This window comes from Arthrobacter sp. Y3221159 (assembly GCF_059089885.1).
This window is the reverse complement of the sequence record NZ_JBNHFC010000013.1, coordinates 56,967-113,775: the sequence shown is the minus strand read 5'-3', so window position 1 is coordinate 113,775 and position 56,809 is coordinate 56,967. Positions and strand designations below refer to the sequence as shown.

50 protein-coding genes (2 of these 50 only partly in view) are annotated in these 56,809 nt (G+C 66.3%); 15 read left to right on the top strand and 35 right to left on the bottom strand.

The features are described 5' to 3' along the window. The 8 genes from AC5RT3_RS14520 to AC5RT3_RS14485 form a co-directional block, all read right to left on the bottom strand. Window positions 1-739, bottom strand: partial view of an IniB N-terminal domain-containing protein gene (locus AC5RT3_RS14520; protein WP_494051655.1) — the 5' portion only. It extends 425 nt beyond the left edge of the window; the window shows 739 of its 1,164 coding nt (coding positions 1-739); the start codon lies at window positions 737-739; its stop codon lies beyond the left edge, outside the window. 164 nt (window positions 740-903) lie between these two features. Next, the gene (locus AC5RT3_RS14515) at window positions 904-2,967 is read right to left on the bottom strand and encodes a LuxR C-terminal-related transcriptional regulator (protein ID WP_494051656.1); all 2,064 of its coding nucleotides are present in this window, start codon (window positions 2,965-2,967) and stop codon (window positions 904-906) included. A gap of 1 nt (window position 2,968) precedes the next feature. Next, a complete protein-coding gene (locus tag AC5RT3_RS14510) occupies window positions 2,969-4,978 on the bottom strand; it encodes an Hsp70 family protein (protein WP_494051657.1) in 2,010 nt (669 codons plus the stop codon). A gap of 153 nt (window positions 4,979-5,131) precedes the next feature. Beyond that, window positions 5,132-6,235: a c-type cytochrome biogenesis protein CcsB gene (gene ccsB / locus AC5RT3_RS14505; protein ID WP_494124516.1), complete on the bottom strand. Its 1,104-nt coding sequence runs from the start codon at window positions 6,233-6,235 to the stop codon at window positions 5,132-5,134. Beyond that, a complete protein-coding gene (gene resB, locus AC5RT3_RS14500) occupies window positions 6,235-7,956 on the bottom strand; it encodes a cytochrome c biogenesis protein ResB (protein WP_494124515.1) in 1,722 nt (573 codons plus the stop codon). The genes ccsB and resB overlap by 1 nt, the downstream gene beginning before the upstream one ends. Then, window positions 7,956-8,711, bottom strand: coding sequence for a cytochrome c biogenesis CcdA family protein (locus tag AC5RT3_RS14495; protein WP_009356672.1), 756 nt, complete (start codon window positions 8,709-8,711; stop codon window positions 7,956-7,958). Before AC5RT3_RS14495 ends, resB begins: the two co-directional genes overlap by 1 nt. A 7-nt stretch (window positions 8,712-8,718) precedes the next feature. Continuing rightward, window positions 8,719-9,258 (bottom strand): TlpA family protein disulfide reductase, encoded by a 540-nt coding sequence (locus AC5RT3_RS14490; RefSeq protein WP_494124536.1) that lies wholly within the window; start codon window positions 9,256-9,258, stop codon window positions 8,719-8,721. Between the two features lie 104 nt (window positions 9,259-9,362). Continuing rightward, entirely contained in the window at window positions 9,363-10,043 is a 681-nt protein-coding gene (locus AC5RT3_RS14485) for a histidine phosphatase family protein (RefSeq protein WP_494124514.1), read from the bottom strand. A 214-nt stretch (window positions 10,044-10,257) separates the two neighbouring features. Here AC5RT3_RS14485 and AC5RT3_RS14480 point away from each other — a divergent pair, with 214 nt between their 5' ends. From AC5RT3_RS14480 to AC5RT3_RS14470, 3 genes are all read left to right on the top strand, one after another. Next, window positions 10,258-10,806, top strand: coding sequence for a YceI family protein (locus AC5RT3_RS14480; protein ID WP_494124513.1), 549 nt, complete (start codon window positions 10,258-10,260; stop codon window positions 10,804-10,806). A 171-nt stretch (window positions 10,807-10,977) separates the two neighbouring features. Next, window positions 10,978-11,445 (top strand): hypothetical protein, encoded by a 468-nt coding sequence (locus tag AC5RT3_RS14475; RefSeq protein ID WP_494124512.1) that lies wholly within the window; start codon window positions 10,978-10,980, stop codon window positions 11,443-11,445. A gap of 108 nt (window positions 11,446-11,553) precedes the next feature. Further along, window positions 11,554-12,327 (top strand): hypothetical protein, encoded by a 774-nt coding sequence (locus AC5RT3_RS14470; RefSeq protein WP_494124511.1) that lies wholly within the window; start codon window positions 11,554-11,556, stop codon window positions 12,325-12,327. Window positions 12,328-12,384: 57 nt separating this feature from the next. On the opposite strand, the gene AC5RT3_RS14465 is transcribed toward AC5RT3_RS14470, so the two are convergent. Both AC5RT3_RS14465 and AC5RT3_RS14460 read right to left on the bottom strand, forming a co-directional pair. Continuing rightward, on the bottom strand, window positions 12,385-13,089 hold the full coding sequence (locus tag AC5RT3_RS14465; RefSeq protein WP_494124510.1) for a redox-sensing transcriptional repressor Rex: 705 nt from the start codon (window positions 13,087-13,089) through the stop codon (window positions 12,385-12,387). A gap of 93 nt (window positions 13,090-13,182) precedes the next feature. Further along, window positions 13,183-13,437, bottom strand: a complete 255-nt coding sequence (locus AC5RT3_RS14460) for a glutaredoxin family protein (RefSeq protein ID WP_494124509.1) — start codon at window positions 13,435-13,437, stop codon at window positions 13,183-13,185. A gap of 76 nt (window positions 13,438-13,513) precedes the next feature. On the opposite strand from AC5RT3_RS14460, the gene AC5RT3_RS14455 reads away from it, so the two are divergent. After that, on the top strand, window positions 13,514-14,332 hold the full coding sequence (locus AC5RT3_RS14455; protein ID WP_494009994.1) for an HAD family hydrolase: 819 nt from the start codon (window positions 13,514-13,516) through the stop codon (window positions 14,330-14,332). A gap of 67 nt (window positions 14,333-14,399) precedes the next feature. Here the strand turns inward: AC5RT3_RS14455 and AC5RT3_RS14450 are convergent, their stop codons facing one another. The 8 genes from AC5RT3_RS14450 to AC5RT3_RS14415 form a co-directional block, all read right to left on the bottom strand. Next, window positions 14,400-14,498, bottom strand: coding sequence for a 30S ribosomal protein bS22 (locus AC5RT3_RS14450; protein ID WP_003792170.1), 99 nt, complete (start codon window positions 14,496-14,498; stop codon window positions 14,400-14,402). 151 nt (window positions 14,499-14,649) lie between these two features. Continuing rightward, complete coding sequence (locus AC5RT3_RS14445) at window positions 14,650-14,859, bottom strand: helix-turn-helix domain-containing protein (protein WP_009356681.1); 210 nt, start codon at window positions 14,857-14,859, stop codon at window positions 14,650-14,652. A 141-nt stretch (window positions 14,860-15,000) separates the two neighbouring features. Then, entirely contained in the window at window positions 15,001-16,110 is a 1,110-nt protein-coding gene (locus AC5RT3_RS14440; RefSeq protein ID WP_494124508.1) for a 3-deoxy-7-phosphoheptulonate synthase, read from the bottom strand. Window positions 16,111-16,345: 235 nt separating this feature from the next. Then, window positions 16,346-17,671: a glycoside-pentoside-hexuronide (GPH):cation symporter gene (locus AC5RT3_RS14435; protein WP_494124507.1), complete on the bottom strand. Its 1,326-nt coding sequence runs from the start codon at window positions 17,669-17,671 to the stop codon at window positions 16,346-16,348. 114 nt (window positions 17,672-17,785) lie between these two features. Next, window positions 17,786-19,243: a rhamnulokinase gene (locus AC5RT3_RS14430; protein WP_494009991.1), complete on the bottom strand. Its 1,458-nt coding sequence runs from the start codon at window positions 19,241-19,243 to the stop codon at window positions 17,786-17,788. Further along, window positions 19,240-21,273 (bottom strand): bifunctional aldolase/short-chain dehydrogenase, encoded by a 2,034-nt coding sequence (locus AC5RT3_RS14425; protein WP_494124506.1) that lies wholly within the window; start codon window positions 21,271-21,273, stop codon window positions 19,240-19,242. Before AC5RT3_RS14425 ends, AC5RT3_RS14430 begins: the two co-directional genes overlap by 4 nt. 5 nt (window positions 21,274-21,278) lie before the next feature. Next, window positions 21,279-22,445, bottom strand: a complete 1,167-nt coding sequence (gene rhaI, locus AC5RT3_RS14420; protein WP_494124505.1) for an L-rhamnose isomerase — start codon at window positions 22,443-22,445, stop codon at window positions 21,279-21,281. A 75-nt stretch (window positions 22,446-22,520) separates the two neighbouring features. After that, the gene (locus tag AC5RT3_RS14415) at window positions 22,521-22,868 is read right to left on the bottom strand and encodes an L-rhamnose mutarotase (RefSeq protein ID WP_494124504.1); all 348 of its coding nucleotides are present in this window, start codon (window positions 22,866-22,868) and stop codon (window positions 22,521-22,523) included. A gap of 148 nt (window positions 22,869-23,016) precedes the next feature. On the opposite strand from AC5RT3_RS14415, the gene AC5RT3_RS14410 reads away from it, so the two are divergent. Both AC5RT3_RS14410 and AC5RT3_RS14405 read left to right on the top strand, forming a co-directional pair. Next, entirely contained in the window at window positions 23,017-24,039 is a 1,023-nt protein-coding gene (locus tag AC5RT3_RS14410; RefSeq protein WP_494051666.1) for a LacI family DNA-binding transcriptional regulator, read from the top strand. Window positions 24,040-24,353: 314 nt separating this feature from the next. Beyond that, window positions 24,354-25,541, top strand: coding sequence for a Gfo/Idh/MocA family protein (locus AC5RT3_RS14405; RefSeq protein WP_494051667.1), 1,188 nt, complete (start codon window positions 24,354-24,356; stop codon window positions 25,539-25,541). 23 nt (window positions 25,542-25,564) lie between these two features. Here AC5RT3_RS14405 and AC5RT3_RS14400 read toward each other — a convergent pair whose 3' ends face one another. The 5 genes from AC5RT3_RS14400 to AC5RT3_RS14380 form a co-directional block, all read right to left on the bottom strand. Next, the gene (locus AC5RT3_RS14400) at window positions 25,565-26,827 is read right to left on the bottom strand and encodes an MFS transporter (RefSeq protein ID WP_494124503.1); all 1,263 of its coding nucleotides are present in this window, start codon (window positions 26,825-26,827) and stop codon (window positions 25,565-25,567) included. Between the two features lie 91 nt (window positions 26,828-26,918). Next, complete coding sequence (locus AC5RT3_RS14395; protein WP_494124502.1) at window positions 26,919-27,548, bottom strand: Poxvirus protein I5; 630 nt, start codon at window positions 27,546-27,548, stop codon at window positions 26,919-26,921. Window positions 27,549-27,559: 11 nt separating this feature from the next. Continuing rightward, a complete protein-coding gene (locus tag AC5RT3_RS14390; RefSeq protein WP_494124501.1) occupies window positions 27,560-28,477 on the bottom strand; it encodes a carbohydrate ABC transporter permease in 918 nt (305 codons plus the stop codon). Beyond that, a complete protein-coding gene (locus AC5RT3_RS14385) occupies window positions 28,474-29,427 on the bottom strand; it encodes a carbohydrate ABC transporter permease (protein WP_494124500.1) in 954 nt (317 codons plus the stop codon). The genes AC5RT3_RS14390 and AC5RT3_RS14385 overlap by 4 nt, the downstream gene beginning before the upstream one ends. Window positions 29,428-29,475: 48 nt before the next feature. Further along, a complete protein-coding gene (locus AC5RT3_RS14380) occupies window positions 29,476-30,765 on the bottom strand; it encodes an ABC transporter substrate-binding protein (protein ID WP_494124499.1) in 1,290 nt (429 codons plus the stop codon). Window positions 30,766-30,940: 175 nt separating this feature from the next. Here AC5RT3_RS14380 and AC5RT3_RS14375 point away from each other — a divergent pair, with 175 nt between their 5' ends. Beyond that, entirely contained in the window at window positions 30,941-32,959 is a 2,019-nt protein-coding gene (locus AC5RT3_RS14375) for a beta-galactosidase (RefSeq protein ID WP_494124498.1), read from the top strand. A 162-nt stretch (window positions 32,960-33,121) separates the two neighbouring features. Here the strand turns inward: AC5RT3_RS14375 and AC5RT3_RS14370 are convergent, their stop codons facing one another. The 3 genes from AC5RT3_RS14370 to AC5RT3_RS14360 form a co-directional block, all read right to left on the bottom strand. After that, on the bottom strand, window positions 33,122-34,477 hold the full coding sequence (locus tag AC5RT3_RS14370; protein ID WP_494051672.1) for an ABC transporter substrate-binding protein: 1,356 nt from the start codon (window positions 34,475-34,477) through the stop codon (window positions 33,122-33,124). A 268-nt stretch (window positions 34,478-34,745) separates the two neighbouring features. Beyond that, window positions 34,746-35,687, bottom strand: coding sequence for a carbohydrate ABC transporter permease (locus AC5RT3_RS14365; protein WP_009358525.1), 942 nt, complete (start codon window positions 35,685-35,687; stop codon window positions 34,746-34,748). After that, window positions 35,677-36,621: a carbohydrate ABC transporter permease gene (locus AC5RT3_RS14360; protein WP_494124497.1), complete on the bottom strand. Its 945-nt coding sequence runs from the start codon at window positions 36,619-36,621 to the stop codon at window positions 35,677-35,679. The genes AC5RT3_RS14365 and AC5RT3_RS14360 overlap by 11 nt, the downstream gene beginning before the upstream one ends. A gap of 362 nt (window positions 36,622-36,983) precedes the next feature. On the opposite strand from AC5RT3_RS14360, the gene AC5RT3_RS14355 reads away from it, so the two are divergent. Genes AC5RT3_RS14355 through AC5RT3_RS14340 form a run of 4 tightly spaced genes read left to right on the top strand, consistent with a single transcriptional unit; the run spans window position 36,984 to window position 42,734 of the window. Continuing rightward, window positions 36,984-38,279: an ABC transporter substrate-binding protein gene (locus AC5RT3_RS14355; RefSeq protein WP_494051674.1), complete on the top strand. Its 1,296-nt coding sequence runs from the start codon at window positions 36,984-36,986 to the stop codon at window positions 38,277-38,279. 41 nt (window positions 38,280-38,320) lie between these two features. Continuing rightward, window positions 38,321-39,463: an acetylxylan esterase gene (locus AC5RT3_RS14350; protein WP_494051675.1), complete on the top strand. Its 1,143-nt coding sequence runs from the start codon at window positions 38,321-38,323 to the stop codon at window positions 39,461-39,463. Window positions 39,464-39,495: 32 nt separating this feature from the next. Beyond that, window positions 39,496-41,568, top strand: a complete 2,073-nt coding sequence (locus AC5RT3_RS14345) for a DUF6807 family protein (protein ID WP_494051676.1) — start codon at window positions 39,496-39,498, stop codon at window positions 41,566-41,568. Beyond that, the gene (locus AC5RT3_RS14340) at window positions 41,565-42,734 is read left to right on the top strand and encodes a M24 family metallopeptidase (protein ID WP_494124496.1); all 1,170 of its coding nucleotides are present in this window, start codon (window positions 41,565-41,567) and stop codon (window positions 42,732-42,734) included. The genes AC5RT3_RS14345 and AC5RT3_RS14340 overlap by 4 nt, the downstream gene beginning before the upstream one ends. A gap of 362 nt (window positions 42,735-43,096) precedes the next feature. On the opposite strand, the gene AC5RT3_RS14335 is transcribed toward AC5RT3_RS14340, so the two are convergent. The 5 genes from AC5RT3_RS14335 to AC5RT3_RS14315 are packed head-to-tail and all read right to left on the bottom strand — an operon-like array spanning window position 43,097 to window position 49,036. Continuing rightward, entirely contained in the window at window positions 43,097-44,548 is a 1,452-nt protein-coding gene (locus AC5RT3_RS14335) for an aldehyde dehydrogenase (NADP(+)) (protein ID WP_494051678.1), read from the bottom strand. 34 nt (window positions 44,549-44,582) lie between these two features. After that, the gene (locus tag AC5RT3_RS14330) at window positions 44,583-45,686 is read right to left on the bottom strand and encodes a mandelate racemase/muconate lactonizing enzyme family protein (RefSeq protein WP_494051679.1); all 1,104 of its coding nucleotides are present in this window, start codon (window positions 45,684-45,686) and stop codon (window positions 44,583-44,585) included. Continuing rightward, window positions 45,686-46,591 (bottom strand): 5-dehydro-4-deoxyglucarate dehydratase, encoded by a 906-nt coding sequence (locus AC5RT3_RS14325; protein WP_494124495.1) that lies wholly within the window; start codon window positions 46,589-46,591, stop codon window positions 45,686-45,688. Before AC5RT3_RS14325 ends, AC5RT3_RS14330 begins: the two co-directional genes overlap by 1 nt. Beyond that, window positions 46,588-47,553, bottom strand: coding sequence for an NAD-dependent epimerase/dehydratase family protein (locus AC5RT3_RS14320; RefSeq protein ID WP_494124494.1), 966 nt, complete (start codon window positions 47,551-47,553; stop codon window positions 46,588-46,590). Before AC5RT3_RS14320 ends, AC5RT3_RS14325 begins: the two co-directional genes overlap by 4 nt. Before the next feature lie 28 nt (window positions 47,554-47,581). Beyond that, window positions 47,582-49,036 carry a Gfo/Idh/MocA family oxidoreductase gene (locus tag AC5RT3_RS14315; protein WP_494124493.1) on the bottom strand — a complete coding sequence of 485 codons (1,455 nt, stop codon included), beginning with the start codon at window positions 49,034-49,036 and terminating at the stop codon, window positions 47,582-47,584. A gap of 365 nt (window positions 49,037-49,401) precedes the next feature. Between AC5RT3_RS14315 and AC5RT3_RS14310 the strand changes: the two genes are divergently transcribed. Next, the gene (locus tag AC5RT3_RS14310; protein ID WP_494124492.1) at window positions 49,402-50,436 is read left to right on the top strand and encodes a LacI family DNA-binding transcriptional regulator; all 1,035 of its coding nucleotides are present in this window, start codon (window positions 49,402-49,404) and stop codon (window positions 50,434-50,436) included. Between the two features lie 6 nt (window positions 50,437-50,442). Here AC5RT3_RS14310 and AC5RT3_RS14305 read toward each other — a convergent pair whose 3' ends face one another. Beyond that, window positions 50,443-51,129, bottom strand: coding sequence for a FadR/GntR family transcriptional regulator (locus tag AC5RT3_RS14305; RefSeq protein WP_494124491.1), 687 nt, complete (start codon window positions 51,127-51,129; stop codon window positions 50,443-50,445). Window positions 51,130-51,228: 99 nt separating this feature from the next. On the opposite strand from AC5RT3_RS14305, the gene AC5RT3_RS14300 reads away from it, so the two are divergent. Beyond that, entirely contained in the window at window positions 51,229-52,566 is a 1,338-nt protein-coding gene (locus AC5RT3_RS14300; RefSeq protein WP_494124490.1) for an alpha-hydroxy acid oxidase, read from the top strand. A gap of 4 nt (window positions 52,567-52,570) precedes the next feature. Here AC5RT3_RS14300 and AC5RT3_RS14295 read toward each other — a convergent pair whose 3' ends face one another. Continuing rightward, window positions 52,571-53,125, bottom strand: coding sequence for an ArsR/SmtB family transcription factor (locus tag AC5RT3_RS14295; protein WP_494124489.1), 555 nt, complete (start codon window positions 53,123-53,125; stop codon window positions 52,571-52,573). Window positions 53,126-53,283: 158 nt separating this feature from the next. After that, on the bottom strand, window positions 53,284-54,495 hold the full coding sequence (locus tag AC5RT3_RS14290) for an acetoin utilization protein AcuC (protein WP_494124488.1): 1,212 nt from the start codon (window positions 54,493-54,495) through the stop codon (window positions 53,284-53,286). Window positions 54,496-54,599: 104 nt separating this feature from the next. Between AC5RT3_RS14290 and AC5RT3_RS14285 the strand changes: the two genes are divergently transcribed. Together AC5RT3_RS14285 and AC5RT3_RS14280 are read left to right on the top strand one after the other, a co-directional pair. Beyond that, the gene (locus AC5RT3_RS14285) at window positions 54,600-56,033 is read left to right on the top strand and encodes a TrkH family potassium uptake protein (RefSeq protein WP_494124487.1); all 1,434 of its coding nucleotides are present in this window, start codon (window positions 54,600-54,602) and stop codon (window positions 56,031-56,033) included. 40 nt (window positions 56,034-56,073) lie between these two features. Then, entirely contained in the window at window positions 56,074-56,712 is a 639-nt protein-coding gene (locus AC5RT3_RS14280; RefSeq protein ID WP_494010357.1) for a potassium channel family protein, read from the top strand. A gap of 77 nt (window positions 56,713-56,789) precedes the next feature. Here the strand turns inward: AC5RT3_RS14280 and proC are convergent, their stop codons facing one another. After that, window positions 56,790-56,809: the final stretch of a pyrroline-5-carboxylate reductase gene (gene proC / locus AC5RT3_RS14275; protein WP_494124486.1), read on the bottom strand. Its footprint extends 814 nt past the window's final position; the window shows 20 of its 834 coding nt (coding positions 815-834); its start codon lies off the right edge, out of view — the gene reads right to left on this strand; it ends in the stop codon at window positions 56,790-56,792.

The window sequence follows — 56,809 nt, the reverse complement described above, 5'->3', positions numbered from 1 at the left end:
TGGAGTTGTCCGAGTTGTCCGAGTTGTCGTTGAACGAGTCGTCGATGTCGGCGTCCACGTCCACGTCGGTGTTGAAGGAGTCGTCGATGTCGGTTTCCTCGTTGCCGATGTTAACGTCGCCGCCGGCCTTAATGGAGTTGTCGGTGGAGTTGTCCGTCGAGTTGTCGGTGTTGTAGGAGTCCTCGATGTTGTTGGAGTCCTTGACGTAGGCGTCGTCGCCGGCAGCAACGGCACGGTCGCCGGAGGCGATCACGGAATCGTTGTCGAACCACTGCTTGACGTCGCCGTCGGCCCAGATGTTCTGGTTGACCGACTGGTCAACGATGTTGTCGCGGTCATCGACCGTTGAGGTGTAGGAGTAGTTGTTCACCACGTGGTGCAGCTGCTGGACAGCATGGGCGTGGTCGTCGCCACCGTGGTTGCCGCCGCCACCATGTCCGCCGCCGCCGTGTCCGCCACCGCCGCCATGGTTGCCGCCACCGCCGTGGTTGCCGCCGTCGTTATCCCGGGTCCAGGAGGTGTTGCCACCGGTGTTGTAGTCGCGGTCGAACCGGGAGTTGACCGTGATGGGTGCGTAGTCCAGGACAACCGGCATTGCGGCGTCAACATCCGCCGAGCAAACGTGGCCCAGGCCGTGGTCTTCCAGGACCTTCTCCGGATCATCCAGGAAGTCCTGCGCGGCCTGGCGGTCGCCGAAGAGGTGCATCAGGAACTGTACGAGGTCGTTTGCGAGTGTCATTTGATGGTCCCCTGGTTTCTCTGAGTTGAATTTCGCCAAGCTTCGTTGCCGGGCTTGGATCAAACGTATGGTCCGGGTGCAGAACCGGGCATCGGGCCGATTCCCCCTTCCAGCAGTCCCCCTGCTGGGGAACTGCCGCACCCCCTGTTAGGGGCATTAGGGGTTCACTCGAGAGGAGGATTCTCCGAGTTCAGGGCTACGCGCAGCCGGGCCAGCAGGTCCGATCGGTTCTCCGCTCCGAGGCGCCGGCGCATGCGGGCAATGTGGTGTTCGGCCGTTCGTGGGGAGATGTAGATGGCTTCGCCGATCTCCCGGTAGGTCTTGCCCTCAAGCACCAGCCGGGCCACTTCCTTTTCCCGCTCGCTGAGCCCCGTCCCGTCGGGATGCATGCCGTTTCCCGTCTCGGAAGGGGCGGTACCGGATTCGACCGAGCCGGAGCTTCCCCCGCCCGCGGAGCTGCCCTGCGGATGGAGGTCGCGGGCACAGGACAGCAGACGCACCATGTCTTTGCGATCCTCCGCCTTCGCGGCAGCGTGGCCAGCCAGCCGGGCACCCTCCCAGGGCATTCCCACCCTGCCCAGGCTTCGTGCTGCCGCTTCAACCTCGGCGGGACTGAACCTGTTGGCCAGGACGGAAACCCATGCTTTGCCGGCGGTGGCGAGCACCGCCGCGAGGTGGCTGTGGTTCGCCGCGCGGGCCAGTGCTGCGGCATGGGGTGCGAGGTCCGACGGGCTCTCGCTGAGCATGGCTGCCTGGACTGCCGCCCAGTGGAACGGCACAGCCCACAGAGGCGGATCACCGAGGCGGCCGAGCAGCCGGTTCGCCTCGTCGAAATAGTGCACAACCCGGCGGGTTTCCCGGAGCCGGGCTGCAGCGATCATCAGTTCGCCCCACGGCAGGAGGCTGTAAAGATCGACGGCGGTGTGCAGCATCGCCTCGCGGGCCCGTTCCCAGGCCTTGAGTAGTTCGGGAACGTCGCCGTTGCGGCGTGCGAGGCCAACTTCCAGTGCCGAGCACAGGAATTCGTCCCGCGGCACCAGCGGCCAGTGGTTCGTTTTGGACGCCTCGTTGATGGCGAGCCGGGCATCCTCGAGTTTGTCCTGCATCATCGCCGACCATGCCTGCAAGAGGAAGAGCCGGGGCTTGGCCCCGTTGCCGCCCTGGCCCGCCGCAGCCGCGGAACGGCAGACGGTTTCGGCCAGATGCGGCTCCCCGCTGTGCAGGGCCACCAGTGCGGCCAGCGCGGCGGGTGTCTCCGGCATGGGAAGCGCCGTGCCGGCGGCGTTGAGCATATCCGAGGCGTGGATCAGGAGGGGGAGGCCCTGGTGCGGATCAGCCGCAAGGGACTCCAGGAGGCCCTTGCCGGTCTGGGCGAGCGTGGTGGCCAGGAGCGTGGGCGAGGCCGGCGGCGCGTCCGCACGGAACAGTGCTTCGGCGCCGGCACGGTTGCCGCAGCCAAGCAGGGCGACGGCGGCGAGGGGCGCCGATTGCCCCACCCGCGAGGACCCCAGCCAGCTGTAGATGTCGGCGCCGCGTGCCAGCATCCCGCGCTGGGCCCAGACGGCGGCTGCGACATCGGCACCACGGCGCACGTCCGGCGGGTCCTCCTCAACCAGGAGGGTGTCGATAATGCGCGTGGCGGTGTCCAGGTCGCCGTCGCCCGCCGCGGCCTGGGCACGCCGCGCGGCGGTGGCAATCTCGTCGGCACCGGCCAGCAGTGCTTCACCGTACAGCTGGTAGGCCAGCCCTGGATCGTGGTTCAAGGCCTTGTTGGCAGCGTGCTCCAGCTCCAGGGCCACCCGTGGATCGGCAAGGCCGCCACGGGCCAATTCCCGTGCCACATCACCCAGCGGCTGGCCGGCAGCGGCGTAGGCGGCCACCAGTTCGCGCTGGAGCGCATGGACTTTCGCGGTGGGAGCAACGGTCAGCAACGCATGCTGTGCCTGTCCCACAACCGTGCCATCGGTGGTCAGCAGGCCTGCGGACTCTGCGCGTTGCACCAGGACATCCAGGCTGTCCACCTCGCCGCCGTCGATCCTGCGCTGCAGGCCGGCAGGCAGCGGTCCCGGAAGGGTAAAGCCAACGGACAACGCCAGCAGCAGCTCCCGTACGGCCGCGTTCTCGCCCTTGAGCTGCCTGGCCATGTGTTCGGCGGCGTGGGCCGGCTGCCCCTGGTGGTTCGGCTCCGCATGTGCCGGTTCCTCGGCTCCGGTGTAATCGCCCAACATGCTAAGCCCCCGGTTCCGTCGGAGCGGCAGTTTCCACTGCCGGCGCTTCTGTTGTGGTCTGTACCGGTTCCGTCACCGGGGCCGGATCCTCGGTTGCCGTTGGCTGCGGATCTTCCGTAACCGGCGGTTCCGAGGTGACGGGCGGTGGTGGATCCGAAGTTTCAGGTGGTGGAGGATCGGAGGTTACAGGCGCGGGTTCCTCCGTCGCCGGCGGAGTACTTGTGCCGGGATCAGTCGGCGCGGGGTCAGTCGTGCCAGGCGTCGTCGGATCCACCGTTCCCGGCGCCGTCGTGGGGGTGCCGGTAGAATCAGTAGTGCCGGGCGTCGTCGTACCTTCGGTACCGGACACTGTGTCCGGGGAGGTGCCCGGCGCCGCAGCACCCGTTACGGAGTCGGACCCCGACGTGCTGTCCGCCGAAGGCTCACCAGCTGGACTCTTCTCAGCGGAGGCCGACGGCTTGCTGGTAGGCGACGCCTCGACCTCGAGGCCGGCGCTCTGCGACGATGCCGGCTTCTCCACTCCGGCCTCGATGCCTGCCAGCGGCGCCGCCCCATCGCCAGCGGCCCCGACCGCGGCTCCCCCGGTTCCGTCACCGGCGCCGGATCCGCCGTCGGATTTCGCCCCCGGTGCGGCTTCTGCACCCGGCTGGAAGATGGATGCGAGGTTGTTGAAACCCTCCGGGCTTTGGGCAGCGGTGGCCGTGAAGACGGTGAGCATGGCGGCGGCGGCTGCGATGGCGGTCAGCCGTACTGTCGGCTTCGGAGCATGCGCCCCGCCGTGGTGTCCGTGTCCGGGACCGTGGGCGGCAGTGGCACCCGCCGGGCCCTTCCGGGACCAGCTGGCCGGCCGGACCGGCAGATGAGCGCCCTCTGCGGCGGAATCCGCGGCAGCGGCTTCCGGCTCCGCGGCCGCCGCGGGAGCAACCTCCGGCAGTGCCAGTACCGCGGACACGGCGGCCCCGAGGCAGATGGAGGATTTGGGATCGGCATCGACGGCGATGGGCCGGTCCAGCTGTTCGGAGACCAGCTGGGCCACCAGCGGGATCCGGGAGGAACCGCCGATGAGCAGGACCGCGGTGAGGTCTGCAGGTTCCAGCTCCAGCTGCGCCAGCGACTGTTCCAAGGCGTCAACGGTATCGCGGACCGGCTCCTCGATCAGTGCCTCGAACTCGAACCGGACCAGGCGGACCTGCTGCTGGAGGCCAGGCAGGAGCACGGAGATGCTGGCCTCGCTGTCCGAGGACAGGGCTTCCTTGGCTTCCACGCATTCCCGCCGCAGCCGGGCCAGCGCCGCGAGCACATTCGGGTCTTCGGCGTCCAGGCCGGCCATGGCTTCGCCGGTGTTTCCGGCCACGAAGCGGAATACTGCGGCATCAAAGTCGGCGCCGCCGAGGTCCTCAATACCTTCCGGCCGTCCCAGCACCTCGAACCGGTTACTGCCGGTTTTGCGGAGGACAGCGGTATCGAAGGTCCCGCCACCGAGGTCGTAGACGGCCACCGTGCTGCCGTCCTCCACCCGGACCTGCGATGCGTAGTGCAGCGCAGCCGCTTCGGGCTCAGTCAGCAGCGTGACGTTTGGCAGGCCGTGGGCGGCCAGGGCGTCCCGGACCACGGACGTGCGGTGGCTGCCCCAGGCGGCGGGGTGGGTCAGGATGACTTCCGACGGCGGCTCCCCCTCCCGTTCCGCTGCCCGGTCCGCCACCCAGCGGGCCATGGTGGCGAAGACGTCTTCAGGCGGAAGGGACAACGTGCCCACGGAAATCGGCACGGAATCGCCAATCCGGCGCTTGAACTCCCGCACCACGCGGCCGGGGGAATCGAGGCCGCGGCGCTCTGCCGCCTCCCCCACCAGGATGGGGCCCTCCTCCGGGTAGTACACCACGGATGGCACGGCAGACCCGCGAAGACCCAGCGGAAGGCACTCCGGAATGGGTTTGATCCCCTGCTGAAAACGGACAACGGCGGCTGCCGTGAAACTGGTCCCGACATCAATGGCGAGAACGTAGCTCATGGGGTACCTCAGGCAAACTTGCGTTTCGCCTGCAAACTTCATCACGGGCGAACGTCACCAACGTAGCATCACCGGCGGACCGGGAACACCCCCATTGCTACATCGATTTGTTATTTGCCCGGGCCACCCCGGGCTTTCCCGAGAATCCCCTGCTCAGAGGCCCGAGTAGGAGTGGAGGCCGTTGAAGAACTGGTTCACGATGGTGAAGTTGAAGATCACGCAGAGGTAGCCCACGATCGAGAGCCAGGCCGCCCTGTTGCCGGTCCAGCCGCGGGTGGCCCGTGCGTGCAGGTAGCCGGCGTAGACCACCCAGATGACGAACGTCCAGACTTCCTTGGTGTCCCAGCCCCAGAAGCGTCCCCAGGCCTTCTCCGCCCAGATGGCGCCGAACATCAGCGTGAAGGTCCAGCCGATGAACGCGATGGCGTTGATCCGGTACGACAGGTTCTCCAGGCTGAGCGCGGAGGGCACCAGGCGCATGAAGCCGAGCTTGTCCGCGCCGCCCGCAGCCACCGTCTTCTGCCGGTGCGACTGGACCAGCTGCAGGGCGGACATGGCGAAGGTCAGCGTGAACAGCGCTGATGAGAGCACGGCGATGGAGACGTGGATGATCAGCCAGTAGCTCTGCAGGGCGGGCACCAGGTGCCCGACCGGTGTCCAGTAGGCCACAGAGGCAGCCACTAGCATGATGATGGCCAGGCCCACCACGAACGTTCCCAGGAACCGGAGGTCCCGCCGGACCAGGACCAGGAGGAACACGGCAATCGCCACGAACGCGCCGGTGGTCAGGAACTCGTACATGTTGCCCCACGGCACGCGCCCGGCGCCGAGCGCCCGGGTCACCACGCCCGCCCCGTGGATCAGCGCACCGAGGACGGTCAGGGCCACCGCTACCCGCGCGGGAGCGCGGCGCTCGGCCGCGTACTTCATGTCGGCGTCGGCCGTTACCACTCCCCCGGCACCGGCCGCTTTGGCCGTGGACGACGACGGCCGCTCGGCCCGGCCTGCCGGCCCGCCAAGGCGAGCCTCATCAGGACGGGATCCGGCAGTTGAGGACTCTGCCCCTGCCCCGGCTGCTACCGGAACTTTGACTGCTTCTTCAGCTTGCGCGGCCTTGAGGTCGATGGCCCGCAGCGCCTTGCTGCTCTTGGCGAGGTCCCAGGCGAAGGCGAGGAAGGCAACCGTGTAGGTGCCCGCCGCAAGCAGCATGAAGAGCTCGCTGTACTGGCCCATGGTCTCGTTGATTCCGAACGGCATTACTGGTCCTTTTCGGGCCCGGAGGGGCCTGCTGGGGTGGATACGGAGGAAGGTTCGGCGGGCGCGTCCCCTGGCAGCCGCCATTCAGTGGAGAACAGCTTGCGGAGGGTGGCAGCCTCGGCGGCCAGGCGGTGGTCCTCGCCGCGGGCCAGGAGCCCGTACTCCACCATGGTCCGGCCGTCTTCGTGGGTGCCGGTGCGCACCCAGGCCCGGCGGCGGTTGACGTACAGGGAGAGGATCAGGCCGGCAACAGCGAGCAGCGCAAAGATCAGGGCGTACAGCTGGCCGGGATTGTGGTGGATGTCCACGCCGATGTAGCGCTTCACGCCGTCGAAGCTGATGCTGCCCTTGCCGTCGGGCAGGGTGTAGGAGGTTCCGGGTGCCAGGGTGATGCCGCCGGCGTCAAGGTTGCGGGCGTTCAGCGGCGTCAGGTCCTCCACGTCCAGCTCGAAGACGTTCTGCGGAGCGCCGTCGTCCAGGCCAAGGTCTCCGAAGTAGGAGTTCAGGGTCAGCTGCGGGTTGAAGAGCTCGGGGTCCCCGCTGAAGGACACGCCCTCATCCGTGACGAACGCGGTGGGGAGGAAGAAGCCTGCGAAGCCCAGCTGGTCCGGCTTGGCATCGGGGACCTTGATGACCACGGACGAGTAGTAGTTATCCCCCTGCAGCTTGGCCACCACGGGCCCCTGCATGGCGATGTTGCCCTCCCCGTCCCGGATGGTCACCACGGGCGCGTACCCGTTGCCGGTGAGGTAGATGCTGGTGCCGCCCAGGGTGACGGGATCGTTCACCTTCAGGACTTCCTGCTTGGCGGGCGCGTCCGGGTTTTCCCGGGTGGTCACGGCGGCGGCGAAGTCGATGGGCTGGCCGAACTTGCCCTGGGACTCGCGGTCGAAGGTGATGTCGAACTTGTCCAGCTGGATCGAGTACGGCTGCAGCTGGCTGGACTGGAAGTTGATGCCCGGGTTGAACTGGTCGTAGCCCACCAGGGTGTTGACGAAGGTGTCGCCTTCCACGAGGATCCGCTGGCCGCTGTAGCCGAACAGTCCCCCAATTGCCACCGAAACCAGCACGCCGATCAGGGAGGTATGGAAGACGAGGTTGCCCACTTCCTTCAGGAAGCCGCGTTCGGCACCCAAAGACGGCCGCGCGCCGTCGTCGTCCCTCACTTCAACGCGGTAGCCGCGCTTCCGCAGTAGCCCGGCGGCACCATGGATGGCGTCCGACGCCGGGATTCCCGCGGAAGCGGGAATGACCAGTGTGCCGTACTCGGGCAGGCGGGACAGTCGCTTGGGGGTGCGCGGCGGCTGGGAGCGCATCGCCCTGTAATGGGCGATGGCGCGGGGCACCACGCAGCCGATGAGGGAGATGAACAGCAGCAGGTAGATGGCAGAGAACCATGCCGAGGAATACACGTCGTAGAGCTGGAGGGAGTCCAGCAGCTTGCCGTAGTCCGGGTTGTCCTTGATGTACTGGGTCACCACGGCCGGGTTGGCCGGGCGCTGCGGGAAGAGCGAGCCCGGGACCGCAGCGACAGCCAGGAGCAGCAGCAGGAACAGGGCCGTCCGCATGCTGGTCAGCTGGGTCCACGCCCAGCGCAGCATTTCCTTGGGACCCAGGGCGGGCAGCGCGGCGCCGGCCTTGGCCTCCAGCACTTTGGCGCCGGGCTCGTTGTCGCCTGCCTCGGCTGCGGACTTCTTCTCTACGTTCACACGCTCGCTCATCAGATTGGCAACTTCACGTCGGTTTGGAACCAGTACTGCAGCTCGGTCACCCAAGCTCCCCACACCCCGGTGGCCATCAGCAGGCCCAGGACCACCAGGATGCCGCCGCCGATGCGCTGGATGGCCAGGCGGTGCTTGCGGAAGAACGCCATCACGCCCATGCCGCGGCGCAGGGCGAGGGCGATCAGCAGGAACGGGATGCCCAGCCCCAGGCTGTAGACGAAGGCAAGGAACGCACCCTTGGCGGCGGAGGAACCGCCGGAGAGGCTCAGCAGCTGCACGGCGGAGTAGGTGGGGCCGATGCAGGGCGCCCACCCCAGCCCGAAGGTCAGGCCCAGCAGCGGCGCGCCCCACAGGCCTGCCGGCGGCTTGGCATGGATTTTTGCATCGCGCTGCAGCCAGCTGAAACCGCCCATGAACACCACGCCCATGACGATCACCAGGAGGCCAAGCAGCTGGGTGATCCAGGCATTCTGGGAGCCCGTAATGAGGGTTCCCAACTGGCCGAAGGCACCGCCCAGGAGCACGAAGATCACAGAGAAGCCAAGGACGAACAGCCCGATGCCCACCAGCATGCGGCCACGCTTCTGCTTCTGCAGGTCTACGCCGCTGAGGCCCGTGACGTAGCCCAGGTAGCCCGGGACCAGGGGCAGGACGCAGGGCGAAAGGAAGGAAACCAGTCCCGCGAGCAGGGCCACGGGAATGGCCAGGAGCAGCGAGCCGCTCAGGATGGCTTCGGCGAAGGGACTGTTCACGGGTCCGCTACTCTGCCACGGCTGCGGTGATGAGGGCCTTGAGGGTGCCCTTTTGGATCTCCCCCAGGACGCGGGACGCCACGCGCCCCTCCTTGTCCAGCACCAGCGTGGTTGGTACGGCCCCCGGCGGGACCAGTCCGGACACGGCGAGCAGGACTCCGCCGTCCTTGTCGTCGAAGCTGGGATAGGTCAGGTTGAACGTCTTGTCGAACGCCTCGGCGGTGGCCTTCTCGTCGCGGAGGTTGACGCCGAAGAACTGCACGCCCTGGTCCTTGAACTCCTGGTGGAGCTCCTCCAGGATGGGCGCTTCAACCCGGCACGGGGCGCACGCGGCGAACCAGAAGTTCAATACCGTCACCTTGCCCTGGAAATCAGCCGGTGCCACTGCCGTGCCGTTGAAGAGCGTGCCGTTGATCTGGACGGCCGATTTGCGGTCCGCCGCGGCGAATTCCGTGACGGAACCGTCCCCAGCCACATAGTTCTTGTTGTCCCCGGCCTTCGCCTGCTGTGCCAGGGCGTCCTCCTGGGCGCAACCGGACAGGCCCATGGTCAGGGCGGTCAGGGCCAGGCCACCGGCAGCGAGGACGCTGCGGCGGGAACTGACGGGCCCTTTGCCTGCCGGGGTGTTCCTGAAATTGCTGTCAGTCACTACTAGGCTCCAGGGGTGCTGGCGGCACCGGGAAGAAGGGACGCCGCTGGTTCGCTGTACTGGACGCGCAGGAGCGTGCCGTCGTCGTCGAACACCAGCGACGTGATGGATGTCAGGGTGCATTCGCGCTTCCGCGGGTCATGCCACAGCGGCTTGCCCTCGGCGTTGAGGCGGGTTGCCCAGATGGGAAGCTGATGGCTGACCATGATTGCCTCCGGGCCGGCCGCGCCGAAATCGCCGTCCGCAAGTTCGATGGCGCGAAGACGGGCTTCCTGGACTGCGGCCATCACCCGCGAGGCCTGCTGCTTGTACGGCTCGCCCCAGGACGGGCGCAGGGGGTTGACCAGCCGGGGCCAGTGCTTGGGCCGGCGCAACTCGGCCTTGCTGACCTTCATGCCCTCGAAATAGTTTTCGGCCTCGATGATCCGCTCATCGGTGTGGATTTGTAGGCGCAGCGCCTCCGCGGTGGGAGCCGCCGTTTCCTGGGCCCGGTCCAGCGGCGAAGCGGCAAGGTAGGTGATCCGGGCACCGTTTTCCACACGCTGCCGAAAGTGCTCGGCGAGCATGCGGGCCATCTCCCGCCCGAGTTCGGACAGGTGGAATTCGGGCAGCCTTCCATACAGGACGCCGTCCGGATTGTGGACCTCGCCATGGCGGAGCAGATGGACAGTGGCTTGGGGCATGTTTACCAGTTTCTCAAAGATGGCGTGCGATCCGAAATCTTCCGCACATGCTTTCTACAAAGAGTAGAACTGAAGTTTTTGAAGAAATGTTCCGAGGGTGGGAACAAAAGATGCAAATGCATGTTTATACTGGATGCAGCAAGATAGTTGAGTCTTCAACAGATGAAGGTTCAACCCAACCGTCCCCGGCACGCAAGAATCAAGGAGCATCACCATGGCACTTCCCGCAGACATCACCACCGGCACCTGGACCCTCGACAACTCCCACAGCGAGATCGGCTTCACCGTCCGCCACGCAGGCATCAGCAAGGTCCGCGGCCAGTTCACCGAAGCCGCCGCAACCCTGCAGCTCGCGGAGGATGTGGCCGATGCCAGGATCGAGGCCACCATCAACACCGCCAGCTTCGACTCCGGCGACGCCAACCGCGACGGCCACGTCAAGGGCGAGGACTTCTTCGACGTGGAGAAGTTCCCGGAAATCTCCTTCGTCTCCAACGGCCTGGTCGCCAAGGGCAACAGCTACGAACTGAACGGCGACCTCACCATCAAGGGCGTCACCCGCCCGGTGACACTGGAGACCGAATTCAACGGCGTGGCCGTTGACCCGTTCGGCAACACCCGCGCCGGTGTTTCCGCCGAGACCACCATCAGCCGCAAGGACTTCGGCCTCACCTGGAACGCAGTCCTGGAAACCGGCGGTGTCCTGGTCAGCGACAAGGTTGCCATCAACCTGGAACTGGCCTTCATCGCTCCCGCCGCGTAAGCAGCCCCCCGGAACAACCTCCGGCACCGGCCAATGGGCCGGCGCCGGAGGTTTCCGTCTTAATGGCGTTCGTCGTCCGGGCCTGCGCAGTGACGTCGCCCCTTGCACGCGAGCAGTCCCTGCCCACCGAGCCTCGCCCTGACACCGCCGGGCGGGACTACAGTGAACGCCATGACCAACTCTTCCCGCCTGCCGCAGGGCGGCTTGGGCGCGCTGTTTTCCGTCGCCGGCCGGCCCGTCGAAATCAAGATCTCATTCTGGATCTGGTTTGTGGGCGGGGTCCTTGCCGTGATGGGCGGGCTCCTGGGGATGCTGGCATCCCTGGTGCTCTTTGCCGCCGCGCCTGCGGCCGCTGCAGCCGTCGTCGCCCTGATGCTGCTGGCCGCCGCCGTTGGGGCCGCGCAGATGGTCTTCGCGGTCAAGATGAAAGCCGGCCGGAACTGGGCGCGGGTGGCCCTGACGGTGCTTGCCGGGATCACCCTGGTCCTGGCCGGAGTTAATACGGCATCGGGCATGGGGCAGGGTGCAGGAAACTGGACAGCCTTCCTGGTCAGCCTGGCGGCATCAGTACTGATGTGGCTGCCGAATGCGCAGGTCTGGTTCGCCGCCGCCACCGGGCGGAATACCTCGCCAGAATGACCCACAAGGCGGCAGCCCGGGGGTACGGTGGACTTAAGCCTTGCTGGGGGTCGGCGCAGGACCGCTCCCGGCAGCCTCCCTGGAATCCGACCTGCAGAAGGACCGCTCATGAGCACTCCTCCAGTCCCGCCGCCCGTACCCAACGATGACCAGTCCGGAAACCAGCCCGGCAGCCAGCCCCGCTACGGCGAAAACGCTCCACAGTACGGCCAGCCGTACGGGCAAAACCCGCCGCAGTACGGACAGAACGCGCCGCAGTATGGTTCCCAGCCGCCGTCGGCGCCGCAGTACGGACAAAACGCACCGCAGTACGGGCAGAACCCGCCGCAGGCTCCCGGCTACGGCCAGCAGCCGTTCGGCCAGTCCCCGTACGCCCAGTACCCGTCGGAGCAGCCGCAGCCTTCCGGCGCCAATGGCGTGCCCCAGCTCGTCAACATCTCCTTCTGGCTGTTGATTGCGTCCGCGGTAATCTTCGTGGTCTCCCTGCTGACGGGCCTTACCCAGCTGGATGACCCGCTGTTCCGCCAGACCTTCGAGGACCAGATGGAAGCCGGCGGCGCCACCGGAGTCACGTACGAGGACATCAAGGGCATCATCGCCGGCACCCTGGTGGTGTTCGCCATCATCGGCGCAGGCCTGTACCTGCTGGTGGCCTTCTTCGTCCGCAAGGGCAAGAACTGGGCCCGCATCCTGGGCACGGTGTTCGCGGCCCTATCCATCATCGGGCTGTTCGGTCCGCCCACCATCGGAACCCTGGGCACCCTGCTGGGGATCGCCGCCGTCGTGCTGCTGTACCTGCCCGCTGCTGCTCCCTATTTCCGGAAGCAGCAGCCGTTCACCAACCCGTACGGCGGCGGCTTTGGAAACCCGTACGGCCGGTAATACCTGCTAACGAAAGCGGCCCGGGAAGCGCAATGCATCCCGGGCCGTTTTCCGTACCTAGGCAGTCTGCCCCGGAGCCTGCGCCCGCTGCGCGTGGTAGGCCAGGATCTGCAGTTCGGTGGCCATATCCACCTTGCGCAGATTGACCCCTTCGGGAACCTGCAGCATGACAGGGGCAAAGCTCAGCACGCTGTGCACGCCGGCGGCCACCACCCTGTCGCAGACGTCCTGGGCCACGGCCGCCGGGAGCGCCAGCACCACCATGTTGGCTCCGGTGCGGTGCAGGACCTTTTCCAGGTCCGCCACATCGCTGACGCGCAGCCATCCCACTTCGTTGCCCACCACCATCGGGTCCGCGTCAAAAATGGCCACGACGTCGAACCCGCGGGATTCGAAGCCACCGTAGCGTGCCAGGGCCTTGCCCAGGTTGCCGGCGCCGACTATCGCCACTTTCCAGTCGTGGGTGAGGCCAAGGGCAGCCGCGATATGACGGCTGAGGTACTGCACCTCGTAACCCACTCCGCGGGTGCCGTAGGAGCCCACATGGGACAGGTCCTTGCGCAGTGTGGAGGAGCTGACACCTGAGGCTTCGGCGAGGGACTCGGAGGAGACGCGCTCCACTCCGTCGGCAAGCAGGGTGTTCAGGGCGCGCAGGTAGAGCGTCAGCCGGGCCACGGCTGCGGGCGGAATCTGTTTGGCCGGGGTGCCCGCGGCGCCCGGAAGATCCGGGACAGCCTGGGGAGTCGAGTCCAGCGAAGTCACCAGCCCCTCCCTTGAGTCGCGTTGTGAGTCCACTCTAGAGCCCTCCCGCCGGTGCCCACAAAGCAGGTGCAATCAACCGCAACGCTCCCCCGTCTACTGTGCCATGGCGCGCTGGAGGACGCGTTCCAAGCGGACTTCGTCGATCTTCCAGAAGTCGCGCTGCACCCCGTCCACCAGCACCACCGGTATCTCCTCCGCGTAGCGTTCCCGCAGCTCCGGCTGCTGGTCCACCAACTCTTCCGTCCACTCAAGGCCCAGCGAGGCAGTGACCCGCGCAACGGCGTCGCGCGCTTCCTCACAAAGGTGGCAGTTGGCTTTGGTAAGGAGGACGACGCGGGGGATGGCCATGGCTTAACCGTAGCCCCGTTCGCGGTGCCGGGCACGCCGACGGCTTCGTCCTATTGGATTGACTAGACTCGAGTCCATGCCCGAGGAGAAGTACGTTGCCGTAGTCACCAAGCCGGTTGCTGCGCCACAACCGGGCGAGGCGGCCTTCTTCGACGTGGACAACACGCTCATGCGCGGGGCCAGCCTGTTCCACGTGGCACGCAAGATGCACCAGCGCGGCGCCTTCACCATGGCCCAGGCTGCCGGGTTCGCGTGGAAGCAGTTGAAGTTCATGGCGCGGGGCGAGAATATCGACGACGTCCATGCCGTCCGGGATTCCGCCCTGACCCTGGCAGCCGGCATCACCGTCGATGACATCAAGGCATTGGGCGAGGAAGTCTACGACGAGATGATCGCGTCACGGATCTGGCCCGGAGCCAAGGCGCTGGCAGAGCAGCACCTGCGGGTGGGCCGCCGTGTCTGGCTGGTCACGGCCACCCCCATCGAAGTGGCAACGGTCATTTCCACCCGCCTGGGTCTCACGGGCGCGCTTGGCACCGTGGGCGAAATTTCGGAGGGCATGTACACCGGCCGCCTGGTGGGCGACATCCTGCACGGGTCCGCCAAGGCCGTGGCCGTCCGGGCCATCGCCGACGCCGAGGACCTGGACCTCAAGCGCTGCTGGGCCTACAGCGATTCCTACAACGACATTCCACTGCTCTCGCTGGTGGGCCATCCCGTTGCGATTAATCCGGACGTCCGGCTCCGCCGCCACGCCCGCGACAACAACTGGCCCGTCTATGACTTCCGGGCGGGACGGCGCGCCGCAACGTTCGGCCTCAAGGCAGCCACCGCCGGCGGGGCGGTCTACGGTCTGTGGAAGGGCTTCGCCCGCATCCGCGGCCCGCGCATCTAGGTAGCCGAGAACAAAGAAATGCCCGCCGCCTGGAAGGCGACGGGCATTCACGCTGTTCGAAGTATTGCTACTTCTTGTTGCGGCGCTGGTGACGGGTCTTGCGAAGCAGCTTGCGGTGCTTCTTCTTGGCCATACGCTTGCGACGCTTCTTAATTACTGAACCCACGAAAGTTCCTTACAAACTAGATGCAGTACCTGCCTGCTGGAACGGGTCCGTGGACGAAGCTACGAACTGAACAACTGACAGATTCTTACAATGACGTAAATCGTTCCTTAACAGGGTACCGCCTATCCGGAGCGGCCTTTGACAGGCCTCCTCAGGCGGTCTCGGTGTGGCCCTCCACCACAGCACCCTTGAGGTACTGCTCGACGGCGTTCTCGGGGACCCGGTAGGAGCGGCCAAAGCGCACCGCGGGCATTTCACCGGAGTGCACCAGGCGGTACACCGTCATTTTGGAGACGCGCATGACCTGGGCTACTTCAGCCACGGTGAGGAACTTCGCGTTGGAGAAGTTCTGTTCCGACATTTCCCTATTCCTTTGCTGACGGATGGACAACAGTGACCCCAGGTACATGCCAATGCGGTGTTCCGATGCTGAGCCATCCACCAACCACCTACCTAGATACTCTAGATGTTCCTGTGGCAGATGTGAAAGTAGTGCGCTCCCCTATTTCACCGCCCGGCGCTGCCGTGCAGACGCCGCCAACTGGTCCAGGACCGATGCGGTCACGTCCCACTCCATGCAGGCGTCGGTGACGCTCTGGCCGTACACCAGCTCGTCCCGGGCCGCCGCGTGATCGGCAACATCCAGGTTCTGGGCCCCGCCCACCAGGAAGCTCTCCAGCATGACGCCGGCAATGGCCTGGGCGGAGGTGCCGCCGTCCTCAAGCTGTGCGCCGATTTCGAGCGCCACCTCTGCCTGCCGGTGGTGGCTCTTGCCGCTGTTGGCGTGGCTGGCGTCCACGATCAGCCGCGGATTCAGCTGCTTCCCGGCCAGCTTCGCCGAGGCGGCTTCGACGTCGGCTGAAGAGTAGTTGGGGCCCTTCCGCCCGCCGCGCAGAATTACATGGGTGTCCGGGTTGCCGGCAGTGGCCACCAGCGCCGCCCGGCCTTCGCCGTCGATACCCAGGAACGCCTGCGGCGCCGCCGATGCACCGCAGGCATCGATGGCCACCTGGAGGTCGCCGTCGGTCCCGTTCTTGAAGCCGATGGGCATGGACAGGCCGGACGCGAGCTGCCGGTGGATCTGGCTCTCCGTGGTGCGCGCCCCGATGGCGCCCCAGGAGATCAGGTCCGCCATGTACTGCGGGCTGATGGGCTCGAGGAATTCGGTGGCGGTGGGCAGCCCCAGGGCTGTGACCTGCTGCAGGAAGTGCCGGGCGGTCCGCAGGCCGGTGACCATGTCGTGGCTACCGTCCAGCCGGGGATCGTTGATCAGGCCCTTCCAGCCCACGGTGGTGCGGGGCTTTTCGAAGTAGGTCCGCATGACGATCAGCAGGTCTGCCTTGTGCTTCTCGGCCTGGCTGACCAGCCGGCGGGCGTATTCCAGCCCTGCCTTGGGGTCATGGATGGAGCAGGGGCCCACGATGACCAGCAGGCGGTCGTCAACGCCGTCCATGATGGCGCGGACTTCATCGCGTCCGCGTTCGACGACGTCCGCCACGCGGGCGTCCAGGGGAAGTTCTGCGATGAGTTCGGAAGGGGCGGGCAGCGCCGTGAATTCGCTGACGCGCAGGTTCGAGGTGGATTTTGCGGCTGTTGCTGTTGCGGCGCTCATGTTCGGGTCCTGTTCCAGATGGGGAGCGGGCCCAGTTCAGAACCCGCCGGAGAAACGGCGAAGGGCAGAGAATGATCTCTGCCCTGTTGGCTCTGAAGGTAGTTGGATGCGTGTCAGTTAGACGCGGGCCCCTCCAGAGCCAACGAAAAATACGCATACCAACGGTTAGTCATGGGAAAGACCATAACCCCGCCGGACAGGACTGCAAAATCGGCTGCGTCACATTCCACCCCAGCTAGCGCGATTCCTGCAGGCCTGCCACCAGCTCCGCGTGCCTCTTATCGGTGAGGCGGTACCAGTACATTGCTGCCGCTGCTGCCAGAGTCAGTGCGCCGGGCAGCAGTCCCGCGGCGGCCCTGATGGCAAAGAGGGCAGCGTCCGACTGCGCCGCAGCCGCTGACGCATAGCCGCCCCAGGCCAGGGAGAAGGCCACCACTCCCCCGCCGAAGCCCATGCCCAGCTTCCGGGTTGCCGCCAGGAGCGCATAGTTGATGCCCTGCACGCGCACGCCGGTCTTCCACTCGCCATACTCCACGGTGTCGGCAATCAGAGCCCAGGTCACAATGCCCACCGACGCGGACGACAGCATGGCCAGCACGATGCCTGCAACGGCAAGCCACGGCAGGGTTGCCGGAACCAGGAAGACCAGCAGGCCACCCAGTGCCCCGGTGCAGCCACCGGCCGCGTAAACAGCTTTCTTGCCCCACCGGGCCACGATGCGCGGCATCACGATGGCGAGCACCAGGGTGATGGCCACCTGCGCGGCCGCCATGACCGGAAACAGGTCCACCCGGGACAGGACATCGCGGAGGTAGAAGAACTGTGCGGCTCCGGTGGCGCTGGCGCCGGTGACGAACAGCACCGAACTGACGCAGAGGACCACCAGCGGGGAATTGGCTTTCAGCGCGTCCACACTTTGGCGCAGCGTAATGCTGGGAACGCTGCCGGCGATCCGTTCCCGGCAGGCAATCCCGGTGAACGCGTACAGCCCTGACCCCACAGCCGCGAAAACCAGCGTCATGACCGTGAAGATCTGCTGCATGTCCCCGCCTGCGCCGAGCAGCGGGGCAACGAAGAAGCCAAGCGTTGCCCCCACCGACAGCCCGCCGATGGTCCGGGCCCCGGCCAGCCGGGCCCGTTCCCGCGGGTCCTGGGTCATTGCTCCCACCAGGCAGCCGTAGGGCACGTTCACCAGGCTGTAGGCCAGGCACACCAGGCCGTAGGTGCAGTACGCGTACAGCAGCTTCACCCCAGGGTCCGCGTCAGGGACGTGGAAAACCGCCGCACTGAGCAGGAGCGGAATGAAGCCGAACATCAGGTAGGGCCGGAATTTGCCCCACCGCCTGCTGTGCACGCGGTCCACGATGCGTCCGGCAGCAATGTCCGTGAAGGCGTTGAACACCCGCGCCACCACCAGCAGGGTCCCGGCGGCAGCGGCACCAATTCCTGCGACGTCCGTGTAATAGACCAGCAGGAACATGTTCGCGGTGCTGATAATCATGCTGTTGGCGGCGTCGCCGGCCCCGTAGCCCACAATGCCGAGCCTGCTCAGTTGTTTCATGTATCCCTGTCCCTGCGCCGGAAACCGTTTTCTCGCGGCCGCAGAAAGGAACTTACCCCAGAATCGTCCGCAGAAACAGGAACCGCCGGATCCGTGGCGTTTGCCGGCGGGTTGCTACAGCCGTGTGAGCTGCGGGGCGAAGACCTGGAGCGGGCTGCTGGCCGCCACCAGGGCGCGCAGTTCGGCCAGGCCGCCGGTCACCGCGCCGGCCGCCCGAGCCTGGACCAGGACGTTGCCCAGGGCGGTGGCTTCAACCGGTCCGGCCACCACTTTCCGGCCCGTCACATCTGCTGTGAGCTGGCAGAGCAACTGGTTCTGCGAGCCGCCGCCCACCACGTGCACCACGTCCACTGCACTGTCCGCGAGCTTCTCGGCGTCGCGGATAGTCCTGGCATAGCCGGCGGCGAGGCTGTCCATGATGCAGCGGGTGATGGCCGCCGGATCGTCCGGTAACACCTCGCCCGTCCGGCGGACAGCGGCCCGGATCCGCTCCGGCATGTTGTCCGGGGCAATAAAGTACGGATCGTCCGGGTTGATCTGCGGTCCGCCCGGCGGCAGCGCCGCGGCAGCCTGGAGCAGCGCCGGAAGCTCGGGATGGAATCCCTCCGATGCCCAGGTCCGCTGGCATTCGCTGAGCAGCCAAAGGCCGCCCATGTTGCGGAGGTAACGGATGGTGCCGTCCACGCCGTGTTCGTTGGTGAAGTTCGCCGCGCGGCTGGCCTCGGTAAGGACGGGGTGCTTGAGCTCGAGCCCTACCAGGGACCAGGTGCCGGAGGAGATGTAGGCGAAGTCCTCTTCCTGGGCCGGGACGGCGGCGACGGCGGACGCGGTGTCGTGCGAGCCGACCGCCACCACCGTCGTGTACTGCGGCAGCCCCACCTGGCCGGCAATCTCCGGCAGCAGGGTTCCGAAGGTTTCCCCGGGCTGGATCAGCGGCGGGAACAAGTCCCGCCGCAGGTCCAGGGCAGCGAGGAATTCCGTGGCCCATTCCCCCGCCACGGCGTCGAACAGTCCCGTGGTGGAGGCGTTGGTAGCCTCTGTCCGCCGGACACCGGTGAGGAGGAAGGCGATCAGGTCCGGGATGAGCAGTGCCTGCAGGCCGTCCAGGTTCTTCTCGGTGGCGAGCTGGTAGATGGTGTTGAACTGCAGGAACTGCAGCCCGGTGGTGCCGTAGAGGCGGGCCGGGTCCAGTTTGCGGTGCACGGGTTCGACGGCGGCGCGGCTGCGGTCGTCGCGGTAGCTGAACGGCTGGGCCGTGAGCTCCCCGGCCGTGTTGACCAGCCCGTAGTCCACGGCCCAGGTGTCGATGCCGATGCTGGCAATCTTTTCGCCTTGCGCCGCGGCGGTGGTGGCCGCCGCCCGGAGCCCTTCAAGCACCTCGGCGAAGAGGGCGTCGAAGTCCCAGCGGAGGCCGCCGTCGATCTCCACCACGCCGTTGGGGAAGCGGTGGACCACCTCGAGCTGCACACCGCCGTTGCCGACCCGGCCCAGGATGACCCGGCCGGAGGAGGCGCCGATGTCGACGGCGGCAAACACGTTGCCGCCGTCGACATTCGAAATGTGCCCGCTCATCGCAGGAAGGCTGCGGCCACTCCGGCATCCACGGGGATGTGCAGGCCGGTGGTGTGGGACAGTTCGTTGCTGGTGAGCACGGCGGCGGCGTTGGCCACGTGCTCGGGCAGGACCTCGCGCTTGAGCAGGGTGCGCTGGGCGTAGTACTCGCCCAGCTTCTCCTCGTCCACGCCGTAGACCGCTGCGCGCTTGGCACCCCAGCCGCCGGCGAAGATCCCGGAGCCGCGGACCACGCCGTCGGGATTGATTCCGTTGACGCGGATGCCGTGCTCGCCCAGTTCGGCGGCGAGCAGGCGCACCTGGTGGGCCTGGTCAGCCTTGGTGGCGGAATACGCGATGTTGTTCGGGCCCGCGAACACGGAGTTCTTGGAGGAGATGTAGATGATGTCCCCGCCCAGGCCCTGTGCGATCATCACCCTGGCAGCGGCCTTGGCCACCAGGAACGAGCCCTTGGCCATGACGTTGTGCTGCAGGTCCCAGTCCTTTTCGGTGGTTTCCAGCAGCGGCTTGGAGATGGAGAGGCCGGCGTTGTTGACCACCAGGTCCACGCCGCCGAACGCCAGGACGGCAGCGTCGATCGCGGCAGCCACCTGCGCTTCGTCGGTCACGTCGGCCTGGACGCCGACGGCGACGTCGGAGCCGCCGAGCTCCTCGGCCACCTTCTGCGCGTTCTCAAGGTTGAGGTCGGCGATGACCACGCAGGCGCCTTCCGCGGCGAGGCGGGTGGCGATGGCCTTGCCGATTCCCGACGCCGCACCGGTCACCAGGGCGATCCGGGTGGCGTGGGACTTAGGCTTGGGCATCCGGGCCAGCTTGGCTTCCTCCAGCGCCCAGTACTCAATCCGGAACTTTTCGGATTCCTTGATCGGCGCGTACGTGGAGATGGCCTCGGCGCCGCGCATTACGTTGATGGCGTTGATGTAGAACTCACCGGCAACCCGGGCGGTCTGCTTGTTGGCGCCGAAGGAGAACATACCCACGCCCGGGACCAGCACGATGGCCGGGTCCGCGCCCCGCATCGCCGGGCTGTTTTCGTCCGCGTGGCGGTCGTAATAGGCCTGGTAGTCCTCGCGGTAGTCGGCGTGCAGCTCGTGCAGCCGGGCGATGGAGTCCTCCACCGAGGCGTCGGCGGGCAGGTCCAGGATCAGCGGCTTGACCTTGGTGCGGAGGAAGTGATCCGGGCAGGAGGTGCCCAGGGCGCCCAGGCGCGGGTGCTCGGCAGCTTCGAGGAAATCCAGGACGACGGCGTCATCGCTGAAGTGCCCCAGCTGCGGCTTGTCCGTGGAGGCCAGGCCGCGGATCACGGGTGCCAGGGCCGCGGCCTTGGCACGGCGCTCGGCCTCGGGCAGCGGACCGTAGCCGGGCAGCTTGGGCCCGAAGGGCTCGGCCTTGCCGTTCTCGCGGATGTACTTTTCGGCCTGGTCGATGATCCACAGCGAGTTCTGCTCGGCCTCCTCGCTGGTGGCGCCCCAGGCGGTGATGCCGTGGCCGCCAAGGATGGTGCCGACGGCCTGCGGGTTGGCGTCCTTGATCGCGGCGATGTCCAGGCCCAGCTGGAACCCGGGGCGGCGCCAGGGAACCCACACCACTTTGTTGCCGAAGATCTTGGTGGTCAGCGCCTCGCCGTCCACCGCCGTCGCGATTGCGATGCCGGAATCCGGGTGCAGGTGGTCAACATGCGCGGCGTCCACCAGTCCGTGCATGGCGGTATCGATCGAGGGGGCTGCGCCGCCCTTACCGTGGAGGCAGTAATCGAAGGCCGCCACCATCTCGTCCTCGCGGTCAACACCGGGGTAGGCGTTCTTCAGGGCGTTCAGCCGGTCCAGCCGCAGCACCGCGAGGTTTTCGGCCTTCAGGGTGCCCAGGTCCCCGCCTGAGCCCTTGACCCAGAGCAGCTGGACGTCCTCGCCCGTGACCGGGTCCTTCTCGGTGCCCTTGGCGGAGGTGTTGCCGCCGGCGAAGTTGGTGTTCCGCTTGTCCGCGCCCAGGCGGTTGGAGCGTGAGATCAGGTCTTCAACAGTCTTGTTCATGCTTCTTATGCGCCCCATCCGGCTTGCTGGCCGCCCACGCGGTCCTCGTTGATCTTCTTTTGGTAACCGCTGGCCTTAAAGGCGGCCAGCGGGTCCGCGGGCAGGCCGCGGGATTCACGCCACTCGGCCAACACAGGCCGGACGTCGGTGTAGAAGGCATCGTTGAAGATGCCGTTCGCAGCCAGGACGTCCCCGGCGCGCTGGGCCTCGTTCAGGGCGGCGGTGTCCACCAGCAGGGCGCGGGCGGTCATTTCCTGGACGTTCAGGACCGAGCGGATCTGGCCCGGAATCTTCTCTTCCAGGTTGTGGCACTGGTCCAGCATCAGGGCCACACCGGAGTCCTTGCCGTAACCGCCGCCACGGATGACCTCGTGCATGATGCGGAAGAGCTGGAACGGATCCGCAGCACCCACAATGAGGTCGTCGTCGGCGTAGAAGCGGGAGTTGAAGTCAAAGGACCCCAGCTTGCCCAGGCGCAGCAGCTGCATCACGATGAACTCGATGTTGGTGCCCGGGGCGTGGTGGCCGGTGTCCAGGCAGACAAACGCCTTCTCGCCCAGCGCCAAGGTCTGGGCATAGGAGGTGCCCCAGTCCGGAACATCGGTGTGGTAGGAAGCCGGCTCGAAGAACTTGTACTCCAGCACCAGGCGCTGCTCATCGCCCAGGGCGGCGTAGATCTCCTGCAGCGACTCGGCCAGGCGGTCCTGCCGTCCGCGCATGTCATCCTGGCCCGGGTAGTTGGTGCCGTCCGCCAGCCAGATCTTGAGGTCCTTCGAGCCGGTGGCGTGCATGATCTCGATGCAGTCCAGGTGGTGGTCGATGGCCCGTCGGCGGACCGCCTCGTTGGACGAGGTCAGCGAACCGAACTTGTACTCGTCATCCTGGAAGGTGTTGGAGTTGATGGTGCCCAGGCCCACGCCCAGGCCGGCCGCGTATTCCTTCAGCGCGGCGTAGTCGTCCACCTTGTCCCACGGGATGTGCAGCGCCACCGTGGGGGCCAGGCCCGTCAGTTCATGTACCTTTGCGGCATCGGCCAGCTTCTCCTGCACGGTCCGAGGGGTGCCGGGCGTGCCGAACACCTTGAACCGCGTGCCTGAATTTCCATAGGCCCACGAGGGGACCTCGATGGCAAGCTCCCCGAGCCTGCCCAGCGCCGTTGCTACGTCATTCATGATGGTTCTTCCCGGTGTCTTGTTCTGTGGTCTGTTGGGTGCATCCCCGCTGCCGGGGCTGCCGCTTGCGGCGGTTCAGAAAGCGGATGTTCCTGCTGCCGCAAGCTGGCTGTCGAGGTTGAAGACTTCTTCCAGGACCTGGAATCCTTCATCGGGCGCCTGGCCGGAGTCTGCAAAAAGCGTTGCCATTTCCGCTTGCCAGCGGGTGTTTACGTCGGTGAGGGCCATGCGTGCCCGGGCGGCGTCGAAGTCGTCGCACTCCACGTAACCCACCAGGAGCCCGTCCTCCCCCAGGAACAGGGAGTAGTTGTTCCAGCCGGCATCCTTCAGCGCGCGGAGCATCTCCGGCCACACGGCGGCGTGGCGCCGCTTGTATTCATCGGTCAACTCCGGCTTGATCGAAGAGCGGAAGCACACCCTCATCTGGAACTCTCTCCTGAACTCGCAAAACTTTGAATCGTTTCATTGTTTCGATTCAAAGTACTCTTGAACCAGAGTAGGTGTCAAGCATTCGGGTCTGGCCGTTCATGGACCGGAATGCAGCGCACGCGGACCAGCAGCACGGAGAACCATGAACCGCTCAGCCAGCATCAAGGACGTCGCCACGCACGCCAGCGTGGCGGTGGGAACCGTTTCGAATGTGCTGAACTACCCGGACCGGGTGTCCGAGCGCACCAAGGAACGGGTTTTGAAGGCCATTGACGAGCTCGGCTTCATCCGTAACGACGCTGCCAGGCAGCTCCGGGCCGGGCACAGCCGTACCGTGGGGCTGATCGTCCTGGACGTCGGCAACCCCTTCTTCACCTCGGTGGTCAGGGCGGCGGAGGACGCCGCTGCCCTCCACGGCAGCGCCGTGCTGCTGGGCGACAGCGGCCACGACGCCGGCCGGGAAGCCAATTACATCGACCTGTTCCAGGAGCAACGGGTCCAGGGCCTGCTGATTTCCCCTGTGGGCGACGTGACCGAGAGGCTGGACCTGCTGCGCGAGCGCGGCGTGCCCACCGTCCTGGTGGACCGCCTGGCCGACGAGACCAAGTTCAGTTCCGTTGCAGTGGACGACGACGCCGGCGGGTACCTGGCAGCGCGGCACCTGCTGGACACCGGCCGCCGTCGGCTGGCCTTTGTGGGCGGCGCAACCTCCATCCGCCAGGTGGCCGACCGCCTGCAGGGGGCCGAGCGGGCCGTGAAGGAGGAGCCGGGCGCAACGCTAGAGGTGCTGACCTCGGAGGGCATGACCGTCCTGGCGGGCCGCAGCGTGGGCAACATGCTGGTGGAGCGCGGCAGGGACGATCTGCCGGAGGGCATCTTCTGCGCGAACGACCTCCTGGCCCTGGGAGTCATGCAGTCCCTGACCATGACGCACACGTTTCGGATTCCCGAAGACGTTGCGCTGATCGGCTATGACGACATCGACTTCGCCGCCTCCGCAGTGGTTCCACTCTCCTCCATCCGGCAGCCCACCGAGGCACTGGGGCGCACCGCCATCGAACTGCTGTCCGAGGAGGTGGAGTCGCAAAACGCCACCCACCGCTCCGTGGTTTTCACCCCCGAACTGGTGGTGCGCCAAAGCACAGCTTCCCCCGCAGCCGGATAAGTGCCGTGGTAGATGGCCGGCTTAACCCGCCCTGGGGCCCATAGGTGATAGCGCAAGTGCATGGGTTCGGCGCAGGTAGTCGGCTTCTCAGAAGCTAGACCACCTTACGGGCCAGGGTCAACCGCCATTTTTGAATCGTTACATCACTGGACGGCGGGATGGACTATGCCGCACACTTGAAGGCGGAAAGCGTTTGCCGCAGCCGGAGGCTCGAAGCCGACAACTCATGCCCTTGGGCGGAATGGAGAACCATGGGAATGCCAGCTGGCCCCCGCGTACCGGACGCACCGGAAGGAGCTCCGGCATCGCGAGAATTGCCTACCACAGCCGTTGCCGGCAAGGACGAGGCCCCCGCCCGCGTGGCTCTCGTGGGTGTCCATGGCTTTGGCACCCACCACCTCCGCAACCTTGAACGCCTCCAGGCGGCAGGCGCCGTCGAACTCGTGGCCGTAGCCGACCCGCAGCCGCCGGCACCCGGCTCCGTGCCGGCGTCGGCCGTTGTCTTTCCGGGGCTCGCTGAACTGCTGGCGGACACGCAGGGGCTGGACGTGATCATCGTTGCAACGCCCATCCAAACCCACGCCCCGCTGGCACTCGCCGCGCTGGCCGTTGAAGCCGACCTCTACCTGGAAAAGCCGCCGGTGGCCTCGCTCGCGGACTACATTACACTCCTCGACGCCGCCGCCGCCTCCGGCAGGAGCGTCCAGATCGGATTCCAAAGCCTCGGCTCGCACGCCCTCCGGGCCATCGAAGAGCTGGTGGCGGCCGGCACCATCGGCACCCTGCAGGGCATCTCGGCCACCGGCCGCTGGGTGCGCGACAAGGCGTACTACAAGCGCTCACGCTGGGCGGGAAAGCGCAGCATCAACGGCATCGACGTTGTGGACGGGGTGGCCACCAATCCCCTGGCCCACGCAGTGGCAACCGCGCTGCGGATTGCCGGCGCCCGCACCACGGCGGATGTGGCGTCCGTGGAAACTGAGCTGTACCGCGCGAACGACATCGAATCGGACGACACCTCCGTGATCCGGATCCGCACCGCATCCGGCCTGCCCATTACCTGCGCCCTCACCATCTGCGCCACCGAGTCCGTGGAGCCATACGTGACGCTCCAGGGATCGGCCGGAACAGCGGTCTTCCACTACACCGAGGACCGCCTCACCATCGAAACGGCGTCCGGCCGCACGGAGGAAACCTTCGGCCGGGACGACCTCACCGAGAACCTGCTGGCGCACCGGAACCACGGCGTTCCCCTGCTCAGCTCGGCGGTGGACAGCGGTGCCTTCATGCTGGTCCTGGAGGCGATCCGCACCGCGCCGGCGCCCGCCCCCATCGACGGCGCCTACGTCCGGTGGGAGGGCGAGGGCGAAGCAACCCACGCCGTGGTGGTCGACATTGAGGACGCGCTGGAACGCGCCGGCCGGCAGCATGCCACCTTCAGCGAACTGGGCTTGCGCTGGGCCGGGTCCTCCCCCACTTCGTTCGCCCTCCCTGCGTCCTGACTAGCCTTACTTCGGCGCCGCTTTTACAGGGTGCGGGACCGCCTGCCGTGCAGCCACAGCAGCAGGCCCACGACAACGGCGGACAGCATGCCCAGCCCGCCTGTAACTACCAGTCCGGTGCGCACTCCAAATTGCTCTGTCAGCCAGCCCGCGAGGAGCCCTCCCAAGGCGTGTCCGCCCAGGAGTAGCGGCAGGTACAGCGCCATGACCCGGCCGCGGATGGCCGGGCCGGCCTCGAGCTGGACCGCGGTGGCGGCGCTGGTGAGGAAGAGGAGCGTCATGAGGCCCACCACTACCAGCATCGCCGTGAAGAGCAGCAGGTTGGGCATCAGGGCGGCAATAAGCTGGGACAGTCCAAAGAGGCCCGCCGCCGCCACGATGCCCTTGCGCCCCATGTTCCTGAGCCGGGCGGCAAGCAGTGCGCCGGTGAGCGCCCCGATGGCGCTGACGGTATTGAACAGGCCGAAGCCCGCCACGCCGTTGTGCCATACCCGGTCGGCGAAGGCTGCCAGGACCACCGGTCCGTTCATGCCGAAGGCACCTAGGAGCCCGGCCAGCAGAATCAGGAGCAGCAGGCGCGGCCGGTCCCGGACATAGCGGAAGCCCGCGAGGAGCTGCCCGCGGCCCCGTTCGGCAGGAGTGCCGGGATAAAGTTCCGAGGTCCGCATGCCGATGATCAGCCCTAGCACCAGTACGCCGATCAGGGCGTTGGCAGCGAAGGCGGCGGCCGGGCCGGCCTGGGCGATGAGTACGCCGCTGAGGGCAGGTCCCGCCATGGCTCCGAGCTGGGCCAGCGCGTTGTTCAGTCCGATGGCAGGCCGGAGGGCGGCGTCGCCCACTACCTCGTTCACGAACACCTGCCGGGCGGGCTGGTCAATGGCGGCGGTGATTCCCAGCGCAACGCAACTTGCATACACGGCCCAAACGGTGATGGAGCCGCTGGCTACCCATGCTGCCAGGCCCAGGGCGAGAAGCACGATCACGGTCTGGCAGACCATCATGATTCGGCGCTTGGGGTAGAGGTCCACCACCAGCCCGGCGAGGGGCCCCACCACCAGCATGGGAAGGAACTGCAGGGCGACGGCGACGCCCACGGCCGCCGGGCTCCCGGTCAGCTGCAGCACCAGCCAGTCCTGGGCCAGCCGCTGCATCCAGACGCCGGCGCTGCCCGCCAGCTGCATGCCCAGGAAGAGCCGGTAGTTGTGCTGCTTCAGCGGGTGGTACCAGCGGGCGGTACTTTCAGGCGGGTGGGTGGACTGTTCGGAACGCGGGCGTTCGGAAGGCACGTCGGGGACTCAACTCGATAGCTGGGAAGACTGGGGCAATGGTTCCGGCGCCGGCGGGAGGCCGGCGCCGGAATAGCTTGAAAACGGGCTCTCAGGCCCGGTGTGAGCGAAGCTTTACGGCGGCGGCCGCGAGGATCAACGTGCCGGGGACCACGACGAACAGTGCCGCAAGCATCCAGACGAAGACCACGGCGCCGAAGAGGGCGGCTCCCAGCAGAAGCGAGCCTGTCCAGTCTTTGAGGGACAACGCTTTTCCGGTTTCCAGCGCGGAGCGCCACGCGCTCTTGGCATCTGTGCCCGGGCCGCTGGAGTCGGACCAGGCGGCGGTGGTGCGCAGGAGCAGGATGGCGCCGCAGCCAGCCAGGAGCAGGGTTGCCGGCAGGACTACTTCCCGGCCGGGCAGCTGGCCCACCCAGGCCAACAGCAGGTTGAGGACAATCACGACGGCGGCCGCCGCGGTGAGGAGGCCGAGCTTCCAGCTGCCGGGAAGGGCAGCCTTGAACGTGCCCCAGAGCCCTCGGACCGAATCGTCCCGGCCCGAGAGGTGCCGTTCCAGATGGGCGATCCCCGCCGCGTAGGCGGCGGGGATCGTGACCAGCGGAATGGACAAGACCAGCACAAGGACACCTGCCAGGAGGGTCTCGGAGAACAGCGCGAAGCGGTTTACCGGGACGGGTTCATGGTGGTCGGATGCGGGCCTGGTGCTGTCCATGATGCTCATTCCTGCCTCCGTCAGCCCTTCAGGCCCTGGGTGGAGACGCCTTCAACAATGTACCGCTGGAACACCAGGAAGAAGATCAGAACCGGCAGCAGCGCCAGCACGGACATGGCGATCATGGCACCGTAGTCGGAGCTCTGGGTCTGGTCCACGAAGAGGCGCAGGGCCAGCGGCAGCGGGTACTTGTCCGGGGTGTTCAGGTAGAGCAGCGGGCCCAGGAAGTCGTTCCAGCTCCAGATGAAGGAGAAGATCGAAGTGGAAATCAGGGCCGGCTTCATGAGCGGCAGCATGATGGAGGTGAAGATCCGGACGTGCCCGGCGCCGTCGATCCTTGCTGCCTCATCCAGTTCTGCGGGCAGGTTGCGCATGAACTGGACCATGAGGAACACGAAGAACGCATCCGCGGCCAGGAACTTGCCGATCAGCAGCGGCACGTATGTGTCCACCAGGCCAAGCTGCTGGAACACGATGTACTGCGGGATGATCACCACGTGGAACGGCAGGAGCAGGGTGGCGATCATCATGCCGAAGAAGATGCTGCGGCCAGGGAACTTGATCCTGGCGAACGCGTATGCCGAGACGCTGGCCGAGAGGATGGTGCCCACCACGGCACCGATGGCCAGGATCAGTGAGTTGGTGAAGAACTGCAGGGTGGACACGCCGCCGATGCCGTCCATGGCCGTGACGAAGTTGTCAAAGCTGAAGTTGCTGGACCACAGCGACGTGTTCGCACCGCCGATCTCCGAGTTCGGTTTGAACGAGGAGGCGATCATCCACAGGCCGGGATAAAGCACCACCGCGGTGAGAAGGAGGGCGACGGCATGGAACGCCAGGCTCTTGGCCCGCTTGGCGCCCGCCGACTCCGATTTGGGGTTGTAGACCGGGGCGGAGGCGTTCGGGGCGGACTGGGTGGGGGTTGCCATGGTTGTCATTTTGCATCACCGCTGTAGTGGACCCAGGACTTGGATGTGCGGAAGAAGATCAGGGTAATGATGCCCACCACGATCACCAGGAGCCAGGCCATTGCCGAGGCGTAGCCCATCCGGAAGTCGCTGAAGCCGCGCAGGTACAGGTAGAGGGTGTAGAAGAGGGTGGAGCCGGCGGGGCCGCCTTCACCGTTGGAAATGATGTAGGCCGAGGCGAAGATCTGGAACGCGTGGATGGTTTCCATCAGCAGGTTGAAGAAGATCACCGGGGAGAGCATGGGCCAGGTGATGTTGAAGAATTTCCGCACCGGGCCGGCGCCGTCCATTGATGCAGCCTCGTAGAGCTCGTTGGGGATCTGCTTCAGGCCGGCCAGGAAGATCACCATCGGCGCGCCGAACTGCCAGACCGTCAGGAGGATGAACATCGGCATGGTCATCGAGGGGTTGCCCACCCAGCCGCCGAGGTTGATGCCGAAGAAGGACAGGCCCTGGTCCACCGGGCCGGAGTCGCCGAACATGGCCTTCCAGACGATCGCGATGGAGACGGACGCGCCGATCAGGGAGGGGGCGTAGAACGCGGAGCGGTAGAAGCCTTGGCCGCGGCGCTTGCTGTTCAGCAGCATGGCCACCGCCAGTGCGGCCGCGAGCTTCAGCGGGGTACCGAAGACCACGTAGCCCACGGTCACGCCCACCGACTGCAGGAACCGCTCGTCCTGGAACAGGGTGGTGTAGTTGTCCAGGCCGATCCATTTGGGCGGCTCGAACAGGTTGTAGTTGGTGAACGACAGGTACAACGAGGAGATCATTGGCCCAACAGTGAGGGCGATGAACCCCAGGAGCCAGGGCAGCAGGAAGGTGTAGCCGGCGCGGGCGTCCGCCCCCCGCTGCTTCGACTTGCGAAGCTGCGGGGAGGCGGACGTCGCGGAACGCCTGCTCAGGGTTGGGCTTTGAGTCACGAGTTCAATCCGTCAGTCATGAAGCGAGAATCAGGCGGGCTGCCTGGATCAGGCGTTCTGCTTGATAAGGTCTTCGGCTTCCTTGAACCAGGCATCGGTGGCTCCGTTGATGTCCAGCTTGCCGTAGTTCAGGTCGGAGGCGATGCGCTTGAAGGAGGCTTCAAGCGTGCCGAAGCCGACGATGGGCGGCTCGGGAGCGTCCTTGAGGTACTTCTCGATGGACTTTTCGTAATCGACAACCAACTTGTCGGTGCCCTCGAAGGTGGTGCCGTCGCGCTGGGTCTTTGACGCCGGAACACCCCGGGAGGTCTTGAAGATCTGGCCCACCTCGGGTTCGTTGACCATGAAGTCGATGAACCGGGCGGCAGCGTCCTTGTACTGGGTCTTGGCACTGGCCACCATCAGCATGGACGGCTTCAGGAACAGGCCCAGGTTATCGGGATCATCCGAGGGCGGCGGGACCAGCTTGAGCTCCTTGGCGCCGCTGTCCGCGAGGTAGCCGGCCATGAAGTTATCCCAAGTAAACTCTGTAGCCGCGGCGTTGGAGCCGAACGGCGACTTGGGAGCGAGCTGAGTAACGCGCTCTTCAGGAATGATGGCCGGGGTGCCGCGCAGGGCAGCCGTCGTGTTCCACCACTCCTTCAGGTCATCCTTGGTAAAGCCGAGCTTGCCGTCCTCGGTGAAGGCTTCGATGTTGTTCTGGCGCAGCCAGATGTTGAACATCCACCAGATGCCCGTGTAGTCGCCGCCGCCGTAAAGCGCGCCATTGCTCTTGCTGCCGATCTCAGCCATGAAATCGTTGAATTCCTTGTAGGTCCACTTACCGGTCGGCTCAGCAATGCCCAGCGATGCCAGCTTGGCGGGGTCGTAGTAGACCGCGAACGCGTTGGTGCTGGTGGGGATGCCGTAGGTCTTGCCCTTGATCTGGCCCGACGGCAGGAGGGACTTCTCGAATGCGTCGGTGTTGATGTTTACGGTGCCCAGGTCCAGGAGCTGGTTGCGCTGGCCGTAGTCGCGCAGGTAGGAGAGGTCCCACTGCATGACGTCCGGCAGGCCGCCGCCGGCTGCTTCGGTGGCACGCTTCTGCCAGTAGCCGGCGAAGTCGGTGAAGTTGCCGTTGACCTTGATATCCGGGTTCTTCTCCTCGAACAGCGCAATGGCCTTGCGGGTACGCTCGGCACGGTCATCGTTGCCCCACCACGTGTAGTTGATGGTGACGGGGTCTTCAGCGGAACCGGTCTTCCCGGGGCTGCTGGATCCGGTTCCGCATGCCGCCAGGGCTGCGGCAGATGCGGTGCCGACGGCGACGGTGGTGAGGAAATGCCTTCTGTTGATCACGGGAGCCTCCTTGCTCGATGTGTGCAATCCCTGATCTCATCTACAACGTGAGTAGTGAGCTGGCTTACACGGCTTCTGAAACGATACAATATAGGCATTCCAGTAATTGGGCAAGCGTTTTCCAAAGATCTGACGTTCCGACCGGTTCCATCACCACAGCAGACATAGGAGTCCAATGACCATTCAGACAATTTCCGGCCCGGCCAGCGTTTGGAGCAACGTCCAAGGCATCGCCTTCGGCGGCGACTACAACCCGGAGCAGTGGCCCGTCAGCGTGCGGCTGGAGGATCTGGAACTGATGCAGGAAGCCGGCGTGAGCTTCCTCAGCGTCGGGATCTTCTCCTGGGCACTGCTGGAACCTGCTGAAGGACAGTACGATTTCGGCTGGCTCGACGAGGTGCTGGACAACCTCGCGGGCATCGGCGTCAAGGTGGCCCTGGCCACCGCCACCGCCGCTCCCCCGGCCTGGCTAGTCCGCAAGCATCCGGAAATCCTGCCGGTCACGGCTAACGGAACAGTGCTGGGACCGGGCTCACGGCGGCACTACACGCCGTCGTCGGCCGCTTACCGCCGGTACGCTAAGGGCATCACCCGGGCGCTGGCGGAACGCTACAAAAACCACCCGTCACTGGCACTCTGGCACGTGGACAACGAGCTGGGCTGCCACGTATCCGAGTTCTACGGCGAGGAGGACGCCGCAGCATTCCGCGTGTGGCTGGAGCGCCGTTACGGAAGCATCGAGGCGTTGAACGCCGCCTGGGGCACGGCATTCTGGAGCCAGAACTACGCATCATTCCAGGAGATCCTGCCTCCCGGCATCGCTCCCAGCACACTGAACCCCGGCCAGCAGCTGGACTTCCAGCGGTTTAACTCCTGGGTCCTGATGGACTACTACCGCGGCCTCGTGGCCGTCCTGCGTGAAGTGACCCCCAACGTTCCCTGCACCACCAACCTGATGGCATCGAGTGCCACAAAGGCCATGGACTACTTCGACTGGGCCAGGGACCTGGACGTCATTGCCAACGACCACTACCTGGTGGCCGCGGATCCGGAACGCCACATCGAACTCGCGTTCAGCGCGGACCTCACCCGTGGAATCGCGGGTGGCGAACCGTGGATCCTGATGGAACATTCGACGTCGGCCGTCAACTGGCAGCCGCGCAACCAGCCAAAGCTGCCGGGCGAGATGCTCCGCAATTCCCTCACCCACGTGGGGCGCGGGGCGGACGCCGTGATGTTCTTCCAGTGGCGGCAAAGTTTTGCCGGATCGGAGAAGTTCCACTCCGCCATGGTGCCGCACGGCGGGCGCGACACGCGGGTCTGGCGCGAAGCGGTGGACCTGGGCGCCGCCCTCAAGCTCCTGGAACCGGTCCGGGGATCACGGGTGGAATCCAGGGCGGCCATTGTTTTCGACTACGAGGCCTGGTGGGCCAGCGAAATCGATTCGAAGCCCAGCATCGACGTCCGGTACCTGGACCTGCTGCGCGCCTTCCACCGCTCACTGTACCTGCGGGGCGTCGCCGTTGACATGGTGCACCCCACGGCGCCGCTGGAGGATTACGACCTGGTGCTCGTCTGCACGCTGTACTCAGTGACGGATGAGGCCGCCGCCAATATCGCCGCGGCCGCTGCCTCCGGCGCCACCGTTTTGGTCAGCTACTTCAGCGGGATCGTGGACGAGAAGGACCACGTGCGGCTGGGCGGCTACCCGGGCGCCTTCCGGGACCTGCTGGGCGTGCGGGTGGAGGAGTTCCATCCCCTGCTCGAAGGTTCCCGGCTGAAGCTGAGCGACGGCACCGTAGCGTCCGTGTGGAGCGAGCACGTGCACGCTGTGGACGCCGAAACCGTCCAGACCTTTACCGAATACCCCCTGGAGGGCGTCCCGTCCCTGACCCGGCGGACTGTCGGCAGGGGCACTGCGTGGTACCTGGCCACTTTCCCCGACCCGGACGGCATCGAGGCTGTGGTGGACCGGCTCCTTGCCGATTCCGGCGTTGCACCCGCCGCCGTGGCCGACACCGGCGTGGAGGTGGTGCGGCGCCGCTCTGCCGACGGTGGGAGCTTCCTGTTCGCGATCAACCACACCCGCTCCGGTGCCTCAGTGCAGGCATCGGGGAGGGACCTTCTGACGGGTGATGCATTCTCCGGAATTGTGCCTGCAGGCGGAGTGGCGGTGATCGCCGAGGAGGGCTGAGGCGGGCGGGTCATCCAGCCGGCGTCATCCACGCCTTCAAACAGCTCCGTCCCGGGAGGAACCGGTGGTTCCTGCCGGGACGGAGCTGCCACCCGCCGTCGGACGCTGTGGGCGGAGGAGGCATCCACCCAACTGTCCGGAGCCGTGTTGGCGGTGTGAGGTCTAGCTGCTGATGGCCGACTTCATTTCGTCATGGGCCTTCTTGCCTGCTTCTTCCGGGGACAGCCGTTCGAAGAGGACTTCCGAGGTGTACCGCTTGATGATCTCCTGGATGGAGCCTGCGCCCTTTGGCGGCGGTGCCGGAGCCTCGCCAAGTTCGTCCTTGATCTGGTCGATGAACTTGACCACCTTGACGTCGGCGGGGGTCAGCTTGGATTCGATGGCTGCCCGGACTTCGGAGTTCGGGTAGACACCGCGGTCAGCCAGGAGGGCTTCACCGGCTTTGACGTCGTTCGCGAGGAAGTTGATGAACTTGGCCACTTCCTCAGGGTGCTTGGTGCGTGAGGAGGCTGACCAGAACTGGGATGCCTTGTACCAGAGCCCGGCATCGGCGGCGTCACCGGTCTTGGTGGGGAACCGCAGGATCTTCAGGTCGCCACCGGAGGCCTTTTCCAGTGCGGGCGCCTGGTTGGACCACCAGAAGGCCAGGGCGTTCTTGCCCGTCGCCAGTCCGCTCTGGTCCAGCGGTGCGGCTTCGGCCTCAACCACCTCGGATGCGGTCGGCACTGCCTTCTTCTCGCTCAGCTGCTTCAGGTTGTCCCACCAGGCGGCGATATCGGCCGGCTCAAAGCCCAGCTTCCCGTCCGACGTGTAGAGGGACTTGCCGTCCTGGCGGAGCCAGACACCCAGCGAGGCCTCATCGGTGCCATATGCCGCAGCGCCGTAGGTGCCCTTCGGCGACTTCTCCGTTATTTCCGCGGCGATACGTCCGAAGTCCTCCCAGGTCCAGGTGGAGTCATCCGGCAGCGGGACACCGGCGGCTTCGAAGACAGCCGGGTTGGCCAGGATGGTGGCGGCATTGATACCGGCGGCAATGCCCGTCAGCCCGTCCTCGCTCTTGCCGGCGTTCAGGGCGGCTTCGTCGAGCTTGGACGTGTCAATGTCGTACTTCGACAGGTCAAGGAGGGCGCCGCGGCTCGAGTACTCGGTGATGTACTTCTCGTCCATCTGGATGATGTCCGGGGCGTCATTGGCCGCCACCTGGGTGGCCAGCTTGTCCCAGTAGCCGCTCCAGTCGCCAAACTCCGGCTTGATCTTGATGTTCGGGTTCTCGGCTTCGAACTGCTTGATGGCTTCCTGGGTCAGCTGGGCGCGCTTGTCACCGCCCCACCAGGAAAAGCGCAGTTCAACAGGGCCGTCGGCACTTTGCGCGGTATCTCCGCCGCCGCATGCACTGAGGGCCACGACGACGGCGGCAGCCGCGGCCGCCACGCCCGTCTTGCGGATGCGGCGGGCTGCGCCGGAGGATGAATTTTCTGCCTGCCTCTCAGCAGATGCAGAACGGGGGAAAAACGGCACTTGGTACTCCGATCTTCTTTGATCTTGGTGCTGGGGATGGTGTGGTCTTGGTTTCGCTATGCAGGAATAGGGGGAACGGTATCTTCTGGCGGGAAAACGCTTTCTGAACCTAATGCTATAAGTGTGTGACTTGTAATACAAGACCTTGTGCGGAGAGTTTCAGGATGCCGGAAAGGACAGCCGAACGGCCCGCCGCAGGGACGGGCCGCTCGGGCTTAACGCCGCCCGGTGCAGAACCGCGGTCCTGGGATTCTGCGGCAGCGCGGGGCTACTTGATGCCCGTGGTGGCGATGCCCTTGATAAGGAACCGCTGGCCGAACAGGAACACCAGGAACACCGGCAGGAGGGACACGATGGACATGGCGAACAATGATCCCCAGCTGGTTGCGGACTGGGAGTCCACGAACGCACGCAGGGCCACGGGCACCGTGAACATATCCGGATCGGTGAGGTAGATCAGGGCGCCGAAGAAGTCGTTCCAGGTCCAGATGAAGGTGAAGATGGTGGTGGTGGCCAGGGCCGGCACCATCAGCGGCAGGATGACCCGCAGGAAGATGCGGGGGTGGCCGGCGCCGTCGATCCGGGCGGCTTCATCGAGTTCCCGGGGAATACCTCGAATGAACTGGACCATCAAAAAGACGAAGAACGCGTCCGTGGCGAGCAGCTTGGGCACCAGCAGCGGCCAGAAGGTGTTCACCCAGCCGATCTGCGAGAACAGGATGTACTGCGGAACGATTACCACGTGGAAGGGAAGCATGATGGTCAGCAGCATGATGCCGAAGAACAGCTTCTTCCCCGTGAACTGCAGGCGGGCGAAGGCGTAGGCGGCCATGGAGCAGGAAATCAGGTTGCCCAGGATCGAGCCAATCACCACGATGGCCGAGTTGATCATGTAATGCCCGAACGGGTGCGTCAGGGCGGACCAGCCGTCCGTGTAGTTGCTCATTTCCAGGCTGTTCAGCCACAGGCCGGGCTCCCGGAAGATCATCTCGTTGGGGCGGAGCGAGGAGACCACCATCCAAAGGAGGGGGTAGATCATCAGGCCGCCGGCGAGGATCAGGATGCCGTGCTTCATCAGGGACTTGCCGCGCTGGGCCCGGCTGAAGGCCAGGGTCCCGCGGGACTCGCGGGGCTTGCGGTGGTTCGTAGGCTTACCGGCATTCCCGGACTTCTTGTCCGATGCGGGCAGCGTCTCCAGGTTAGTCGTCATAGAAAACCCAATACTTAGAAGCGATGAAGTTGATGGCGGTGAAGACGCCGATGATGACCAGCAGGAACCATGCCATGGCCGACGCGTAGCCCATATCGAACTGGCCGAAGCCCTTTTGGTAGAGATACAGCGTGAAGAACATCGTGGAGTCCGAAGGACCACCGTTGCCGCCGGAGACGATGAACGCCTGGGTGAACGACTGGAACGAACCGATGATCTGCAGAACCAGGTTGAAGAAGATGATGGGGCTCAGCATGGGCATGGTGATCCGCCAGAACTGCTGGAGCGTGGTGGCGCCATCCACCTTGGCGGCCTCGTAGTACATGTGCGGGATCTGGCGCAGGCCGGCCAGGAAGATGATCATGGGGGCGCCGAACGTCCAGACGTGCAGCAGGATGATCGACCCCAGTGCAGTGCTGGGATCCGAGATCCACCCCGGCCCCTGGATGCCGAACATCGCCAGGACCTGGTTGACCAGGCCGGTGGTGCCGAAGATCTGCTTCCAGAGGATGGCCACGGCCACCGAACCGCCAAGCAGGGACGGCAGGTAGAACACCGAGCGGTAGAACGGCAGTCCGCGCAGGCCCTTATCCAGGACCAGGGCGATCAGCAGAGCGACGGCGAGCTGCAGCGGAACACCGACAAAGACGTAGGTGAACGTCACACCGAGTGAGTTGTGCAGCCGGGCATCGGTCAGCATCCGGGTGAAGTTGTCCAGCCCGGTCCATTCCGGCGGCTGGAGCAGGTTGTAGTCCGTGAAGGACAGATAGAGGGACATCAGCATGGGGCCGATGGTGATGGCTACCAGGCCCACCAGCCACGGCAGCAGGAAGATGTACGCGGCCTTGTTGTCGCGACCGTTCGCCTTCTTCTCCTCGGCGGTGGCTTTGCCCTTCCGCCGGGACAGCGAGCTCAATTCACTGATCGCGCTCACTGCAGGTGCCCCGCCCGGTATGGGCCGGCTGCGGCCGGCCGAATTGCCGGCCGCAGGGCCCTGGGTTTGTGCTTCGCGGCCATATGGTCTCCTTTGGTCATCGTGGCCTCCACGTTCTTGTCATCGCGGTGCGATGGTTGCGGGCACCTGTGGCGCCGGTGGCGAAGGCGAGCCCGCAAGAACTGCGGAACACGCTTGCCGGGCGCCGCCCGAGGTGCTGGTTGAAAGCGGCTCGCTACCAAAGTAAACGGTTTCTTGACTGATGTATAGCCCTTTGCTAATTTTTGAGAAAGCGTTTTCTGTAACCGGCATCACTCAACTCTAGAACAGCAGCTCTGGAACACCAGCAAAGGGGCAGGACCATGAAGTTTCTTCCAAAAAGGTCAGTACTAGGGATGGCGGCGGCCACTGCCAGCTTGGCCTTGGCCCTGACCGGCTGCGGCAGCAACACCCAGGCCGGAAAGGTGGGCACCGAGGAGGACCCGGTAACCATCCGCTTCGCCTGGTGGGGCAACGACTCCCGCGCCAAAACGACGCTCGAGGTCATCCAAGATTTTGAAGCCGCCAATCCCACCATCAAAGTCCAGGGTGAGAACACCGAATTCAGCTCCTACTGGGACAAAATGGCCACCCAGATCGCCGGGGGAACCACTCCTGATGTCTTCGCCATGAGCGGCTCGTACCCCAGCGAGTACGCCTCCCGGGGCGTGCTGCTTGACCTGGACACGGTAAAGGACCAGCTCGACACTTCGAAGTTCGCCGAAGGAACTGTGGATTTGGGCAAGATCGACGGCAAGCAGTACACCATCACCGCCGGCGTGAATGCCATGTCCATGGTGCTGGACCCCACTGTCTTCGAGGCAGCCGGCGTCCCCCTCCCGGATGACGAAACCTGGACCTGGGATGATTACGTCGACATTGCCGCGGAGATCACCGCAAAGTCTCCCGCCGGCACCTTCGGCACCACGCCGATGTCCAACGACTCATTCGTTGCCGTCTGGGCCCGCCAAAACGGCGAGGAGCTCTACACGGAGGACGGAAAGAAGATGGCCATCAGCGAGGACACGCTCACCAAATGGTTCGAGCTCAATAAGAAGCTGATGGACACCGGAGGAGCGCCCTCCGCGTCGCAGACGGTGGAGGACGGCTCGGCCCAGCCCGAGATGACCCTCATGGGCCAGGGCAAGCAGGCCATGAAGATTTCATGGAGCAACCAGATGACCTCATACTCCGGCGCTCCGCTGATGATGGTGAAGCTCCCCGGCGAAAGCAAGCAGCCCGGCACCTGGCTCCGTTCTTCCATGGAGTACGCCATCTCCGCGAAGTCGGCGCAGTCCAAGGAAGCCGCACTCTTCATCAACTACCTGGTCAACAATATGGACGCTGCCAGCAAGATCAAGAGCGACCGCGGCATGCCCGCCAACACCGAACTGAAGGCCGGCATCACTCCCCTGCTGAAGGAAACCCAGCAGAAGGAGGCCACCTACCTGGACCGGATCGCAGAGATGAAGATTGATCCGCCGAAGCCGTTCCCGGCAGGATCCTCCGCCACCATGGAAGTATTGAACCGTTACAACACCGACGTTCTTTTCGGGAAGGTCTCCCCGCGGGATGCCGCCAAAGGCGTCATCAACGAGGTCAACTCAAACCTGGGCTGACCCCCTCCAGGCAGAACCATCCAAAGGAAGGAGGCAGGCCAGTGGACACCGCTGCACGCCCCAGCGCCATCGGCGGGTACGAGGACTGGCCTGCCTACATCCGCGAACAGCCACGCTTCGCCGCTGCGACGCCCGGCCGCCAGGAGCTTGCCGATGCCCTGGGAGTTCCCGGCGCGTCCGGCCCGCCCGGTGTGACGGTGGAGTGGGAGAAAACGTACGACGGCGTCACCACCTCCCAGCTCAGCTGGCAGTTGGGCTTCGGCCCCCGGACCAGGGGCTGGCTGGTGAGGCCTGCCGGCGAAACCGGCGAACTGCCCGGAGTCCTGGCGCTCCACTGCCATGGCGGCAACAAATTCGGCGGCGCGGACCGGCTGGTCGAACTGCCGGACAGCCACCCGTCCGCCGCTGCCGCCCGGGCCGGGCATTATGACGGCCGTGCCCTGGCAACAGAGACCGCCCGGAAGGGGTTCGCCGTCCTGGCCCACGACACGTTCGCCTGGGGCAGCCGGCGCTTCGACCTCGCCACTCCCCCATGGCGGACCGCCGCCGCGCTGGAGGCGCGGCGGGCGCAGTGGCGCCAGGACGGCGTCGTGCCCTCCCAGGCGGATGACTACAACGCCGCCGCAGGGTTCCACGAGGAGACCGTTGCCAAGACCGCCGGGCTGCTGGGCACGAGCCTGGCCGGCATGGTGGCACACGACGACCTCGCTGCGCTGGACATCCTCGCGCACCTTCCCGGCGTGGACCCGGACCGGCTGGGGTGCCTGGGTTTCTCCGGCGGCGGCGGACGGTCCTTGGCCCTCGCCGCACTCAGCCCACAGATCCGGGCGTCGGTGGTGACCTGCATGATGACCACGTTCCAGTCGCTCCTGCCGGCCTACCTGGACGTCCACTCCTGGCTGCTGCAGACACCCGGGCTGTGGAAACTTGGTGACTGGCCCGAACTGACAGCCCGATCGGACGCTTCGTTCCTGGTGCAGTACGCCCTGGCCGATGAACTCTTTCCCAAAGAGGGGATGCGCGAAGCCCACCGGATCCTGGAATCGCTGCACAATACAAGCCAAGGCACCGCATCCCCGTACACGGGCAGCTTCTGGCCCGGCGGCCATGTGTTCACTGCCGCCATGCAGGAAGAAGCCACAGACTTCCTGGCCGCCACCCTCGCCCTCAAGACATACGCCTAATCCCTCAACACCCCAGCCTGCAAGGATCCTTGATGACTCAACACTCCGCCACTGCCGAACAAGGCCACAGCATTCCGGGTGCCGCGCCTGTTCCGGCTGCCGTTCCGCGCATCGCCCTGGTGGGCGTCCACGGCTTTGGCGAGCGGCACCTGGCCAACCTCGCCCGGCTGGAAGAAGCCGGCGTCCTGGAACTTGTGGCGGTGGCTGATCCCAACCCTCCGGCACCGGGCCAGCTCAAGGACTCGGTAGCCGTCTTTCCCGACCTGGACAGGCTGCTCGCCGCACAGTCGGCTGCCAACGCGCCTGCCGACGTCGTCATCCTTGCCACGCCCATCCAGACGCACGCGCCGCTGGCACTTGCCGCCCTCCACACAGGCATGGACGTTTACGTGGAAAAGCCGCCGGTGTCCTCGCTGGCCCAGTTCCAAGAGGTACTCGCCGCCGCGGATGCCGCAGGACGGCTGGTCCAGGTCGGTTTCCAGAGCCTTGGCTCGCAGGCCCTGCCTGCCATCCGCCGCCTGGTGGAGTCAGGCGGCATCGGAAACGTCCTGGGCTTCAGCGCCAAGGGCCGGTGGGTCCGGACCAAGGCATACTTCAAGCGCTCCCGCTGGGCAGGAAAGCGGAGCCTGGACGGCACCGACGTGGTGGACGGCGTGGCCACCAACGCACTCGCCCATGCCGTAGCCACGGCACTGCACCTGGCCGGGGCACACACGGTGGCCGATGTCGCTGTCGTGGAAACAGACCTGTACCGGGCCCACGACACCGAAAGCGATGACACCTCGGTGATCCGCGTCCGCACCGCGCAGGGAACCACCCTCCTCTGCGGCCTGACCCTCTGCGCACCGGAACAGCAGGATCCTTCGGTGACCGTGCACGGAACCCTGGGCGAGGTGACCCTGTTCTACACGCGGGACGAGGTGGTCATCACCACCCCCGACGGCGAGCGTCGGGAGGCCTACGGCCGCACGGACCTGCTGGAAAACCTCCTCGAGGCCCGGTCCACGGGCGCACCGCTGCTCTGTTCGCTGCCGGATACCGGCGCGTTCACCACTGTGCTGGAAGCCATCCGTACCTCCCCCGCGCCGCAGGCCATCGGGCAGGAACACATCACGTGGGAGGGTGCGGGCGAGGACGCGCACCCCGTGGTGCACGGCATCGCGGACCTTATCGAGCGTGCATCCAAGGCGCAGGCCACGTTTGCCGAGCTCGGCGTCCCCTGGGCCCGCCGGCTTCCGCCGGTCCGGTCGCTGACCGTTGACGGCACGGCGGTAGCGGATTACCAGGACGGCAGCCACATCCGTGCGGTGTCCTCCCCCCGCCCCTACCTGCACCCGGTCCGCACGCTCGGTGGCACCGTGGTGACGGACCACCAGCCGTTGGACCACGTGTGGCACCTGGGCGTCGGCGTGGCGCTGCAGGATGTGGAAGGCGTCAACTTCTGGGGCGGCCGCACCTACACCCGGGAGGCCGGCCAGTACATCTGGCGGCCGGACCACGGCAGCATCGCCGTTACCGAGACGCCGGTTGGAGAAACCGCGGCCACTCCCGGCAGCCCGGGCAGGCTGCGGGAGCGCCTCAGCTGGAACGGCCCGGACGGCGCCCCTGTCCTGGCCGAGGACCGCACGTGGACCTGGGCCGGCGTCGGCCCCTCCGTCTGGAGCCTGTCCCTCGAGTTCGCCTTGTCCCCCGCCGTGAGCAAACCGGTCAGCCTGGGCAGCCCCGGATCCAACGGCCGCCACGAGGGCGGCTACGGCGGCTTCTTCTGGCGACTGCCGGAATGCAAGGACGCCACCGTATGGACGCCCGCCGGCAGCGGGGAAGCCGGAGTGCATGGCAGCGTGACCCGCTGGCTCGCCTGGGCAGGAAAGTTCGACGGCGGAAAGGACGCCACCCTGGTTTTCGTGGCGCCGCGCGACGCCACGGACCCATGGTTCGTCCGCGTGGACGGCTATCCGGGCGTGGGCCAGTCACTCGCCTGGGATGCACCTGTCATCGCTGAACCCGGCAAGCCGGTGCACCGGAAAGTCACCGTCTTTGTGGCCGACGGCATCCTGGCCACATCCGATATCAACGCTTTGATCAACCAGGGGGACCCCGCATGACCCAGACAACCGCCGCAGCCGCCCCGCCGGCAGTCCCGGCATCCGCCACCGGCCAGGCCGGTTTAACGGCCACCTGCGACGCCCGGGTTGCGCCCGCTTCCGCTGCAGACCGGGAGGTCAAGCGCCGCCGGGTGCTGGACATCCTGGATGCCGCCGGGCGGGATTCGCTGCTGCTGACCACGCACACGGCGCTGACCTGGTACCTGGACGGCAGCCGCGTCCACATCAGCCTGGCCGGCGACCCCATCGCCGCCGTGCTGGTGGACCGGACGGGCGACCACCTGGTGACCTTCAACAACGAGGCCGGGCGCATTGCGGCCGAGGAGCTCCCGGCGGGCGTCACCCTGCACACCGTCCCCTGGTACGGGAACCTGCACGAGGCTGCCGCCGCCGTCGGAACGTCCGCCGCAGCCGGGCAGCAGCCGCTGGCCGAGGCTGAGGTCGCGGCCCAACTGCGGGCCGCCCGCCAGCAGCTGCTGCCGGGCGAAAGTGCCCGTTACGCCCGGCTCAGCGGTGAGCTGGCGGCGATCATGACCGACGTGCTGTCCGCAGCCCGGCCGGACACCACCGAATTCGGACTGGTCTCAAAACTGGCGGAACGTGTGGTGGCCGCGGGGGCCGAGCCGCTGGTCCTGCTGTGCAACGGCAGTTCCCGGAGCGATTTCCGGCACCCGCTGGCCACCCACTCCCCCCTCGGCCGGCGGGCCATGGCCGTGGTCTGCGCCCGCCGCGACGGGCTGGTAGCCAACATAACCCGCTGGGTGCGGTTCGACGCCGGCACCGCCGAGGAGCGCGACGCCGAGTCCCGGATCGCCGCGGTGGAGGCGGATATCTTCGATGCCACGGTCCCCGGCGCGCGGCTGGACCGGATCTTCACAGAAATCAAGGCCGCCTACACACGCCACGGCTTCGGCACTGACCAGTGGGAACAGCACCACCAGGGCGGACCGGCCGGCTACGCCGGCCGTGACCCCCGCGTCACGTCGTCCGCCACCGACACCGTGGTGCTGGCCCAGACCTTCACCTGGAACCCCTCCGGCCCCAGGGTGAAGATCGAGGACACCGTGCAGCTCACCGAATCCGGGCTGCAGGTCCTGACGGTGGATCCCCGCTGGCCGACGGCCGCCGTGAACGGGCTGCAGCGCCCCGTGACGCTCCAGCTCTAAGCCTGACGACAAATGACCCCGCGGCCGTTGGTCCCGGGGTCATTTGCCTGCCGGTGACTCTCTCCATCGACGCGCAAATTCAGTGTCGACCCGCGTGTACCCTGGCGCACCCCATATTTGGGCACGGCAGGGAATCTCCGCGTCAGAGGAAATTTTCCGCGTCGGCAAGAGCCCGGCATCCCTACAACGCGCGCTCAGTTATGGCGGTCTTTTCTGTGACGCGAGCTCACTGATGGCGGCTCTCCCCGGACGCTCTCCCACATCCTGCATAGAACCCCAAAACGCTCCCGCAGTTGGGGCCGGAACTCCGGCCGCAACTGCGGGAGCGTTTGTGGTCATCCCACATCAAGTGAGAGAGCCTCTTATGGAAGCACCAGTTCCCCGTCCACCCGGCGCGGGATGCGCAGCGGGTTGTCCTCGTGCAGGGCGGGGTGCAGCACGGATTCCGGGGCGTCCTGGTAGGCGACCGGGCGCTGGAACCGGCGGACCGCCGTCGCACCCACCGAGGTGAACAGCGACGTGGTGGCCGGGTACGGCCCGCCGTGCTGTTGGGCCCAGTTCACTGCTACGCCGGTGGGCCAGCCGTCGAACAGGACGCGGCCTGCCAGGTTGGACAGCTGCTCCGCCAGCGCGTCGATGTCGTCGCCGGGCTGGGCGTGCAGAGTGGCAGTGAGGCTGCCGGGCACCTTGGCCAGCACCGCGGACAGCTCGGCCGGGTCCCTGTATTCAATCAACATGGTGGTGGGGCCGAAGCACTCCTCCAGCAGTTGTTCAGGCCGTTCCAGCACTGCGGCCGCGGAAGTGGAGAAAACCACTGGCGCTGCACCGTTGGCGGCGGCGTCCTGGTCCACGCTGCCACTGACCACCTCAACCCCGGGCACGGACGCGAAGCTGCGCAGTCCGTCGGGGTAGGCCTCGGCGATCCTGCTGGTCAGCATGCCGGCTGCGGGCTTGTCCTTGCTGGCCTCCGCCACTTCCCGGGCAAAGGTTGATCCTGCCGGGATGAAGACCAGGCCGGGCTTGGTGCAGAACTGGCCGGCGCCAAGGGTGAAGGAAGCGGCCAGTCCGGCGGCGAGCCGGCCGCTGCGTTCGGCCAGTGCTGCCGGCGTGATCACCACCGGATTGAGACTCCCCAACTCTCCGTAGAACGGAATCGGATCCGGGCGTGAGGTGGCGAGGTCGAACAGCGCGCGCCCGCCGGGGATGGACCCGGTGAAGCCCACTGCCTTGATGGCTGGGTCCTGGACCAGTGCGGTGCCCACTTCCCGGCCGCTGACCAGCGCGAACAGGCCCGCGGGTGCACCCGCGGCATGGAGCGCCTCCGCCACGATCTCCGCCGTTCGCTCCGACAGCCGCAGGTGGCCGGAGTGGGCCTTGACGATGACGGAGCAGCCCACTGCCAGGGCGGAGGCGGTGTCGCCGCCGGCCACCGAGAAGGCGAAGGGGAAGTTGGAGGCCGAGAAGACGGCCACCGGCCCGATGGGGCGCAGGATGCGGCGGAGGTCCGGCCTTGGTGGGGTGGCGGCCGGGTCGGCGTGGTCGATGACGGCCTCCAGGTAGGAGCCCTCCGTGATGACTCGGGCGAAGAGCCGCAGCTGCCCGGTGGTCCGGGCGACCTCGCCGGTCAGGCGGGCGCTGCCCAGGCTGGTCTCCCCGTCAGCGATCTCCACCAGTTCGGCGGCGTTGGCGTCGAGCGCATCAGCGACGGCGGTGAGCCAGCTTGCCCGTTCGGCATCGGAGGCCGCGGCGGAGATTTTGGCTGCAGCTGTGGCAGCGGTTGTGACTTCGGACAGGGAAAGCGTTGCAGTTGTCACGTCGGATACCTGTTCGTTGTATGTGCGTTCATGGTTACAGCCCTTCCCGGAAGCGAAAGCCGAGCCCCGGCTGGCCGGTCAGCGCCACCCGGCTGTCGCTGAAGCGCACCGGCGACGGCCCGTCCAGGATGCCCAGTTGCTCGAATGATGCTTCCTCCACGTCCTCCACCAGGGTGGGTTCGGCAAGGGTGAGCGCCAACTGCCCGGAGAGCTCGGGAAGCAGGTGGGGCATCACCCGGATGCTGTTGGTCCGGGCCAGCTCAACAATCCGGCGGAACGGGGTGATCCCGCCAACCCGGATGATGTTGGGCTGGATGATGTCCACCGCTTCCGCCTCTATGAAATCGCGGAAGCGGTAGATGGTGTGCAGGTTTTCGCCGAGGGCAATCGGAACCGGGGAATGCTTCCGGAGCCGGCGGTAGGCCCACAGGTCGTCGGCGCGGATGGGCTCCTCCAGCCATTCGAGGCCGAATTCGGACAGGACATCCAGGGCCCGGAAGGTGGTGGGCAGGTCCCAGCGCTGGTTCGCGTCGATCATGAGTTTGCGGTGCGGGCCCAGGACGGAGCGGACAGCCTGCACCCGCTCGTAGTCTTCCCGGAGGTCCGGCTTGCCCACCTTGATCTTGACTGCCTGGTGCCCGGCCGCCACCCACCGTTCGGCCTGCGAAACCAGCTCGTCCAGGGTGTAGTGCAAATTCACCCCGGACCCGTAGACCTCGGCGGATTCCTGCCGCCGGCCAATCAGGCCGGTGACGGTGGTTCCCGCTTGTCGGGCTTGCAGGTCCCACAGGGCCAGGTCCACGCCGGACATGGCAATGGTGGTGAGCCCTCCCCCGCCCGCTTCATGCAGGCGCTTCCAGAGTGCATCCCACACGGCCTCGGGCTGCGCGGGCAGCCCGGTGACGAATGGGGCGATGTCGTAGTCCAGCAACGCCTTGACCGCCTGCGGGCCAATGGTGGGCGTCCAGGAGAAACCATGCCCCGCACCGCCGTCGTCCGTCTGGATCTCGGTGACGATCACGTGGTTTTCCGGCGCCTCGGCGCCCCAGTGCCGCCGCAGGGGCACCGTGAGGAGCCTGCTGCTGAGCCCGGTGATCCGGGGAACGGTACGGACGGCCTCCGTTGCGGGGGCGCTCATCAGCGTCCGGCCAGCTCGTAGCCCCTGGCAAGGATGGCCTTGAGCTCCAGTTCCTGGTCCTCGGTTGGGTCCACCAGCGGCGGGCGCACGGACCCGACAGGAAGCCCACCCAGCCGCAGCCCGGCCTTGATGAGTGACACACCGAAGCCGGGGGTCTGGTCGCGGAGGCGGACCAGGGGCGCATAGAAGCCCTCGAGCAGGGCGTTGCGGCGTTCTTCCTCCCCGGAAACATAGGCGTCGTAGTAGGCCTTGGCGATTTCCGGTGCCATGGCGAACGCCGCGGAGGAGTACAGCGGGATGCCTAGGCCGCGGTAGGCACCCTGGGTCAGTTCGGCGGTGAGCAGGCCGTTGAAGAAGGCGAAGTCGTCCCGGCCGGCCGCGTTGACGGCGGAGACAATCTCCTGCGCCAGGCCAACGTCGCCCAGGCCGTCCTTGAAGCCGATGACCTTGGGGTTGGATGCCAGCCGTGCCATGGAGGCCGCCGTGAACTTGGCGTTGCCGCGGTGGTAGACGATGACGGGCAGGCTGCTGGCCGCAGCCACGGCTTCGATGTAGGCAACGAGCCCGTCTGTGGGGCCGGTCACCAGGTAGGGCGGCAGCACCAGGAGGGCATCGGCCCCAGCTTCCTCGGCCGCGCGGGCGGCGGCGAGTGCGTGGCCCAGCGGTCCGCCGGCTCCGGCGACAACCGGAACCTGTCCGGCCACGATCTCGACGGCGGCCGCCACCACGGTGCGGACCTCGTCAATGCTGAGGGCATGGAATTCCCCGGTGCCGCAGGCGGGGAACACGCCGCCGGGGCCGTAGGGCAGCCGGGAGCTGATGTGCTCCTTGAGCAGTTCCGTGTCCACGGCGCCTTCGGGCGTAAAGGGGGTGACAGGGAAGAAGAGTACGCCGTCGAATTTCATGATGTCTCCTTGGCTCCGGTGCCGGCAGTCACCAGCGCGGAGGTCTCGTCGTTGAGGGTGGGATGGGACTTGAGCTCTGAACGCCAGCTCCGCTTGGGCTGCCAGCCCAGGAGTGCCTGGGCTTTGGCGATGGAGAAGGCGGGGCTGGTGCCGGTGAGGCCTGCGCTGAGCGCCTGGCTGCCGGGCAGGAAGCGGGGCATGAGGTCCACCAGGGGCGCCGTTGCCAGTGCGTCCGCCGCCCCCACGAAGAAGGTTTCCCCGTTCGGAATGGACTCCATCTTCTGCAGCAGCAGGTCAAGGAAGTCGGCCACGTCACGGGCATCCACGTAGTTGAACAGGGCCGGGGCGGACAGGGCCGGATCTGCCAGCCGCTCGGCGACCGTGTGGCCCTGCTGCGTAGGTGCTCCGTCCCATTCCTCGGGCGAAATCACATAGCAGGGGCGGAAAGCCGCGTAGCGGATCTTCTCCCCCTGGGCCGCGGCGAACATCTGCACCGTCTGTTCCGCGATCAGCTTGGACAGCGCGTAGGCGTTCCACGGTTTTGCCGGTGTCCGCTCGTCGAGCGGGAACGACGGCGGCAGCCAGCCGGCCGGTGAGCCGTAGCCCAGGACAGTGGGGCTGCTGGCGGTGACGATTTTCGGCACCCCAACTTCCGTGGCCGCGCTGATGACGGCGAAGGCGAGCCGGGTGTTCGTGCTGAAGATGGCGTCCTCCGGCGCGCTGAAAGGTACAGCGATGGCTGCCAGGTGGATGACGGCGTCGGGCTTTGCTTCCCGAAGCAGGCGCTGGGCCTCACCGGGTGCCAGGAGGTCCGCGGTTTCCTGGACGGCGCCGGCAGGCAACTGTCCGGCGGGCACCGCGTCGCGGTCCACCGAAATGACGTGGTGGCCGGCTTCGGAGAGCCCGGCCACCACGCTGCGTCCCAGCCGGCCGGCGCCGCCGGTGACAAAGATCCTGCTCATGGTTGTTTCCTAACGTTCAGGGCAGGGGCTAGGCGCCGCGGCGGAGGTCGACGCCGAGGTCCAGGTCCTCGATGCGTACGGGCAGGGATGACTCAAGGGACCGGTTGCCGGCGATGCCCACCGATACGGAGCGCAGTCCGTCCAGGTAGCCCGACGGACGGCCCAGCGGGTCCTCGCCCGGGCCGTTGAAGAGGTCCGAGAGCAGAAGTTCGTCACCGCCGCCGTGGCCGCCTTCGCCGTTGACGATCGGCACCTCGTAGGCTGCCTCCCAGTGGCGCTGGACCACCAGGCGTTCGCCGTTCCGGCGGATGGCGTCGTCTTCCTCGATGGGGGTTGCGCTGGGGTCCACCACCGTCTTCTTGTCGGTGCTGGACGTGACGGCGGCACGTTCCACCACTTCCAGTTCGGCCCGTCCCTCGGTGCCGTTGACTGCCACCCGGTAGCCCTCCCAGGGGCTGTGGGCATTCAGTGAGTAGCTCAGGCGCGGGCCGCCCTGGTACTCCACCACCAGGGCGAGGTTGTCCTCGATGGTGATGCCGCCGGTGAAGACGTCCTGGTCGCGGCGGTAGCCGTCGTAGTGCTCGTTGTCCAGGAAGAGGGCCTTCAGCCGCTCGTCCTCACGCAGGTCAAGCGTGAACGGATCCTTCTCGGTGGCGGCCGGCGCATCGGCGTCGGGGGTGCCGCGTTCCGGGCGGGGGCCCAGGCCGCGCTCCGCCGCGTTCTTGTCGCCATAAAACTTCAGTCCGCCCGAGGCGAAGACACGCTCGGGAACGTCGTCAATCCACCAGTTAACAAGGTCGAAGTGGTGCGAGGCCTTGTGGATCAGCAGGCCGCCGGAGTTCTTCTTCTCCCGGTGCCAGCGGCGGAAGTAGTCGGCGCCGTGGACGGTGTCCAGGACCCAGCTGAAGTCGATGGAGGTGACCTTGCCGATCACGCCGCTCTGGATGATCTCCTTGAGGGCGCTGTTGCGCGGCGAATAGCGGTAGTTGAACGTGACCACCACGTTGCGGCCGGTCTCCTGCACTGCTTTGGTGATGCGGCGGCAGCCCTCGGCGTCAATGGTGAGCGGCTTTTCCACCACCACGTCCGCGCCTGCCCGGAGTGCTTCCACAATGTAGTCGGCGTGGGTGTAGTCCGGCGTGGTCACCACCACGCGGTCGATCTTGTTGGCCTGGATGAACGCGGTGAGCTCCGCGGGATCAAAGGAGGCAACCGTGCCCGGCGCACCCAGTTCCTGGATCAGCTGCTGGTAGAACTCCACCCGGCCGGGGTTGACGTCGGAGAAGGCCACCAGCTCCGCCGTCGAGGCGTAGTTGCCGAAGATTGCGCGGATGTACATTTCCGAACGCCCACCAGTGCCGATCAGGGCGATGCGGGCCCTGCCGCCGTTCCCCGGAGCGGCGGATGCTGCGGTGGCGGTGCCGGCCGCAGCGCCGGCATTGGAGACCGTGGCTGCTGAACTCGGCTCGGCTGTGTTGACCATGTGGGTCCCTTTCAAGGCTCAAGATGCGGCCGTTTTCAGCGGCCGTTCCGGGGAGGTGGCCGGCAGACTGCTGCACCGGCCGAGAAAGCGTTTTCTCGATTCGCTATATGATTTGTATCAACAGCAGCGGCGATCCGTCAACCATTCCGGCCGTTGAAAGAAAGCGTTTTCTACCCCCTTTGCTAAGCGGCACCAGCGGCTGCCGGGAAAAACGCTGGGAAAACATGGGAAAAGGATAGAAATCGTTTTCCCGCTGCGTTATATGCTGTCACTCAGGACACCGCCACCAGACGGCCGGGCACTGCGGCCATCCGCCGCAGAACGGCCTAAGGCCAACAGGCCTGTGGCGCTAAGGAAGGGTCGCTATGGTCAGGAAGTCTGCATCCGGCAGGATCGGCATCGCGGATGTCGCCGCGAAGGCGGGGGTTTCGCATGCCACGGTGTCCCGTGTCATGAACGGCAACTTCACGGTGGACCCGGATATCGCCGCCCGCGTCAGGGCGGCTGCGGCAGAGCTGAAGTACCAGCCTAACCCGGTCGGCCGAAGCCTTGCCCTGGGCAAGACGGACACCATCGGGATCGTGGTGCCGGACCTCGCCAACCCCACCTTCCAGGCCATCCTGCGGGGACTCAGCCGTGCCGCCGCCCAGGACGGCTACCGCGTCCTCATCGCCGATTCCTTCGAGGTCTCAAGCGAGGAGGCCATCCTGGCAGGCGAGGCCCGCCGTCGTTGTGACGGCCTGGTCCTCTGCGCACCCCGTATGACGGACGCCGAGCTGGAGGAGATCGCACCGTCTCTGCATCCCCTGGTCCTGATCAACCGCACCACCTCAACAGCGGGGGTTCCCAGCCTGGTGGTCGACTACGGCCAGGGCGTGCAGGACATCGCCGAACACCTGGTGGAACTGGGACACAGCCGCCTGGCGTTCCTCGCCGGGCCGCCCCGGAGTGCATCGAACGGGCTACGACTCCAGGGCCTGGAGTCCTTCAAGGCCGCCCACCCGGACGTGGAGGTCATCATGCTCGAGGGCGGCTCGGACTTCGATACGGGACACGGGGCCGTGGACGCCGTCCTGGACAGCGGCGCCACCGGAATCCTGGCCTTCAACGACCTCGTAGCCATGGGTCTGATGAGCGGCCTGCATGAACGCGGGCTGGACGTTCCGAACGATATCTCAGTCACCGGCTTCGACGATATCCCCTTCGCCAAATACACGACGCCGGCCCTCACCACCGCCGCGGTCCCCATCACCGAACTGGGCGAACAGGCTTGGCAGCAGCTGCGCGCGCTCATCCGCAAGGAGCAGAGCGACACCCCGGGCAGCCGGTACCAGCCCCGGCTGGAAGTGCGCGCCAGCACCGGCCCGGCCAAGGCCGCCCGCAGCACGGTCCACGGCTAAGCGCCCCTACGGGCGCAGCCCGGCTTCCTTGTAGTACCCCTCAATATGCGCGGCCACCAGCTTGGCCGCCAGCGCGCCGTCGTTGTTCCGGATCGCTGCCAGGATGCCGTGGTGCTCGTCCCGAAGCCGGGACACCGTGGTGGCCCAGTCCGGGAGGTTGGAGGTCAGCTCCGCCGCGTACCCCTGGATGGACTCCCGGAGCGAGCCCATCATGGCGCTGACCACGGCGTTGCCCGCGGCATCCGCCAGGGCAAGGTGGAACCGCACGTCCAGGGCCAGGAACTCCGCAACCGGAAGGTCTTCTGCCGCCATGCCCTCTAGCAGCGCGGCGGCCTCGTCCAGCTCCGGGGCGTCGGGGCCCGCCTTCGCCACCGCCCAGGACTCCAGCAGCACGCGGGTCTCCACGATGTCCGCCACCGGCAGGTGCTGGGTGGCCACGTGCAGCCGCAGGGCGGAACCGAGTGCCGCCGTCGGATCTGAAATGACCACCGTCCCCGCCTCCGGTCCGGATCCCACGCCTGCCCGCAGCACTCCCAAAGCTTCCAGGATCCTGATGGCCTCCCGGACGGACGTCCGGGAGACCTGCAGCTGTTCGGCAAGGCTGCGCTCCGCCGGCAGGCGGCCGCCCACGGCTAGCCGGCCCGCGGACAGCTCATTCTCGATCCAGGACAGGACAAGCTGGTGGGTACGCATGCACCAATGGTAGTTGATGTGGTTGGACCACATGGCCTACAGTGTGGTTAGACCACAGAAGGTTCCGGAACCGGACCTGCCGGCCCAACAGAGGACGCCATGACCCACACCATCCAGCCCAACAATCCGGAGACAACCCCCGCCCCGGATGCCACGGACATTCCCGCCGCACCGGCACAGACTCCCCCGGCGCCGTCGTCCGCGGTTCCCGCTGCCCTGAAGCGCCGCATCCCCAAGTACGCGGACCTCGCGCCCCTTATGCAGTTCAAGAAGCCGGAGTTCAGCAGGGAAGCCCGCCTCAAGCGCACCAGCACCATCTGGGAACTCCGGGACATCGCCAAGCGCCGCACGCCGCAGGCACCGTTCGACTACACGGACGGCGCGGCCGAAGAAGAGATCACGTTGCGCCGCGCCCGCCAGGCGTTCCTGGACATCGAGTTCCGCCCCGGCATCCTCCGCAACGTCTCCACCATCGACCTCAGCACCGAGATCCTGGGCAAGCCGTCGCGGCTGCCCGTAGGCATCGCTCCCACCGGCTTCACCCGGATGATGCAGTCCGAGGGCGAATACGCCGGTTGCCAGGCAGCCGAAGCGGCGGGCATCCCCTACACCCTCTCCACGATGGGCACGGCCTCCATCGAGGACGTGGCAGCAGCCGCCCCGAACGGCCGCAACTGGTTCCAGCTGTACCTGTGGACGGACCGTGACCGCTCGCTGGAACTGATCGAACGCGCTGCCAAGGCCGGCAACGACACCCTCATGGTCACCGTCGACACCGCCGTGGCCGGCGCCCGCCTCCGCGACGTCCGCAACGGCATGACCATCCCGCCGGCGCTGACCCTCAAGACCGTCCTGGACGCGTCCTACCGGCCGGCCTGGTGGTTCAACTTCCTGACCCACGAGCCGCTGACCTTCGCCTCGCTGTCCCGCTACACCGGCACGGTGGCGGACCTGATCAACTCGATGTTCGATCCCACCCTGACGTTCGAGGACCTCGACTGGCTGCGTGAAACCTGGAAGGGCAAGCTGGTGGTCAAGGGCATCCAGACCGTTGAGGACGCCCGGCGGGTGGTGGACCACGGCGCGGACGGGGTCGTACTGTCCAACCACGGCGGCCGCCAGCTGGACCGCGCGCCCATCCCGTTCCACCTGCTCCCGGAGGTCAAGCAGGCCTTCGCGGCGGACAACACGGACGCGGCCATCATGCTGGACACCGGCATCATGAGCGGCGCGGACATCGTTGCCTCGCTGGCCCTTGGCGCCGACTTCACCCTGATCGGCCGCGCCTACCTCTACGGCCTGATGGCCGGTGGCCGCGCCGGGGTGGACCGCACCTTGCAGATCCTTGAGAAGGACATGGGCCGCACCATGGCGCTGCTGGGTGTCAGCCGGATCTCCGAGCTCACGCCGGACCACGTCCGGCTGCTGGGGAAGTAGGCTGCTACTTCTTGCGCCCGAACTTCGGGAGGTTTGCCAGCAGGTCGGCCGCGCGGGTGGCCGCACGGCCAACGGTGCGTCCGATCTGCTGGGGAACGCTGTCATCACTGAGCGGGGCGGTGGTGCCGCCAGGGATGACGACGGCGGGACTCAGTTCCACGCCGTCGGGCGCCAGCACGCCTTCGGAGACGGCGCCCGCGGCTAGGGCTTCGGGCGTCTCCCCGCCGGCGGCTGCTGTTTCGCGCGCTGCCGCGGTCTGCTGTGCGGCCTTTCCGGGTGCGCCGGCTGCCGCGGGAGACCCGACGTCGAACGTCTCAAGCCAGCTGGCGATGCCCTCAAGGGGCTTGCGGTTCAGCGCGTAGTAGCGCTTTTGGCCTTGCGCCCGCATGCTGACCAGCTGGGCCTCGCGCAGTACCTTCAGGTGCTTGGAAATGGTGGGCTGGCTCGCGGCCAGTTCCTCCACCAGTTCCCCCACGGCTTTGTCTCCGGAACGAAGGGACACCAGGATGTCCCGCCGGGTCGATTCCGCAATGACGGCAAAAACGTCGTCTGTCACCATGCCTCCCACCCTAGCGACATATACGCCGAAAGGCATCAACTATTTCGGCCCCCGGAGCCGCCCCTTGCCCGCTGCCCCGGCCGGTGCTAGAACACAGCCTGGACACCCTGCGGCGGGAGTGGTGTTCCAAACCGAGAAGACCGACGCCTGGCGCCGTCCTAGTCGAACCAGGGATCCAGCCCATGCAGCGGGAACACCGCCTTGCGGGTGGCCATGACGGTGCGGTCCACGGCATCGTTGGGGTCGAAACCCACCTCCCAGGACCGCCACCAGAGCTCCACGTCATCGCCCATCAGCCCGGGAGCAGCGGCCCCGAACTTGTCCTCCACGTAGTCCCGCCAGTCCTGGGGCACGGCCGCGCGCAGTGGGACGGGCCGCCCGGCGGCGATGGCCACCAGGTGGCTCCACGCCCGGGGAACCACGTCCAGGACGTTGTACCCGCCGCCGCCGGTGGCAATCCAGCGGCCGCCGCAGTGGTGTTCGGCGAGCTGCCCGACGGCGCTGGCCGCCTCCCGTTGGCCGTCCACGCTGAGATTGAGGTGCGTGAGCGGATCCGTCCGGTGGGAGTCGCAGCCGTGCTGGCTCACGATCACTTCCGGCCCGAAGGCGGCCACGAGCTGCGGCACCACCGCGTAGAAGGCCCGGAGCCACCCGGCGTCGCCGGTTCCCGCGGGCAACGAAAGGTTCACGGCCGTTCCCTCCGCCTGTGGACCGCCGATTTCGTTGGCGAATCCGGTCCCGGGAAACAGGGTAAGGCCGGACTCATGCAGTGAAATCGTCAGCACCCGGGGATCGCTCCAGAAGATGCTTTCCGTCCCGTCACCATGGTGGGCATCGACGTCGATATACACCACCTTGCCGATGCCGCCGTCGAGCAACCTCTGCACGGCGAGCGCGGCGTCGTTGTAGATGCAGAAGCCGCTGGCACGGTCACGGGCGGCATGATGCATGCCCCCGCCGAAGTTGACGGCATGCAGGGCCGAGCCGTCCAGGATTTGCGCGGCGCACAGCAGGGAGCCGCCAGCCAGCCGTGCGGCCGCCTCATGCATGCCCGCGAACGCTGGATCATCCTCGGTGCCCAGGCCGCGGGACTCGTCCGGCTCCCTAGGGTTCTCGCTGACCCGCCGCACGGCCGCCACGAACTCGGGCGAGTGCACCAGTTCGAGCTCGGCGTCGCTGGCCACCTCCGGAGGTTCCACGGAAACATGGTCCAGGTCGAACAGCCCCAGGCTCTGCGCCAGGCGGGCGGTGAGATCCATCCGCTCCGGCGCCATCGGGTGGCCCGGGCCAAAGTTGTAGGCGGTCATGTCAGGACCCCACGCCACCACCGTTGGCGGCGCGGGCTTGCTGAGACCGGGCAGGTATGTCATCAATCACAGGCTACCCGAGCACCGGCCCCGCCCGGCCCGGCCATTACGCGGGCATTAGTGGTTTACTACAGAGGGAATCAGATTCAACCGAGGAAAAGCCACACATGACGCAAAGCCAGTCGAGGCCACGGAATCCGGCCAGCTGGCATCCCGCAGCACAGGAGCGGGAAGGCCTCTGGATACTGACGCGGCTGCGCGACTTCATCGACGATATCGCCAACACCTCCCCCGCCCGGCTTGCCCTGACCGTGTTTGCCGCCGTCTGCCTTCTATTTACGTTCCTGCTCTCGCTGCCGGCCGCGGCGGCGGATGGGCAGTCCACTCCCCTGCATCAGGCCATGTTCACTGCGGTATCCGCTGTCTGCGTTACCGGCTTGACGGTGGTCACAACTGCCGTCCATTGGTCCTTTTTCGGCCAGCTGGTGATTCTGATCGGCGTGTTCATCGGCGGCCTGGGCACGCTGACGCTTGCGTCACTCCTCGCACTGATGGTGAGCAAGAGGCTCGGGGTCCGCGGCAAGATCATCGCGGCGGAATCGATGAATAACGCCGGACGCCTTGGTGAAGTGGGCGCCCTGTTGCGGATTGTCATCACCACGTCTGTGGTGATCGAAGCCGCCCTTGCCCTGGTCCTGATCCCCCGGTTCCTCGTCCTGGGCGAGAGTTTCTGGGGTGCGGTCTGGCATGGGTTCTTCTATGCCATCTCCTCGTTCAACAACGCAGGATTCACGGCCCATGCAGACGGCATCGTTCCCTTCGCCAGTGACTTGTGGATACTTGTTCCGATCATGGCTGGTGTATTTTTCGGCAGCCTCGGATTTCCGGTGGTTATGGTTCTGCTGCAGAACGGCCTGAACTGGAAAAAATGGAATCTGCACACCAAGCTGACCATTGAGGTTTCACTCATCCTCTTCGCAGCAGGAAGCATCCTTTGGGCGTTGATGGAGTGGGACAATGCCCGGACCATTGGCTTGCTCAGTTTCAGTGACAAGATCCTGAATTCCGTCTTCGCGTCAGTCCAGATCCGTTCCGGCGGCTTCAACCTGGTGGACCAGAACCAGCTGGAGTCCACCACCATGCTGCTGACCGACGCTCTGATGTTCGCCGGCGGAGGATCGGCATCCACGGCGGGCGGCATCAAGGTGACCACGATTGCCGTCATGTTCCTGGCCATTGCGGCCGAAGCCCGGGGCGACGCCGACGTGAAGGTCCACGGACGCACCATCCCGGAGGGTGCCATGCGGGTGGCCATTTCCGTTATCGTTGCGGGGGCAACCCTGGTTTCCGTTGGATCGTTCCTGCTGTTGTCAATCAGCGGTGAATCTTTGGACCGCGTCCTCTTTGAAGCCATCTCCGCTTTTGCCACCTGTGGCCTGAGCACGAACCTGAGCGCTGAGGTACCACCTGCCGGTGCTTACGTGCTGACAGCATTGATGTTTATGGGACGTGTGGGAACCGTGACCCTCGCCGCAGCCCTTGCCCTGCGGCAACGCAGGCAGCTTTACCACTATCCGGAAGAGAGGCCCATCATTGGCTAGTTCCACAGAAGTCGGCAGGCGTCCCGCCCACAATGCCCCCGTGCTGGTGGTGGGGTTGGGACGCTTCGGCTCAGCGACTGCCGAGCAACTGGTCAAACAGGGCCGGGAGGTCCTTGCCATCGAGCGCGACCGGAGCCTGGTGCAGAAGTGGGCCTCAACCCTCACACACGTGGTGGAGGCCGACGCCACGAACATCGACGCCCTCCGCCAACTTGGCGCGCAGGAATTCAGCTCCGCCGTCGTGGGCGTCGGCACGTCCATCGAGTCTTCGGTACTGATCACCGTCAACCTCGTGGATCTGGGCATCGAACACCTGTGGGTGAAGGCCATCACGCCGTCGCACGGCAAGATCCTCACCCGCATCGGCGCCAACCACGTCATTTACCCCGAGGCCGACGCCGGCGTCCGCGCCGCGCACCTGGTGTCCGGCCGCATGCTCGACTTCATCGAGTTCGACGACGACTTCGCCATCGTGAAGATGTACCCGCCGCGCGAAACCGTGGGCTTCACCCTGGACGAGTCCAAGGTGCGCTCCAAGTACGGTGTGACGATCGTCGGGGTGAAGTCCCCGGGCGAGGACTTCACATACGCCCGCCCGGAAACCAAGGTGTCCTCCCGTGACATGCTGATCGTGTCCGGGCACGTGGACCTGCTGGAACGGTTCGCCGCCCGCCCCTGACCCTTCGCTTAGGGTTTTGTCCAGATATGGTGACTTCCAGGCCGCGGAAGCCTCCATATCTGGACAAAAGCTCCGGGTTAGCCGAGCTGGCGGGTGA

What these genes read in the sequence shown, in the direction of transcription:
- AC5RT3_RS14515 (WP_494051656.1), bottom strand. Translation starts at nt 2,967, where the DNA reads ATGTTGGGCGATTACACCGGAGCCGAGGAACCGGCACATGCGGAGCCG.
- AC5RT3_RS14510 (WP_494051657.1), bottom strand. Translation starts at nt 4,978, where the DNA reads ATGAGCTACGTTCTCGCCATTGATGTCGGGACCAGTTTCACGGCAGCC.
- ccsB (WP_494124516.1), bottom strand. Translation starts at nt 6,235, where the DNA reads ATGCCGTTCGGAATCAACGAGACCATGGGCCAGTACAGCGAGCTCTTC.
- resB (WP_494124515.1), bottom strand. Translation starts at nt 7,956, where the DNA reads ATGAGCGAGCGTGTGAACGTAGAGAAGAAGTCCGCAGCCGAGGCAGGC.
- AC5RT3_RS14490 (WP_494124536.1), bottom strand. Translation starts at nt 9,258, where the DNA reads ATGGGCCTGTCCGGTTGCGCCCAGGAGGACGCCCTGGCACAGCAGGCG.
- AC5RT3_RS14485 (WP_494124514.1), bottom strand. Translation starts at nt 10,043, where the DNA reads ATGCCCCAAGCCACTGTCCATCTGCTCCGCCATGGCGAGGTCCACAAT.
- AC5RT3_RS14480 (WP_494124513.1), top strand. Translation starts at nt 10,258, where the DNA reads ATGGCACTTCCCGCAGACATCACCACCGGCACCTGGACCCTCGACAAC.
- AC5RT3_RS14475 (WP_494124512.1), top strand. Translation starts at nt 10,978, where the DNA reads ATGACCAACTCTTCCCGCCTGCCGCAGGGCGGCTTGGGCGCGCTGTTT.
- AC5RT3_RS14470 (WP_494124511.1), top strand. Translation starts at nt 11,554, where the DNA reads ATGAGCACTCCTCCAGTCCCGCCGCCCGTACCCAACGATGACCAGTCC.
- AC5RT3_RS14460 (WP_494124509.1), bottom strand. Translation starts at nt 13,437, where the DNA reads ATGGCCATCCCCCGCGTCGTCCTCCTTACCAAAGCCAACTGCCACCTT.
- AC5RT3_RS14455 (WP_494009994.1), top strand. Translation starts at nt 13,514, where the DNA reads ATGCCCGAGGAGAAGTACGTTGCCGTAGTCACCAAGCCGGTTGCTGCG.
- AC5RT3_RS14445 (WP_009356681.1), bottom strand. Translation starts at nt 14,859, where the DNA reads ATGTCGGAACAGAACTTCTCCAACGCGAAGTTCCTCACCGTGGCTGAA.
- AC5RT3_RS14440 (WP_494124508.1), bottom strand. Translation starts at nt 16,110, where the DNA reads ATGAGCGCCGCAACAGCAACAGCCGCAAAATCCACCTCGAACCTGCGC.
- AC5RT3_RS14435 (WP_494124507.1), bottom strand. Translation starts at nt 17,671, where the DNA reads ATGAAACAACTGAGCAGGCTCGGCATTGTGGGCTACGGGGCCGGCGAC.
- AC5RT3_RS14430 (WP_494009991.1), bottom strand. Translation starts at nt 19,243, where the DNA reads ATGAGCGGGCACATTTCGAATGTCGACGGCGGCAACGTGTTTGCCGCC.
- AC5RT3_RS14425 (WP_494124506.1), bottom strand. Translation starts at nt 21,273, where the DNA reads ATGAACAAGACTGTTGAAGACCTGATCTCACGCTCCAACCGCCTGGGC.
- rhaI (WP_494124505.1), bottom strand. Translation starts at nt 22,445, where the DNA reads ATGAATGACGTAGCAACGGCGCTGGGCAGGCTCGGGGAGCTTGCCATC.
- AC5RT3_RS14415 (WP_494124504.1), bottom strand. Translation starts at nt 22,868, where the DNA reads ATGAGGGTGTGCTTCCGCTCTTCGATCAAGCCGGAGTTGACCGATGAA.
- AC5RT3_RS14410 (WP_494051666.1), top strand. Translation starts at nt 23,017, where the DNA reads ATGAACCGCTCAGCCAGCATCAAGGACGTCGCCACGCACGCCAGCGTG.
- AC5RT3_RS14395 (WP_494124502.1), bottom strand. Translation starts at nt 27,548, where the DNA reads ATGAGCATCATGGACAGCACCAGGCCCGCATCCGACCACCATGAACCC.
- AC5RT3_RS14390 (WP_494124501.1), bottom strand. Translation starts at nt 28,477, where the DNA reads ATGACAACCATGGCAACCCCCACCCAGTCCGCCCCGAACGCCTCCGCC.
- AC5RT3_RS14375 (WP_494124498.1), top strand. Translation starts at nt 30,941, where the DNA reads ATGACCATTCAGACAATTTCCGGCCCGGCCAGCGTTTGGAGCAACGTC.
- AC5RT3_RS14365 (WP_009358525.1), bottom strand. Translation starts at nt 35,687, where the DNA reads ATGACGACTAACCTGGAGACGCTGCCCGCATCGGACAAGAAGTCCGGG.
- AC5RT3_RS14355 (WP_494051674.1), top strand. Translation starts at nt 36,984, where the DNA reads ATGAAGTTTCTTCCAAAAAGGTCAGTACTAGGGATGGCGGCGGCCACT.
- AC5RT3_RS14345 (WP_494051676.1), top strand. Translation starts at nt 39,496, where the DNA reads ATGACTCAACACTCCGCCACTGCCGAACAAGGCCACAGCATTCCGGGT.
- AC5RT3_RS14340 (WP_494124496.1), top strand. Translation starts at nt 41,565, where the DNA reads ATGACCCAGACAACCGCCGCAGCCGCCCCGCCGGCAGTCCCGGCATCC.
- AC5RT3_RS14330 (WP_494051679.1), bottom strand. Translation starts at nt 45,686, where the DNA reads ATGAGCGCCCCCGCAACGGAGGCCGTCCGTACCGTTCCCCGGATCACC.
- AC5RT3_RS14325 (WP_494124495.1), bottom strand. Translation starts at nt 46,591, where the DNA reads ATGAAATTCGACGGCGTACTCTTCTTCCCTGTCACCCCCTTTACGCCC.
- AC5RT3_RS14320 (WP_494124494.1), bottom strand. Translation starts at nt 47,553, where the DNA reads ATGAGCAGGATCTTTGTCACCGGCGGCGCCGGCCGGCTGGGACGCAGC.
- AC5RT3_RS14315 (WP_494124493.1), bottom strand. Translation starts at nt 49,036, where the DNA reads ATGGTCAACACAGCCGAGCCGAGTTCAGCAGCCACGGTCTCCAATGCC.
- AC5RT3_RS14310 (WP_494124492.1), top strand. Translation starts at nt 49,402, where the DNA reads ATGGTCAGGAAGTCTGCATCCGGCAGGATCGGCATCGCGGATGTCGCC.
- AC5RT3_RS14305 (WP_494124491.1), bottom strand. Translation starts at nt 51,129, where the DNA reads ATGCGTACCCACCAGCTTGTCCTGTCCTGGATCGAGAATGAGCTGTCC.
- AC5RT3_RS14300 (WP_494124490.1), top strand. Translation starts at nt 51,229, where the DNA reads ATGACCCACACCATCCAGCCCAACAATCCGGAGACAACCCCCGCCCCG.
- AC5RT3_RS14295 (WP_494124489.1), bottom strand. Translation starts at nt 53,125, where the DNA reads ATGGTGACAGACGACGTTTTTGCCGTCATTGCGGAATCGACCCGGCGG.
- AC5RT3_RS14290 (WP_494124488.1), bottom strand. Translation starts at nt 54,495, where the DNA reads ATGACATACCTGCCCGGTCTCAGCAAGCCCGCGCCGCCAACGGTGGTG.
- AC5RT3_RS14285 (WP_494124487.1), top strand. Translation starts at nt 54,600, where the DNA reads ATGACGCAAAGCCAGTCGAGGCCACGGAATCCGGCCAGCTGGCATCCC.